The organism is Sphingobium yanoikuyae (assembly GCF_013001025.1).
In the GTDB taxonomy this organism is placed as follows: domain Bacteria; phylum Pseudomonadota; class Alphaproteobacteria; order Sphingomonadales; family Sphingomonadaceae; genus Sphingobium; species Sphingobium yanoikuyae_A.
Genome location: NZ_CP053021.1, coordinates 4,104,556 through 4,159,426, shown reverse-complemented (window position 1 = coordinate 4,159,426; position 54,871 = coordinate 4,104,556). Strand labels below are relative to the sequence as shown.

Here is a 54,871-nt window from a genome sequence, read left to right as displayed (position 1 = left end):
TCCCACAGCCGAGCGACACTGTCGACCAGCGCCGCGTTGCGCGTCGCCTGCGCGATCAGCATGTGGAATTGCTGGTCGACCGCATAGGCATCGCCATCGCGCAGATTCTCGCTGGCGATCTGCGCGACCAGCCGGTCCAGTTCGTCCAGTTCGTCCGGCCGGGCATGGAGCGCCGCCAGCGCTGCCGCCTCGCCCTCGATCGCCAGTCGCGCCTCCATCAGTTCGAAGGCGGTGATGCTGAACCGTGGCGTCTCGGTCGCCTGGCGATCGGCGCCGGGAATCCGCACCACATAGGCGCCCGATCCGACCCGCACCTCGACCAGTCCCTGCACCTCCAGCGCGATGATCGCCTCGCGCACGGTCGGGCGGCTGACATCATGCTCGATCGCCAGCTCGCGCTCGGGCGGCAGCCGGTCGCCCACGGCATAGCGGCCACCCGCCAGGTCCGCGAGCAACCGCCGGGCCAGTTGCTGATAAAGGCGGCTGCCATCGCCGACGTCCGGCAGGGTCTGGGAAGAACTGGTCATGTCAGCCCCTCTCATGCGCTACTCTGTCCGGCTTTTGAAGCCCCTCAGCCGGGTTCAGCTGGGTAAGGCGATCATCGATATCTGCCGGCCATAATCGCTTTCCTGCGCATGGCAGGACCGGCGATAGCTGAAGAAGCGATCGGCCTGGCTATAGGTGTCCTCGTCCAGCAGGCTGATCCGGCCGATCCCCGCCGCCTGCAGCCGCGACGCGACATAGGCGGCAATGTCAAACTGGCAGTGGCCGGCGCGCCCGGCGCTGAAGAATCGCGCATTGTCCGCGTCGTCCCGCTCGAACCGTTCGGCAAAGTCCAAAGTCACCTCATAGGAAGCACGCCCGATGCAGGGGCCGATGGCGCAGGCAATGCCCGCACGCGTCGCGCCCAGCATCTCCATCGCCGCGATCGTCCGGTCGGTGACGCCGCTGATCGCGCCCTTCCAGCCGGCATGGGCCGCGCCGATCACGCCGGCTTCCCGGTCGGCGAACAGCACCGGCACGCAGTCGGCGGTCAATATGCCCAGGATCAGCCCCGGCGTGCGCGTCACCATCGCATCCGCCTCGGGCCGTTCATCCTCGGCGATCGGCGCGGTCACGGTCACCACATCGGGCGAATGGACCTGCCGCACCGTCACCAGCGTCGCGCCGGGCAGCAGCGCGTCGCGCGCCAGATCGCGGTTGCGCAGGATCGCCAGCCGGTCGTCCTCAGATCCCAGCCCGACATTCAAACCGGCGCACACCCCGGTCGATACGCCCCCCTGTCGTCCGGCAAAGCCATGCGGGACATCGCCCAGCGCGGGCGCCCGCAGCAACTCGATCATAAAATTTCCTTCGCGCGTTCAGTGAAGAAGCATGTCTCAGAAGCGCAACATACTTGCGCATGGCGGATTAGGCGATAGTCTCCCGTCCCACAGAAAAGGGGGGGCGGCTTGCGCGTCGCCCGGGCAGAAGACTCCAATAAAGGGTTTCATTGATGATTTTCGGGCGCGTTAAGCCTCTCGACGCCATATTGGCGACGGCAGAGAAAAAATCACTGCATCGCTCACTGGGCGCATTCCAACTCACCATGCTGGGCATCGGCGCCGTCATCGGCACCGGCATTTTCGTGCTGACGGCCGAAGCCGCGCAAAAGGCGGGGCCGGGCATGATGCTCTCCTTCGTCATTGCCGGCTTCGTCTGCGCGGTCGCCGCGCTCTGCTATGCCGAAATGGCCGCCATGGTCCCGGTCTCGGGTTCGGCCTATACCTATAGCTACGCTGTGATGGGCGAACTCATCGCCTGGATGGTCGGCTGGGCGCTGATCCTCGAATATGCGGTCGCCGCCGGCGCCGTGTCGGTGGGCTGGTCCGGCTATGTGGTCGGCCTCATTGAACATACCTTCCATCTCGACATACCCGATCTGCTGACGCGCGGGCCGTTCGATGGCGGCATGGTCAATTTGCCGGCGATGCTGATCGCGTCGCTCGTCACCTGGCTGCTGGTCATCGGCACCAAGGAAAGCGCCACCGTCAACGCGGTGCTGGTCGCGATCAAGGTGTCGGCGCTGACCCTGTTCATCGTCCTGTCGGTGCCGGTCATGAACATGAAGGGCTTCACCCCGTTCATGCCGCTCGGCTTCTCGGGCGTGTCGGCCGCTGCCGCCTCGATCTTCTTCGCCTATGTCGGCTTCGACGCGGTTTCGACCGCAGCGGAGGAAACCAAGAATCCGCAGCGCAACATGCCGATCGGTCTGATTGGCTCGCTCGCCATCTGCACCATCTTCTACATGCTGGTGGCCGCCGGCGTGATCGGCACCGTCGGCGCACAGCCGGTCTATGGCCCGGCCGGCGAAGTCCTCGCCCCCGGTTCGACCGCCCTGTCGCAGCAGTGCGCCGCCCTGGCCGCTGCCGGCACCGAAGCCGTCACCTGCTCGAAGGAAGCGCTGGCCTGGACCCTGCGTGAAATCGGCTGGCCCCAGATCGGCAACCTGCTCGGCCTCGCCGCCGGCCTGGCCCTGCCTTCGGTCATCCTGATGATGATGTTCGGCCAGACCCGCATCTTCTTCGTCATGAGCCGCGACGGCCTGCTGCCGGAACTCTTCTCGAAGGTGCATCCGACCTACAAGACGCCGCACGTCATCACCATCCTGACCGGCATCTTCGTGGCGCTGTTCGCGGCCTTCTTCCCGGTCGGCATTCTGGCGGACATCTCCAACTCGGGCACGCTCTTCGCCTTCGCCGCCGTGTCGATCGCGGTGATGCGCCTGCGCAAGACCGATGCGGACCGCAAGCGTCCGTTCCGCACTCCGGCCATCTACATCACCGCGCCGATCGCCATCGCCGGCTGCGCCTATCTCTTCTGGAGCCTGGGCGTCGAAACCAAGCTGATGTTCGTCGGCTGGGCGACGCTCGGCCTGATCGTCTATTTCGCCTATAGCCGCAGCCGCAGCCATGTCGGCCGGGGCGTGGTCGATGTGGCGGAGGCTGGCGCGGGCATCCCGCCCCAGCCGGTGCCGCCGCTGCCGGGCGCGCACACGCCGGGCGGCCAGGACGCCTGATCGGCCTGACGATCGATGGAAGGAAGGGGCGGGAAACCGCCCCTTTTTTCTTGGGTGCCGCTGCCGGCCCGACCCCTGCGACCTTTTGTCTTGGTGACAGGCGGCGGGGGCCGGGCTAGGCCGTCCCCATGGGGAGCCTGCGCGTCTATCTTCAGCAGCATCGGGGGCAAGCGCTGGCGCTTGTCCTGCTGGCGCTGTGCATGAAGGCCTTGCTGCCCGGTGGCTTCATGCTGGCGCAGCAGCAGCGCACCCTGGTCATCCAGTTCTGCCATGACGCCGCGATCGGCAGTACTGCCTCGCAACTGATCGTCCCGTTGCAGGCCGATCCCGATCATCAGCCGGCCGACGCGGCCAAGCGCACATGTCCCTATGGCGCTCTCTCCATGGCCTCGCTCGGTGGCATTGATCCGCTGATCCTGGAGCTGGCGATCGCCTTCGCGCTGCTGCTCGGCTTCGCGCCGGTGCGGCCGCCGGCGCTCGTGCGCGCGGGTCATCTGCGCCCCCCTTTGCGCGGACCACCCGCCTGATCTGACCATCGCCGTGCAGCCGCGCGGCCTTTCTTTCAGATCAAGCGCCCCTGCCGCGAAGGCAAGCGCGCGCAAACAGGGTTTCCGATGAAGACATCTCTCGTCGCAATCGCCGCATCGCTGGCATTGCTCCCCACCCATGTCGCCGCGCAGGACAGCCTGCCGGCCGATACCCCCACCATCGATGACGCGGCCCCGCCGCTCCAGACCCGCTTCGACGGAGCGTCGCTCGATATCGGCAGCGCGCCGCTCAACGGCGCCCGGCTCGGTAGCGGCACATTGCGCCGCCGGGCCCTGTCGAGCAGCGACACCGCTGCCATCCTCGCCAGCCTGCCCGGCGTCGCGGCCAATGGCGGCGGCGGCTTTTCCTCCATGCCGGCGCTGCGTGGCCTGACCGAACAGCGGATTCGCATCACGCTTGACGGTATCCCGGTCGACATCGCCTGCCCCAACGACATGAACACGCCGCTTTCCTATACCGATCCGCAGACGGTCGGCAGCATCGCGGTGGTGCCGGGTGTCTCGCCGGTCAGCATGGGCGGCGACAATATCGCCGGCATCATCGCCGTCGAAAGCGCGATGCCGAGCTTCGCCGTCGATGGCGGCACCTTGGTCACGGGCGAGGCCTCCAGCTTCTATCGCCGCAATGGCGATGCTTTTGGCGGCGGCGTCACGCTGACGGTCGCGGGCAAGCGGATCAGCGCCACCTATAGCGGCTCCTACACCCAGTCCGACAATTATGACGGTGGCGGCAACCGGGGCGTGGTGCGTTCGACCGAATATGCCAAGACCGACCATCAACTGGCGCTCGCCGCTCAGAACCGTCTCGGCCTGTTTGAGCTGAAGGGCGGCTATCATTTCTCGCCCTATGAGGGCTTCCCAAACCAATATATGGACATGACCTCGAACAGGTCCTGGTTCCTCAACGGCCGCTATCGCGGCACCTTCGCCTGGGGCGATGTCGATGCCAGCGTCGGCTATCGCGACACCGCCCATCGGATGGACTTCCTCGCCGACAAGCAGCCCGGCGCCATGCCGATGAACACGCAAATTCACAGCTTCACCTCGGCGATGAAGCTGAGCCTGCCGGTCGGCCCGCACGATACGCTGCGCGTGGGCGGCGATTATCAGCATCAGGGCATGGACGACTGGTGGCCGCCGGTCGCCGGATCGATGATGATGGGCCCCAATCCCTATATCAACATCAACAATGGCCGGCGCGACCGGCTGGGCCTGTTCGGCGAATGGGAATCGCACTGGACCGATCGGCTCTCCACCTCGATCGGCGCGCGCTTCGATCGGGTGCGGATGAATACGGGCGACGTCCAGCCCTATGGCACCGGCATGATGAACATGGCGGACTCCATGGCGGCCGAAGCCTTCAATGCGCGCAGCCATCGCCGCACCGACAACAACTGGAGCGCGACCGCACTGGCGAGCTGGCAGGCGTCCGACCTGCTCGCCTTTGAACTGGGCTATGCCCACAAGAGCCGCGCGCCCAATCTCTACGAACGCTATGCCTGGGGCCGGGGTGCGATGGCCAGCCAGATGATCGGCTGGTATGGCGACGGCAATGGCTATGTCGGCAATCTCGACCTCAAGTCGGAACAGGCCGACACCGTCAGCGCCGCGCTGCGTCTGACCGCGAAGGGCGGGGCGACGCTGAAGATCTCGCCCTATTATACCCGCGTGAACGACTATATCGACGCGGTCCATCTTCAGGATCTGACCGACATGATGGGCATGCCCAGCGGCTTCGTGCAGCTGCAATTCGCCAATCAGGATGCTGAATTTTACGGCGTCGATGTCAGCGCCAGCGTGCCGCTCCAGCGCAGCGCCCATGCCGAAACCAGCTTCACCGCCAGCGCTGCTTATGTCCATGGCCGCAATCTGTCGGATGGCGGCCCGCTCTATCGCCAGATGCCGCTCGACCTGAAGATGGGCCTCGCCCATCGCATCGACGCGCTGGAACTGGGCGCGGATGTCGAATTTGTCGCCGACAAGAATCGCGTCGACGCCACCCGCAACGAACCGCGCACGCGCGGCTATGCACTGGTCGACTTGCGCGCCGGCTATACGTTGCCGCTTTGGGCCAAGGGGCTGAAGCTGACGGTCGAGGCGAAGAATCTCTTCGACGCCGGCTATGACCTGCCGCTCGGCGGCATGTCACTGGGCGATTATGGCGCGACCGGCACGCTGCGCCCGGTGCCGGGCATGGGCCGCTCGATCAATCTGGGCCTCAGCACGCGCTTCTGACGAACCGGCCGGGCGCATCGCATCGGTGCGCCCGGCCCCTTATCCATCTATCAGTGCATTGCCTCATAATCCTCGCGCAGCGCGTTGAGGTGCGGCCGGGTGAACAGCTTTCCGCGCTCCGCCCAGAAGACGATCAGCAATGATCCCGATCCGAACACCAGCAGCCCCAGCGTGAAGGGCAGGGTGGTCCCGTCGAAGGCGCGACCGACCAGGCTGCCCAGCGCGCTCGACACCGCGGTCGTCAGGAACGCCTGGAAGGAGGAGGCGACGCCCGCTCCCTTGGAGAAGGGCTCCATCGAGATCGCGCTGAAATTGGACGCGGTGAACGCCACCGTCATCATCGTCATCGCCTGCAGGACCATGAAGGTGACGATCGTTTCCTGTCCGGCCAGGATCACCGCCAGATGCACCGCCGCGATCAGGATGAAGGCGATCAGTGCGCTCTGGCTCAGCCGCCGCGCACCGAAGCGCGAGACAAGCCGGCTGTTGACTAGGCTGCCGATCCCCATGCTGCCGGCGATCGTCGCAAAGGCGAGGGGGAAGATCTTCTGCGCATGGAACACGTCGAAGAAGATCTGCTGCACCGACAGGATGAAGCCAATGAGGCCGCTCATCACCACGCCGCTCGCCAGCATGTAACCGATCGAGCTGCGCGTGCGGAAGATCGTGCCGACCGTCTGGAGGATGGTGCGCGGGTTGATGCGGATGCGATTGTCGGGATGCAGCGTCTCGGGCAGGCGGATCGCCATCCAGCCCAGGATCGCGGTCGCCAGGATCGCCAGCACCCAGAAGATCCAGCGCCACGGCGCGATCCACAATATCGCCTGGCCGAAACTGGGCGCCATCACCGGGATCAGCATGAACACCGCGAAGATCAGCGACATGACCCGCGCCATCGCGTCGCCCTTGAACCGGTCGCGGATGATGCCGACGGTGATGACGCGGCTCGCCCCGGCAAAGAAGCCGGCGCTGGTGCGCGCGATCAGCAACATGGTGAAGCTGTGCGCCCCGGCACAGGCGATCGAGGACAGGATGAACAATATCATCGCCCCGCCCAGCACCTTCTTGCGCCCGAACTGGTCGGACAGCACGCCGAACAGCAGCGATCCTACGCCCAGCCCCATGAAATAGAAGCTGATGATCAGCTGCCGGTCATTGGGGTTGGCGATATACAGGTCGCGGCCGATATCGGGCAGGGCCGGTAGCATCGGGTCGATTGACAGCGCGTTCATCGCCATCAGGCACGCACACAGCAGCACGAACTCGCGGAAATGAATATCCTTTGCGGCAGGCTGCGCGCCCATGGGGGAATTTTCGGCCATCACTGGCCTATGCGGACAATCGCCCGGCGGCGCCAGCCCCAACGCGCTTATTTCCGCCCCTCATCGCCCACCTGTCATCGCCCGCCGGGCATTAACCCTGCCGCATCCAGCAGCTTCGGGCAAACTGCGCAAATATGCCGATTTTGCCGTTAACCATTTTTTACGGCCTGCCGGGCATTCTGCCCCCACTCGCAAACCAAAGGTTGGAACATTGGGTTAGGGATACAGGGGAAGATCATGGCAAATAGTCTCAAAAGTGCGCAGTTTTTGATGGATAGTCGTCTGGCCGGTGCGGCCCACGGCTCGGCAGAGGCCTGTTTCGAACTGGGCGTCGCCTATAGCTGCGGCACCGGGGGCATGCCGATCGACCTGGTCGAGGCGCATAAATGGTTCAACCTTGCGGCCCGTGGCGGCAGCGAAGCCGGCCAGAGCATGCGCGCCGAGATCGCCGAGGAAATGACCGCGCGCGAGATTGCCGAGGCCCAGCGCCAGGCCCGCGCCTGGATCGTCGCGACCGAAGTCCGCGCCGCCTGATCAGCCTTCCTTGCGGAAGGGCGTTCTTTCATTGAGCCACAAACGGTCGCGCTGCACTTCCTCCCGCTCGGCGTCGAGGAAGCCCGCCACCGCCCGGCGAAAGCTCGCATTGGGAATATGATGCGCCGAATAGGTGGGCTGCGGCGCATAGCCGCGCGCCAGCTTGTGGCCGCCCTGCGCGCCCGCCTCGACCCGGTCGAGCCCGCGCGCGATCGCCGCATCGATCGCCTGATAATAGCATAGCTCGAAATGCAGGTTGGGCACGTCCTCGCGGCATCCCCAATAGCGGCCATAGAGCGTGTCTTCGCCGATCAGGTTCAGTGCGCCTGCAATCGCCTGGCCCTCGCGCAGCGCCAGCATCAGCAATATCCTGTCCGCCATCGTCTCGCCCAGGATCGAGAAGAAGGACCGGGTCAGATAGGGCCTGCCCCATTTGCGCGCGCCGGTATCCTGATAGAAATCCCAGAATATGTCCCAATGCGCCTCGGTCAGGTCGCGTCCGGAAAGGTGGACGATCTCCAGCCCCTCGACCGCGCGCCGCCTTTCCTTGCGGATATTCTTGCGCTTCTCGCTCGACAGCTCGGCCAGGAAATCCTCGAACCCGGCATAGCCCTTGTTATGCCAGTGGAACTGGCTGTCCTCGCGAATCAGCCAGCCGGCCGCCTCGAACAGGGCGATCTGGTCGGGATCGACGAAGGTCGCATGCGCCGATGACAGGTCGTTGCGCTCGACCAAAGTCTCGATTCCCGCGATCAGCGCCGGCCCCAGCGTCGAATCGCGCAGCAGCAATCGGGGGCCGGGCACGGGCGAGAAGGGCGCGGCGATCTGTATTTTCGGATAATATTGGCCGCCCGCCCGCTCCCAGGCATCGGCCCAGCCATGGTCGAACACATATTCGCCCTGGCTGTGGGTCTTGGCATAGAGCGGCGCAGCGGCCGCGATCGTTCCGTCCGGCCCGTCGATGACGATCGGCAAGGGTTGCCATCCGGTGCCCGGCCCGACGCTTCCGGACTGTTCCAGTGCGGTCAGGAAATCCCAGCTGACGAACGGATTGGCGCTGCCGGCACAGGCATCCCATTGCGCTTTGGGCAGGTCGGCGACGCCACCGGCGATGCGCGCGACAAATTCGCTCATGCCATATCCTCGAAGATGATCTGGTCGACATGAGCAGCGGCGATCGCCCGCTGCGCCGCGCTGCGCACCGTCCAGCTCAACACCGGCAGTCCCCGGCGACGGGCGGCAGCGGCGAAGCGGAAGGGCAAGTCACGGATATCACAGGCCAGAAAATCGGGATTGGCCAGCCAAAGTGCAAGGGTGCGGTCGAAAAGCGCGCGCAGCCGCCCCTTATTCTGGCTGCTGCTCACCAGTCCGCGCACCATGTCCGGCCGATGTCGCGCAAACCAGCGCATCGCCAGCGGGTTGAACGACATCACCGCCACCGGCTGGTCGCGGCCGTCGAGTGCCCTTGCCACCGCAGTGCAGATCGGCGCGACATCGCGCCCCTCGACCTTTATCTCGATCAGCAGCGGCGTCGTGATACAGGCATCCAGCAGTGCGGCGAGGCGCGGGATCGCGCCGCCATCGGGCAGGCGCAGCGCGTCCAGTTCTGTCGCATCGCGATCCGCCACGGCACCTGGCTGCCCGGTCATCCGCATCAGGCTGGCGTCATGAAAGACGAAGGGCAGGCCGTCGCGGCTCAGCCGGACATCGCATTCGATGCCCAGCCCCTTGGCGATGGCGGCATCGAACGCCGCCATGCCATTTTCGCTGATGCCCGCCCGATGCAGCCCGCGATGGGCGAAGGGGCGGGCGGTCAGCCAGTCGGGCCGCTTATGCAGCGGGGCGAACCTGCACGATCGCGTCGATCTCGACGGCCGCGCCCAGCGGCAGCACCGGCACGCCGACGGCGCTGCGGGCATGCTTGCCGGCTTCGCCGAACACCGCGACCATCAGTTCCGACGCGCCATTGGCGACCTTGGGCTGATCGGTGAAGCCCGATGCGCTGGCGATGAAGGCGCCCAGCTTGACGATCCGCTCGACCCGGTCGAGATCGCCGCCCAGCGCCGCCTTCATCTGGGCGATGAGGTTCAGGCCACAGGCGCGCGCCGCCTCGACGCCATAATCGAGGTCGCGGTCCTCGCCCAGGCGGCCGGTCATCAGCTGCCCGTCCTTCAGCGCGATCTGGCCGGAAATATGCAGCAGGCCATTGACCTCGACCGCCGGCACATAGGCGGCGACCGGCGCGGCGGCGGCGGGCAGGGTGATGCCGAGTTCGGCAAGGCGGGCGTCGATGCTCATGCAATGGCTCCATTCAGGGGCGTTGAAATAGCGGGTGCCGGCCCTTCGGCCAGGCGGGCGATGATCCATTTTTCGGCGCTGGCCCAATCGTCGATCCGGGCATGGGCCTTGTCCGCGACCGGGATGTCGCCGGCGATTTCGGGCTCACCGACCATGTGCAGTCGCCATACGCCGGGCGCATGACGCGCGACCGACGCATGATGCTCGCCCAGATCGTCGATGAACAGGGCGCAGCTCGGCTGGCGCTCGGCCAGGATATTGGCCAGCTTGCGCCCCTTGCCGCCATGGTTCCAATGGACCGGCAGGTGCAGGCCATGGCTTGCGAGCTGTTCGATGCGCAGCTGGTGGTGACGCTCGCCGATATTGGTCAGCACCTCGATGTCGGCAATCTGTGCCAGCCGGTGCAGCGCCTCGACCGCGCCGCTGATCGGGGTCTGGCGCGCCATTTCGGTATCGAAAAAGGCGATCAGCAATTCCCACACCAGTTCGCGTTCCAGCGGGATGCCGCTGTCCTTGTGGCGCAGTGCCTCGGCAAAACCCTGTTCGCGCATGTCGAAATGCACGTCATGCGTCTCGTCCAGCCAGTGGCGGAACGGCACGACCATGTGCAGCAATACCTCGTCGCAGTCGGTGATGATCAGCGGACGGCTCATCGGCTCAGATTCTCCTTCGCGGCGATCAGGGCCGCCGGGCTGCTGTCGATCGCCTCGGCACAGGCAACCAGATCGGGTTCATGGTCGGCCAGGAAGGCCAGCACCGCGCCCAAAATCGCGCGATTGCCGACCCCGGCGCGCAGTGCATCGGCATCCAGTCCGGTCAGCGCCAGCAACCGATCGGCCCTGCGACCATCGCTCAGCGTCCATCCCATTGCCATCAATGCCAAAATTTCGGCATCGGCGGCGCTATCCGGCTTGCCATTCTGGGTCTCGGGTCGCATGATTGGCTCTCGCGGAATGGGCGGCTATAGGCGCGCACCAAGGGGCTTCTCTGGAACGCGGGTGACTCGTGGCAAAGCGCGTGCTCGTTGTCGAGGACAACGAACTCAATCTGAAACTTTTTTGCGACCTGCTGCGCGCGCACGGGCATGACGTGCTGCCGCTGCGCGATGGCCGCGACGTGCTGGCGCAGGCGCGCGAATTCGCGCCGGACCTGGTCATTACCGACATCCATCTGCCCCATGTCAGCGGCTATGACCTGATCGTGTCGCTCAAGGGCGATGACAGCCTGTCGGCGGTGCCGATCATGGCAGTCACCGCCTATGCCGGGAAGGGCGATGAGGATCGTATTCGCGCGGCCGGCGCCGACGCCTATGTGTCCAAGCCGATTTCGGTGCTGCGGTTCGTCGAGCAGGTGAACGCACTGCTGTAACCGGCCGGCAACAGCGTCACTGATGCGTCATCATTCGGTCGCTGCTCTGACATCATAGCGCAGTTTGCGCGTCATCCTCCTCTGTCACGTCATGCGCGCCAAGGGCGCGGCGGTCATGCCGACGCTCGGATGCACAGGGGTATTTTATCATGTCTCATCTGACCGACGAGGCGCGCGCGGCCTTCCGCGATGCGCAGCCCAAGATTGTTTCGGGCGAAGATAGTCTGGAAGCCATCGTCGCGGCCAATCCGGGCCGCCGCTCCGTCCTGAAGAACGGCCTGCTGGGCCTGTCCGTGCTGCCGATGCTGGGCGCGCTCGCCGCCTGCGACGATGATGACGACGACAGCACGCCGGCCCCCACGCCGACGCCGACACCCACCCCCACGCCGACTCCGACGCCCAGCTATGGCATCAACTTCACCTCGGTCGCGATCAACACCAACGACACCGTGACCGTGCCGTCGGGCTATACCGTCGATGTGCTGCTCAAGGCCGGCGATCTGGTCGAAGCCGGCACCGCCTTTGCCAACGGCACCTTCCCGACCAGCGTCAGCCAGACCGCGGCCTGGGCTGGCGGCAATCATGACGGCATGGAATATTTCGAACTGACCGGCACCGACGCCAACAGCGGCGGCCTGCTCGCGATCAACTTCGAACTGCCCGACTATAATATCCTCTTCTCCAGCGGCAGCTATAACGCGTCGACCGCCACCGCTGATCAGAAGGCGATCGCGCTCTCGGCCGTCGGCATCGCCGTGGTCGAAGTGACCAAGGGCACGGACGGCAAGTTCGCGGTCAAGGCCGGCTCGAAATATAACAAGCGCTACAGCGGCAACACCGACTATCGCGTCGGTGGCCCTGCTGCGGGCGTCCTGCCCGGCACGATCCGTGGCATGCTCAACAACTGCTCGTCGGGCCGCACCCCCTGGGGCACCTACCTCACCTGCGAGGAAACGACGAACAACTATCTCGACCCGACCCAGCCCAACACCAGCTATGGCTGGGTGGTCGAGATCGATCCGTTCCAGGAACTGGCCCCCGCGACCAAGCGCACCGCGCTCGGCCGTTTCAGCCATGAAAATGTCGCCCACATGACCGACGCCAACAACCGCGTCGCCTTCTACATGGGTGACGATTCGACGCCGGGCTGCGTCTACAAGTTCGTGCCGGACCGTGCCTTCAGCAGCAGCAACCGTGCCGCCAACACCGACCTGCTCGATTATGGCACCCTCTATGTCGCGCGCTTCAATGCCGACGGCACGGGCGAATGGCGTCCGCTGGTCCAGGGCCAGAATGGTCTGGTCGCGGGTGCCCAGGATCCGGGCAATGTCAGCCAGTCGACCACGCCGCCGACCCCGACGACGGTCAATTTCACCAACCAGGCCGATGTGCTGGTCAACACCCAGTCGGCCGCCCGCGTCGCTGGCGGCACCATCATGGACCGTCCGGAATGGATCACGGTTGCGCCGAACAAGCAGGCGATCTTCGTCACGCTGACCAACAATAGCGGCCGCCGCGTCACCGACGCTGCCGATCCGCGCGTGACCAACCTGCATGGCCATATCCTCAAGTTCCGTGAAAATGGCGACTCGCCGCTGGCGACCGCCTTCACTTGGGAAATCTTCCTGCTGGCAGGCAACCCCGCGCTCGCGGAGGATAATCTCAAGGGCAATATCAGCGGCGACTATTTCTCCAGCCCCGATGGCATCCGCATCGATCCCCAGGGCCGCCTGTGGGTCCAGACCGACCATAATCTGACCGGCAATGCCGGCACGCTGAACGGCGCCGCCACCAACATGACTGGGGCGTTCGGCAATAATTCGATGTATTATATCGACCAGACCAGCAAGCAGTCGAAGCGCTTCCTGGTCGGCCCGGCGGGCTGTGAGATCACCGGCATCGCCTATACGCCGGACCTCAAGAACTTCTTCATCAACATCCAGCATCCGACCGGCAACTGGCCGGTGGCGGGGCAGCAGCCGCGCTCCTCGACCATCGTGGTGCGTCGCACCGACGGCCAGCCGGTCGGCAACTGACGACATCGGGCTCCCGATCTTCGGATCGGGGGCCTAGGGGCGATCGACATTCAGATGATGACGTGACGAAAATGGTGGTTTTTCGTGACCCGGAGCGCAGCGTACTTAAAGTACGTGAGCACCGGAAGCGCGGAGAACCGCCATTTGCAGGCCGTCAGGGCTGAATGTCGATTGGCCCTATCCGGCTCGAATGCCAACAGGAAAAGGCCCGCTCCCAACAGGGACGGGCCTTTTTCGGTGCCGAAAGATCAGGCGCGCGGGCGCGAAGCCCGCAGCGGCTTACTTGATCTTGGCTTCCTTGAACTCGACATGCTTGCGCACGACCGGGTCATACTTGCTGAAGCTCAGCTTTTCGGTCGTGGTGCGCGGGTTCTTCTTGGTGACGTAGAAGAAGCCAGTGTCAGCCGTGCTGACGAGGCGGATCTTGACAGTTGCCGGCTTGGCCATGGCTTGGTCCCTGGTCTTGAAATAGCGTAAAAAGAAAAGCGGCCCTGTCGGACCGCCCCGTTTCAGCGGTGCCCCTTGGGGCAGATTCGCCCCGATGTCAAGGCTCGCGCGCCCAATGGAGGCTGCGCAACAGGCTTTACGGCCCTTTAACCCTATGCGCGCATGCTGTCAGGCGGGGCACGGATGAAGGGAGATGGCTCCATGCGACATGATCCGAAACTGGCGATTCTGGCGGACCTGCTGCGGCGGGTCGATGGGCTCGCCGCCCAGCGCGGCCATGTGTCGGTGCCGCGCCTGCATGACGAGGTCGACCAGATCCGCCATATCGCGCGCGCCTTCCGCGTCGACAGCGTTGGCGACCTGGCCGCCACGCTCCAGTCGGTCCTCTCGCTCGACGGGCTCGATTCGGTCGTCCTCTCCTATCTCGACCGGATGCGGGACGCGATCGCCGACGAACTGCCGCCGCTCGACAATATTTTGCCGCCGGCCGCCGCGCCCGCTACGGTGCATCGCCTGCACGCCTGACGGGATTTGGAATGGACGCCTTGCTGATCGCCCTGCTGGGCTGCCTGTTCGGGGAAATTGGCGACAAGGGGCAGTTGCTTGTGCTCGCGCTCGCCCATCGCTATCAACGCGACGGGGCGATCATTGCCGGCGTCGCCGTTGCCGCCATCGCCAATGCCGCCCTGTCCGCGGCAGCGGGCGCCTGGATCGGGCCGATGCTCGGCCATGATGCACGGCTGTTGTTCATGGCGCTGTCGGTCCTGTTCCTGGGCGTCGGCCTGCTCTGGCCGGTGAAGATGCCCGACACGCTCGATGACTGGCGCATCGGGCCGTTTCTCACCACTGCGCTCGGCGTCTTCATCCTTGGCTTTGGCGACGGTCCGCAATTCCTGATCCTGGGCATCGCCACCCGCACGGCCGACCCGGCGCTGGCCGCGATCGGCGGCGCGATCGGCGTGATCGCCGCCAGCGTACCGGTGATCCTGATGCGCGACCGATTTCTCTCCGTGCTGCCGGTGCGCGCGATTCGCCTGGTCGGCGGCGGCATCGCCATATTGGCGGGCGCTGGCATGGCGATGAGCGCGATCGGCCGGCTCTGATCGATTCCCTTCATCAGCCTGACCGATAAATTGCCCAAAGATTTCCGACTTGCGGGGGCACCTTATTGACGGACAATCATTATATGTCCGAAATCAATTCCGCCCCAACAGGAGGACAATGCATGACCGCCCCCGATCTCAAGACGCCCACCGACCTCAAGAGCAACGCCACCAAGTCGGTCGCAGAGGCCCTGAACGGTGCCCTGGCCGACAGCTTTGCCCTCTATCTCAAGACCAAGAATTTCCACTGGCATGTCTCCGGCCCGCATTTCCGCGACTATCATCTGATGTTCGACGAGCAGGCGACCGAGATTCTGGGCGTGACCGACCTGATTGCCGAGCGCGTGCGCAAGACCGGCAACACCACGCTGCGCTCGATCGGCGACGTCGCCCGTCACCAGAGCGTGAAGGACAATGACGCCGATTTCGTCAGCCCGGCCGACATGCTCAAGGAACTGCGCGACGACAATCTGGCGCTGGTCGAAACCTTCCGCGCAGTGAAGGCCGCCGCCACCGAGGCAGGCGACAATGCGACCGAAGGCATTGTCGATGACTGGACCGACCAGGCCGAACAGCGCGCCTGGTTCCTGTTCGAAGCCGCGCGCGGCGCCTGAATCCGAAAAGGGCCCCCCGGCACGTCACCGGGAGGCCCTTTTCATGATCGCAATCGGTGAGGGGGGCTTACGCTTCGTTCACCACCCCGATCGCCACGATCTCGATCGCCCCGTCCTTGCCGGCAAAATCGACCGCCTCGCCCATCTCGGCATCCATCATCGCGCGGGCGAGCGGTGCGGAAAAGCTGATCCGCCCTTCATGCGGATCGGCCTCGTCATCGCCGACGATCGCCACGGTCTTTTCCTGGCGGTTCAACCGATAGGTCACCCGCGTCCCGAACGCGACCGCTTCGCCATCGGCCGCCGGGCGCAGTTCTGCCGTCGCCAGCCGCGTGCGCCAGTAGCGCAGCACCCGCTTGTGCTTCTTGGCGGTTTCCTCGTCCATCGCCGCGGTGTCGATCGCTTCCAGCGCTGCCACCTGTTCCTGCGTCAGCCGCAATCCGCGCGCCGTGACCCAATTGGGGCCGGGCGGGATCGGCAGCTCGAACTTGGGCTCCATATGCTCATCGTCGCTTTCGCGACGAAAGGCGACACTCATCTTGCCTCTCCAGAATTCCAATAATGCGGGACGACGGGACCGAACTGGCCGGTCAATCCTCGTCGAACAGCCCTGCAAGCTGTTCAACCATCGTGCCGCCCAATTGTTCGGCGTCCATGATGGTCACGGCGCGGCGATAATAGCGGGTGACATCATGGCCGATGCCGATCGCCACCAGTTGCACCGGCGACCGGTTCTCGATCCAGTCGATCACCTGGCGCAGATGCCGCTCCAGATAGGTGCCGCTATTGACCGACAGGGTGCTGTCGTCGACCGGCGCACCATCGGAAATCACCATCAGGATGCGCCGCTCCTCGGGTCGCGCGATCAGGCGCGCATGCGCCCAGAGCAGCGCCTCGCCGTCGATATTTTCCTTCAGCAGCCCTTCGCGCATCATCAGGCCCAGATTCCTGCGCGCCCGGCGCCAGGGTTCGTCGGCCTTCTTGTAGATGATGTGGCGCAGGTCGTTGAGCCGTCCCGGCATGGGCGGACGCCCCGCCGCCAGCCAGTCCTCGCGGCTCTGTCCGCCCTTCCAGGCGCGCGTGGTGAAGCCAAGGATTTCGGTCTTCACGCCGCAGCGTTCCAGCGTGCGGGCCATGATGTCGGCGCTGATCGCGGCGATGCTGATCGGCCGGCCGCGCATCGATCCTGAATTGTCGATCAACAGGGTGACGACGGTATCGCGGAACTCGGTGTCGCGCTCGATCTTGTAGGTCAGCGACCGGGTCGGGTCGATCACGATCCGCGCCAACCGCGCCGCGTCCAGAATCCCTTCCTCCTGGTCGAAATCCCACGAGCGAAGCTGCTGCGCCATCAACCGGCGCTGCAACCGGTTGGCAAGCTTGGTGACCGCGCCCTGCAAGGACACGAGTTGCTGGTCGAGGAAACCGCGCAGACGGTTCAGCTCATCCTCGTCGCACAGGTCGTCGGCGGTGACGACCTCGTCATGCTTCTGGGTATAGGATTTATAGTCGAAACCGGGGGGCAGGTCGGATGTCGGCCGATTGGGCCGCACCGGCATCATGCCTTCCTCGCCCATATCGTCGGCGCCGTCTTCCGCGTCGGCGTCGAACTCCTCGCTATAGTCGGTGTCGCCCTCTTCGGTCTCGCCGCCCTGATCCTCGGACCGGGCCTCGGCGTTCATGTCGCTGTCGCCCGATTCCTCCTGACCGGAATCGCCTTCTTCCTGCTCTTCCTCCTTGTCCTCGCCCTCATCCTCGGGCTCGGGGTCGTCGGTTTCGGGCGGCACGTCGGCATCGACCAGTTGCAGATGCTCCAGCATCGCCTGGGTCAGCTTCTGGAAGGCGCGCTGGTCGTCGATGGCGAGGCCCAGCGCGTCGAGATCGCTGCCGGCCTTGTCCTCGATCCACTGGTCGACCAGCTTCATCGCCGGCCGCAATTCCTCGGGCACCGCCTGGCCGGTCAGCCGCTCGCGCACCTTGAGCGCCAGCGCGGTCGACAGCGGCACCTCGTCCGCCGCCCGTGCCCGGCGGATCGGGTCGGACTTCAGGCGCATCGCCAGCGCCTCGTTCAGGTTCGCGCGCACGCCATCCAGCGCCCGCGAACCGATCGCCTCGACCCGCGCCTGCTCGACCGCGTCGAACACCGCGCGCGCCACCGCTTCGCCCGGCGCCATCGCATTGTGCAGCCTGGCATTATGGTGGCGCAGCTTCAGCGCATTGGCGTCGGCAAAGCCGCGCGCCAGCGCCACCTGATCGGCGGGCAACGCGCGACTGGGCGTCGGCACCTTGATCGCCTTGCCCACCATGTGTGGCGTGTCGGCGGTGAAGCTCACCTCCACCTCCATGTCGCGCGTCATCGCCCGCGCGGTTCCGGCCAGCACATCCTTGAAGGCGTCGAGGGGGGAACGTTCGCTCACCGGCCCTCCGGATCGTTCACGCGCGGCACGGCGATGGTTTCGATCTGCGTCTCGACCTCGCTCATCAGCTTGTGGACCGGGCATTTGGCCGCGACCGCGATCAGCTTGTCATGCTGCTCGTCGCTCATCGGGCCGGTCACGGCGATGCGGGTGGTCAGCTTGTAGACGCCGGCCCGTTCCTGGCTCGCATCGCGCACCACGCCAACATGGATATTCTCGACCGGAATGCCGTTGCGCTGGGCATACCACAGCATGGTCATCGCCTTGCAGGCACCCAGCGCCGAATCATACAGGTCATGCGGGTCCGGCCCGGCGTCATGGCCGTCCGGCGCCGACATGTCGGCGACGATCTCATGGCCCCGGATGCTGATCCGGTGCGCACTGCCGCCATTGGGGTCGATCCGTTCGACGACGATCATGGGTTCCGCCCTTTCGTTCAAGGGGCCGTGCGAAGGTTCAGTTCGCCCGGCTCGCCACGCTCTCGGGCAGATCCTTGCCAAAGACGCGCTGATAATATTCCGCCACCAGCGGCCGTTCCGCCTCATCGCACTTGTTGAGGAAGGAGAGGCGGAAAGCGAAGCCGACATCCTTGAAGATCAGCGCATTCTGCGCCCAGCTGATCACGGTGCGGGGCGACATCACGGTCGAGATATCGCCGTTGATGAAGCCCTGGCGGGTCAGTTCCGCCACCTTGATCATACTCTCGACTTCCTTGCGGCCGCCCTCATGGTCATATTCGCCCGACTTCGCCAGCACCACCTGCGCCTCGGTCGCGGCGGGCAGGTAATTGAGCGCCACCACCAGGTTCCAGCGGTCCATCTGGCCCTGGTTGATCTGCTGCGTGCCATGATAGAGGCCGGTCGTGTCGCCCAGGCCCACCGTGTTGGCGGTCGCGAACAGGCGGAAATGCGGGTTCGGTCGGATCACGCGATTCTGGTCGAGCAAGGTCATCTTGCCGTCGGTTTCCAGCACGCGCTGGATCACGAACATCACGTCCGGGCGGCCAGCATCATATTCGTCGAACACCAGGGCGACCGGGCGCTGCAGCGACCACGGCAGCAGGCCTTCCTTGAACTCGGTGACCTGCTGGCCGCCCTTCAGCACGATCGCGTCGCGCCCGACCAGGTCGATGCGGCTGATATGCGCGTCCAGGTTGATGCGGATGCACGGCCATTTCAGGCGCGCGGCGATCTGTTCGATATGGCTCGACTTGCCGGTGCCATGATAGCCCTGCACCATGACGCGGCGATTGAAGGCGAAACCGGCCAGGATCGCCAGCGTGGTGTCCGGATCGAACACATAGGCGGGGTCGAGGTCGGGCACGCGCTCGTCGGCCTGGGAAAAGGCCGGAACCTTCATGTCGATGTCGATGCCGAACATCTCGCGCACATCGACTTCGCGGTCGGGCGCCTCCATCAGCGTCTCGGAACGGGCATCGGGCTGGATGTTGGAAATGTCGGTCATGTCGTCATCATCTTCCTGCGAGTCACTCTCGCCCTAAACGATCGGGCAAGGGTGTGTCGAGACAGTGGGGGCTCGGCGGCCGGGGATCAAGCGGCCCATTCGGTCAGATTGGCCTCCTGTCCGACCAATGCCAGCCCATGGGCGATCGATGTCAGCTCGCCGCCGGTGGCGATCCGGTCATGGCCGAAACGGCGGAAGAAGATGTCGCGGATCGCCGGGATCAGCGACGATCCGCCGGTCAGGAACACCCGGTCGATGCTTTCCGGGGCGACATTGGCCTTGGCCAGCGCCTTGTCGACGGTCGCCTCGATCGCGGCGATGTCGGCCGCGATCCAGCGCTCGAAATCGGCGCGCGCGACCTCGGTCTCGATTCTGATGCCGCCGCCCTCGAAGCGGAAGGTGACGCTGTCCGCGTCCGACAGGGCCCGCTTCAGCGCGCCGACCGCGTCATAGAGCGGATAGCCCAGTTCCTTTTCGATCACGGTGATCATCCGGCCGATCGCGGCGGGATCGCGCGCGGCCTTCTGCAATTTGGCCAGCTCGTCCATCGTCCGCCGGTTGCGCATCAGCGCCAGGCGCGACCAGTCGGCGAAATCGGCGAAATAGCTGCGCGGTATCTCCAGTTCCTTGCCGAAGGAGGTGTAGGCGCCGCCCTTGCCCAGCATCGGCAGCACCAGCTGGTCCATGATGCGATAGTCGAACCGGTCGCCGGCCAGGCCAATGCCCGCCGATCCCAGCGGCACGCAGCGGCGCGCCGCGCCCGGCGCCTCGACCCGTACCAGCGAAAAGTCGCTGGTGCCGCCGCCGAAATCCGCGACCAGGATGGTCGCCGCGCTGTCGAGCCGGCTGGCATAGCTGAACGCGGCGCCCAGCGGCTCATAGACATAATGGATCTCGCTGCCGAAGCCGGCGAACATCGCGTCATAGCGCTGCCGCGCCAGCGCCTCGTCGGGCCGGGCGCCGGCATATTCGACCGGCCGACCGACAACGATCCGCTCGGGGCGCTTGTCCAGCGTGCCGCCAGCATGGCCGATCATCTTCCCTAGGAACATCTGCCCCAGTTCCTCGAAGCGATAGCGTTTCTCGAAGATGCTGGCGCTCTCGAAAATCGGGCTGGCCGCCACCGACTTGAAGGATTGCAGGAACCGGCTGTCCTCGGGAAATTCCAGATATTCACTGATCGCCCAGGGGCCGGCCTCATGCGCCATGCCGCCCTTCACATGGCTGTCATGCCAGAAGCACAGGGCAGACCGGAACACCGCGCCGGTCGCCTGCGCGCCGGCAAATTCGACCAGCTCCGACTGGCCGGCATCGGCGATGGCGGCGACGCTGTTGGTCGTGCCGAAATCAAGGCCCAGCGCGCGGGGCTGATCCTGCATGGGGTCTCTCCGGGAAAATCGAGGGCCGGGCGCTATGGCAGCGTCATTCCGGCGCGGCAAGGCCATCCTGTCCTACATCTGGGCGGGATGCCAGACCGGAATGGTGTGCAAATATGCGAAGTCAGGCGAACACCGGTGCCTTGCGCAGATGGCCATAGGCTTCGATCACATTTTGCAGCTGCCCCTCCTTGGTGCGGTCGCCGCCATTATGGTCGGGATGATAGCGGCGCAGCAATTCGGTATAGCGGGTGCGCAGCGCCTTGCGGTCGGCGTCGATCGGCAGGCCCATCACCGACAGCGCCTTGCGATCCTCGGATGACAGGAACTGGCCATCCTGCCGCACCTGCGCATCGGCCCGAGCCTTGGCCACCCGTTCCTTGAACTTGGCGCCGATCGCGTCGAGCGGGTCCTGGAAGTCCGACCATTTGGGCGGCGGGCTGGCGGCATTGCTGGAAAAGGCACGGGTCTCCCGCTCCCAGCCGGCATAGGGGCGCTGGGCCGCGGCAATCTCCTCCGGGCTCATGCCGGTGAAGAAATTATAGCCCTGGTTGAAGGCGCGTACATGGTCCAGGCACAGCCAGCGCCATTGCGGCCCCTCGTGATGCGACCGGTGGCCTTCCTGCAATGGCGCGCGAAATTCGCCCGGTTCCGGGCAACCGGGCGCGGCGCAGGGGCGGTCGCTTTCCACGCGGCCATGGAAACGGTTGAAACGACGGGTCGAGAAGGGATCGCTGCTCAAGATTGTCCTGATGGAATGGCTGGCAAAGCAGCCTATATAGGGCGCATGACCACCGACCTCAAAGGCCCTGTCGCCACCGAAATCGAGGCGCGGCTGCGCGCCGCCCTGACTCCTGCCCATCTCGCCGTCATCGACGATAGCGAAAAGCATCGCGGCCATGCCGGCCATGACGGCTCGGGCGAAAGCCATTTCACCGTGGAGATCGTCGCCGAACGGTTTGTCGGCCAGAGCCGCGTCGCCCGCCAGCGCCTGGTCAATGCCGCGCTTGCCGACCTGCTGCGCGACAAGGTCCATGCCCTCGCGATCAAGGCCCGCGCACCCGGAGAAGCCTGACCCCAACGACAGGAGCCGTCCCATGTCGAGCGACAATGTGCTGCTGCAGACGATCACGCCAACGACCCATGATCTGGGCGATTTCAAGGTGCATCGCGCGCTCCCGGCGAAGGAGCGGACCATGGTCGGTCCCTTCATCTTCTTCGACCAGGCAGGGCCGGCGCTGTTGCCGACGGGGCAGGGGGTGGACGTCCGCCCCCATCCGCACATCAACCTGGCCACCGTCACCTATATGCTGGAGGGGACGTTCCTCCACCGCGACTCGCTCGGCACGCAGCAGTTGATCGGCCCCGGCGCGGTCAATCTGATGACCGCGGGCAAGGGCATCGTCCATTCGGAACGCACCCCGCACGCCGATCGCGGCCATGACAAGACATTGCTGGCGATCCAGACCTGGCTCGCCTTGCCGGAGCGCGACGAGGAATGCGACCCGGCCTTCGAGCATGTCGAGGGTGGTGGTCTGCCGGTGCTGGAGGATCATGCCTCCTGGGCGCGGGTCATCATGGGCACGCTCTGGGGCGAGACGGCGCAGGTCTCGACCTATGCCGACACCATCTATGCCGATATCCAGCTGCGTCCCGGCGGCTCGATCCCGGTCGATGCCATTGCCGAGGAACGGGCGCTCTATCTCTGGCAGGGATCGGCCACGCTCGACGGCATCGAACTGGCGCCCCAGACCCTCTATGTGCTGCGTCCCGGCGTGCCGGCTACGCTGCACAGCGGTCATGGTGCCAATCTGGTCCTGTGCGGTGGCGAGGCATTCGCGACCCCGCGCCATGTCTGGTGGAATTTCGTGTCCTCTCGCCCGGACCGGCTGATGCAGGCGCGCGAGGATTGGGAAGCGATGCGCTTCCCGCTGATTCCCGGCGACGATCAGGAATTTATCCCGATCCCGCAGGGCCGGCCCAAGACCGTCAGCTACCCCTGACGATCAGGCTTATTCGACGAAGGTCAGCGAGAGATTCTCGGCATTCTTGGGAATGTCGATCCGGCTTTCGTTGATCGACGCTTCCTCGCCGGGCTTCAGCCGGGCTTTGTCCGCCTTGGTGGTCCAGCTGAACACCAGTCGGTTCTGCCGGTCGCGCAACTGCACCAGCACCGGCGGCACCGGCAGCGCCTGCTTGCCGCTGTTCACGATCCGCGCGCCAAAGGCGAAATATTCCTCGCCGGTGGGCAGCTTGCGCCGCTCGGCAGGCTTGGAAAGATAGAAGAGCAGGTCCGGATCGCCCTCTTCGGCGACCAGCCCCATATTCACCGCCCAGGCCGGCGGCCCGAAATAATGGAGGGCAGCGCCGGCGGCCGCGACCAGCAGGAAGAAGAGGACGGCAGCCCAGGTCAGCAGCTTGGCGCCATTGCGCCGACGCTTGGCCGGCAGCGACGGCGGCGGTGGCACCTCTTCGGCCGGCTGCGATACGCCGGCATAAATGTCGTCGAACCGGTAATCGGGGGCGATTGCGGGTGTCGGCTCGGCCGCAGGTTCGACCGGCGGCGGAGCAGCGGCCTCCGGCTGCGCGGGTGCGACCGGTTCCGGCTCGGGCGCCGGCGTGAATCGCATCGGCGCTTCGGCAGGCGCCGCTTCCACGGGGGGAGGCGGCGGTGGTGGCGGAGGAGCGGGTGGCGGCGCAACCGGCGCGGGAGCGACCGGTTCGGGCGCCTCTTCACGCGGCGCGGGGGCGGGGCCTTCCTGGAACCAGCTATGCTTGCAGGCGGCGCACCGCACCTGGCGTCCGTCCGGGCCGACGGCGGTGTCGGGCACGATGTAGCGCGTCGCGCAATTGGGGCACACCAGGATCATTCTGCTTCATAGGCATGGCAGGGACTCTAGGGCAAGAGTCTGAAACACAGACCAGCTCATGGGCGCGACTCGCGGCATTGCGCGGGATAGTTTGTCGGCCTGCCCTTTACGCGTCCCCGCCGCCTGTGCCATGGCAGGGCTTCGGGGAAGCAGGGAGCGCATCGGCGCCACACGTCACTTATGTCGGCCATTGTCCAGTTCGAAAATGTCGGCCTGCGCTATGGTCTGGACAGCGAGACCCTGTCCGACGTCAGCTTCTCGCTCAACAGCGGCGATTTTTATTTCCTCACCGGCAGCTCGGGCGCGGGCAAGACATCCCTGCTCAAGCTCCTTTATCTCGCCCAGCGGCCCAGTCGCGGCGTGATCCGCCTGTTCGGCGAGGATGTGGTGACGCTCCCCCGCAAGCGCCTGCCCGGCTTTCGCCGCCGCATCGGCGTCGTGTTCCAGGATTTCCGGCTGGTCCCGCATCTGTCCGCCTATGACAATATCGCCCTGCCGCTGCGGGTCGCGGGCATGGAGGAAAGCGAGATCGACGCGCCGGTCAGCGAAATGCTGAACTGGGTCGGGCTGGGCGATCGCGGTCAGGCGCGGCCCGCCACCCTGTCGGGCGGGGAGCAGCAGCGCGTCGCCATCGCCCGCGCGGTGATCGGCCGGCCGGAGATTCTGGTCGCCGACGAACCGACCGGTAACGTCGACGCGGACATGGCCCGCCGCCTGATGACCCTGTTCGAGGCGCTCAATCGCCTCGGCACCACGATTGTCGTCGCCACCCATGACCTGCCGCTGATGGCGCAGGTGGCGAGTGCGCAGATGATGCGGCTGGACAAGGGCCGGCTGGCCGATCCCACCGGTGCGCTGCGCTATCCGCCCCGTCCGCAGGGTGGCGCCTGATGGCCGGGGGCAATCGTCGCAGCGCGGCCGCCGCGCGCCATCGCCTGCTGCCCGCCGGCCGCGTGGCAGGGCCGATGCCCTGGATCATCGCGATCATGATGTTCCTGACCGTGCTGGCCGCCGCGGCTGGCCTGGGCCTTGGCACTGCCGTCCGCGCGATGAGCGCCGATCTTGCCGGCCGCGCCACGGTTCAGGTGGTGGAGGCCGATGCGCAGCAGCGCGACCGTCTCTCCGCCCGCGTGCAACAGGCGCTGCGCGGCAATCGCGATGTGCGTCACGTCGCACCGGTCCCGGCCGCGACGCTGGCGCAGCAACTGCGTCCCTGGCTCGGCGCCGATGTGACCAGCGGCGACCTGCCGATCCCGGCGCTGATCGACGTCAGCCTGACGCCGGGCGATGCGACGGCCAAGGTCGACCGGTTGCGCCGGTCGCTCGCTACCCTGTCGCCCAGCCTGCGGGTCGAACCCCATGCCGCCTTCCTTGCGCCGCTCGCCGGCCTGCTCACCGCGCTGGGCTGGCTGTCGGGCGGGCTGGTGCTGCTGATGGGGCTGGCCACCGGCGCCGTCGTCGTGCTGGCGGCGCGCGGCGCGCATGACAGCCATCGCACCACGATCGAGGTGCTGCACCTGATGGGCGCGACCGATGTGCAGATCGCCCGCCTGTTCCAGCGCCGGATCGCGCTCGACGCGACCATGGGCGGCGCATTGGGCTTTTCCTTCGCCGTGCTGGTGATCCTGCTGATCGGCGCACGCCTGTCAGCCACCGGATCGCAGCTGATGGGCGCCGTCGCCTTGCCCTGGACCAGCTGGGCGCTGCTCGCGGCGCTGCCGATCGCCGGCATTCTCCTGTCGACGCTTACCGGCCGCTGGACCGTGCTGCGCGCGCTCGGGCGCTCGCTATGATCGTCCGCCTGATCGCCGTTACACTGCTCGGCTGGATGCTGGGCTTTGCCTGGTTCGCGATGTTCCTGCCCCAGCCGCTCGACGGGCGACAGACCGATGCTATCGTCGTGCTGACCGGCGGCGCCGGCCGGATCGACCGCGGGCTGGCCCTGCTGGAGGAAGGCGCGGCCAAGCGCATGCTGATTTCGGGCGTCGACCGCTCGGTCCGTCCGGTCGAACTGGCGGCCGAATATAAGACCCGGCTGTCGCTCTTCACCTGCTGCATCACCCTGGGGCGCGAGGCGATCGACACCCGCTCCAACGCGATCGAGACGGCCCGCTGGCTGGAACGGCGCGATTATAAAAGCGTCCGCCTCATCACCACCGACTGGCATATGCGTCGTTCCGCGCTCGAACTGCGTCAGGCGCTTCCGGGCCGCATCAACCTTGTCTATGACGCGGTGCCCAGCCGCCCCAGCCTCACCATATTGGTGCGGGAATATAATAAATATCTCGCGCGCCGCGTGGCCGCGCTCTTTGGTATCTGATCTATGACCCTGTTCACTGCCCTTCGCTCGCTCGTCTTCATGCTGGCTTTCTATGTCGGCACCGCCTTCTTCGTGCTGGCGGCCGTCATCGGCGGGATGTTCAAGCCCGCGCATGTCCAGTCGGCTGCGACCGGCTGGAGCCGCTTTCATCGCCTCTGCGTGCGCTGGATATTGGGGCAGCGGATCGTGGTCGATGGCGACCTGCCGATCGGTCCCTATCTCTACATCATCAAGCATGAATCGATGTTCGAGACGATCGACCTGCTCTGCCTGTTCGACCGGCCGGTGATCGGGGCGAAGCGCGAACTACTCGATATTCCCTTCTGGGGCGGCATCGCCCGGCGCTACGGCCTGATTCCGATCGAGCGGACCGCCGGCGCCAGTGCGCTGCGCAGTCTGCGCGCTTCCGCCAAGGACGCCGTGGCGCAGGGGCGGGCGGTCTGCCTGTTCCCGGAAGGGACGCGCGTGCCCCATGGCGAAGCGCCGCCGCTGAAGTCCGGCTTTGCCGGTCTCTACAGCCTGCTCGGCCTGCCGGTGGTGCCGATCGCGATCGACAGCGGCGTCGTCTCACCGCGCGGCAAGTTCCTCAAGCGCCCCGGCACCATCACCTACAAGGTGGGTGAGATCGTCCCCACCGGCCTCGACCGCAAGGAGGCCGAGATCCGCGTCCACGCCGCGATCAACGCGCTCAATTGAACAGGTTCGCAAAGCGCCCTTGGCGCTTTGCTAAGCCCGCGCGGCGCCTGAGCGTTTCAAGCTGCTGATGCGTAAGCATCATGGCAGCTTGCTATCAATGCGAGCGGCCGAAGTCGGGCTTGGCGTCGTCCTGACCCTGTTCGATGATCGACCGGCGGATGGCGCGGGTGCGGGTGAACAGGTTGAACAGCGTGTCGCCGTCATTCCAGCGGATCGCCCGCTGCAGGGTCGACAGATCCTCCGAGAAACGCTGCAGCATTTCCAGCACCGCTTCCTTGTTCGCCAGGAACACGTCGCGCCACATGGTCGGGTCCGACGCGGCGATGCGGGTGAAGTCGCGGAAGCCACCGGCCGAATATTTGATCACCTCGCTCTGGGTGACATTCTCCAGGTCGCTGGCGGTGCCGACGATCGTATAGGCGATCAGGTGCGGCAAATGGCTGGTCACCGCCAGCACCAGGTCATGATGCGCCGGGTCCATCGTCTCGACATCGGCGCCGACCCGGCGCCACAGTTCCGACACCCGCTCGACGGCGGCGGGATCGGCATCGGCGGGCGGGGTGACGATGGACCAGCGTCCCTTGAACAGGGTGGCAAAGCCCGCTTCCGGCCCACTATTTTCGGTGCCGGCCACTGGGTGCGCCGGGATGATGATGCGGCCGGGCAGGGCGGCGTTGAGCTGCGCCAGCACGTCCGCCTTGCACGAACCCACGTCGCTGATGATCGCGTCGGCCGGCAGTTCATCGGCAATCTCCGCCGCCGCTGCACCCATGGCGCGGACCGGCACGCACAATATCACCAGCTCGGCGTCGGTGACGGATGCGCCGGCCGTATCGGTGATGTCGTCGCACAGGTCGATGCGCCGCGCGGTTTCGCGCACGGCGGGGTCGGCATCATGGCCGGTGACGCGGACGGTGGGCATATATTCGCGGATCGCCCGCGCCAGCGAGGAGCCGATCAGGCCAAGGCCGATGATGGTGACACGGGAAAAGGGCAGCATCGCGTCAGGCCGCCTCCGCCATGGCGCGCAGCTTGGCGGCGACGGCGCGGGTCTGTTCCTCGGTGCCGATGGTGATGCGCAGGCCGTTGGGCAGGCCCTGGCCGGGCAGCCAGCGTGTGGCATAGCCCTCGTCCCACAGCCCCTTCATCGCTGCCTCGGCGGTCAGCTTGCCATCGAACAGGATCAGCAGGAAATTGGTGCGGCTGGGCACCGCGCGCAGGCCATGGTTGGCGAGGGACGCGATCTCGCCCGCCAGCCATTCGCGCCATTGCGCATTATGGGCGCGGCTCGCCTCGACCCATTCATTATCCTGGATCGCGGCGACCGCGGCGGCCTGGCCGGCGGTGGTCACGTTGAACGGCGCGCGGATGCGGTGGAGGATGTCGATGACGTCCTGGCTGGCATAGCCCCAGCCGATCCGCTCGGCCGCCAGGCCATAGATTTTCGAGAAGGTGCGGGTGACAAGCACGTTGCTGGCGGTCTTCGCCAGTTCCAGCCCCGCATCATCCTCGTCCGCGTCCAGATATTCGGCATAGGCCTGGTCCAGCACGAACAGGATATCGGGGCGCAGCCCGGCGTGCAGCCGCGCAATCTCTTCCCGGCTGGTCATGGTGCCGGTGGGATTGTTGGGGTTGGCGAGGAAGACGACCTTGGTCTTCTCCGTCACGCAGGCCAGCAGCGCATCGACATCGGTCGCATAATCGGCGTCGGGCGCCTCGATCGGCGTCGCGCCGACGCGGCGGGCGGCGATGTCATAGACCGAAAAGCCGTAGCGGACATACAGCACCTCGTCGCCCGGCCCGGCATAGGCGCTGGCGGCGATATGCAGCAGTTCGTCCGACCCGGTGCCATAAATGATGCGCGCGGGGTCAAGGCCGTGGACCGCGCCGATCGCCTCGCGCAGCTTGGCCGCGCCGGGATCGGGATAGGTGGCCAGGTCCGCCGTCGCCGCCACCAGCGCCGCGCGGGCAGCCGCGCCGGTGCCGAGCGGGTTCTCGTTGGCGGACAGCTTGATCAGCGGCCGGCCGTCATCGGCGGCGGACTTGCCCGGCACATAGGCATGAATGCCGAGAATCCAGTCCTTGGGGGCGGGTTTTGCTGCAGCGTCGCTCATGGAGCGCGGCTTTAGCGGCTTCCGCGCCAAAGGCAAAGCGGCTGGATCAGTGCGGCGCAGCCAATTCCTGCCGCGCCAGTTCGCGCTGGGCACGGAACACCGGATCGGACTGCAACCGCGCATAGGTGGCCGATGCCACGACCCGGCCGGCCAGCGTATCGCTCAACCAATGGGCGCGACAGATGACCCGGCTCTCGCCAAATTCATAACCGCGCTTGAGCAGGGCATCCTGCTTGTCGGGCATGACATCGGTCAGGACGAGCGCCAGCATCCAGCCGATCGCGGTATGGCCCGATGGATAGGAGCCGTCCTTGCGCAGCATCGGCTCGTCCTGCGGGCGGCAGGTATTGCCGTCATGCTCCACGAACGGGCGCACCCGCTGATAATGACCCTTGGCGCGCGAGGTGGAGAAAGCGGCATCCGCAGCAGCGCGGCGCAGCAGCATGGTGAGGTGCGGGTGGGTGCCGTCCGACAGCGACAGGCCGGCGATCGGCTCGAACGACTGGACCATGTGCGGCCAGCCCAGGTCCGCGTCCGACGCGGCCAGCGCCTGGCGATCGGCCGGCGCGGCGAGCGCGGCGCGATAGGCTTCCTCATCGGCGGCCTTGGCGGCGGTGCCGGGGGCGGGCGGGGGCGGCAGCAGGGTCAGGCTGTTGGGCAGGGCGGCGGGGTCGAGATAGCCGCGCGGGAAGGGGATGGCCTTGGTCAGTTGCCCGACCGCCTCGATCGTGGTCGGCGGCACCGGGGCGCTGGCCGACGGCGGCGTGGCGGTGGTCGCACAGCCGCTGACCAGCAGGATCGATGCCAGAAGGAATGTCTGTTTTTGGAGTGTGCGCATCGCCTGTCCGCCTTTTGCTTTGGGGCCTGACGCCCGGCCCTATCAGCAGGGGCAGGGCGCGACCATCGGTGCTTGTCCCGATAGGCGGCAGCGGTGCAACCCTCAAGCGCGCTTGCCGATCCCCTTCTCGATCAACGCGTTGGCGATGTCGGCAATCTCCTGCGCGGGGCGGCTGTCGTCCCACACGCCATAGCGCAACCCCAGGAAAACATTCATCCCCATGATCGCCCAGGCATGGACCTCTTCCACGTCCGCGCGCACGTCGCCCTGCTGCGCGGCCTTCTTCAGGCGCGCGGCCATGCGGCTGGCGGTATTCTCATAATGGGCGCGATAGGCGGCCTGGTCGACGAACTCGGCCTCGTCGATGATGCGGTAGATTTCCTTGTGGGCGCGCGCGAACTCCAGGAAGCTCAGCAGGCCGATCCGCTCCGCCTCGATCCCGTTGCGTGCGTCGGCGATGCGCGGCGAGACATAGTCGCGCACCTGGCCCGACATGTCGTTGACCAGCGCGCGGAAGATATCGTCCTTGCTGTCGAAATAGGTGTAGAAGCTGCCCAAGGCGCAGCCCGCCCGGCGGGTGATGCCGCTCACCGACCCGTCGTGAAATCCCTTTTCGCCAAACTCCTCGGCCGCCGCCGACAGCAGCGCGCGAAGCGTGCGTTCGCCCCGCGCGGTGCGCGGCGCCTTGTCATCGCGTCTCTCATCCCGTGGGGAAGCCGGATCGGTCATGCTCTCTCCCTCTGCCTGCCAATACGTGCCTTTTCAATCATTTGAGGACGTCTGGTGGCCTTGTTCACCGTCCCTCATATTTGAAGTTGAAAGCTGGTTCAACTTTCATTATTCAAAGGGCAAGCAGATTGGCTACCCGGATGACCGGGGGCCGCTTCAGGAGAGGAAACGCCGATGAAGGCCCATCACAGCATTCGTGCCCTTGCCCTCGCATCCGCCGCCTGGACCGGCGCGATGGCATATCCCGCCTTCGCGCAGGACGCGTCGGCGCCCGCCGCCGACACCGAAGAGGCCGGCATCATCGTCACTGCCCGCCGGCGTGAGGAAACGCTGGTGTCGGTGCCGATCGCGGTCAGCGCCTTCTCTGGCGCCGATCTGGAACGGGGCGGGGCGATCGACATCAGCGACCTCGCGAACGTCACCCCCAACACCACGCTGGAGGCGTCGCGCGGCACCAATTCGACGCTGACCGCCTTCATCCGCGGTGTCGGCCAGCAGGATCCGGTTTCCGGCTTCGAACAGGGCGTCGGCATCTATCTCGACGATGTCTATCTCAACCGGCCGCAGGGTGCGCTGCTCGACATCTATGATGTCGAACGGATCGAGGTGCTGCGCGGGCCGCAGGGCACGCTCTATGGCCGCAATACGATCGGCGGCGCGGTCAAATATGTCACGAAGATGCTGCCGCAGGACTTCTCGCTCAAGCTCAAGGGCAGCTATGGCAGCTATGATCAGGCCGATGGCATCATCAGCGTGTCGGCGCCGATCGGCGACCTGATGCGCGTGGGTGGTGCCTTTGCCCGCCTGTCGCGCGGCGGCTTCGGCAAGAATCTCACCACCGGGCAGGATAATTATAACAAGGATATCTGGGCCGGCCGCGCCACCTTCGAAATGGGCGGCTATGGCGCGCCGGTGCTGATGCGCATCACCGGCGACTATACCAAGGATAACAGCAACCCGCGTGGCGGCCACCGCCTGATTCCGGGCCAGGCATCGGGCGCGCCGGTGCTGGACGATGTGTTCGACACCCGTGGCGGCCTGGTCGATCCCAAGCAATATGTGAAGTCCTACGGCCTGTCGATGAACCTGACGGCGGAGCTGAGCGACGCGGTGACGCTGCGCTCGATCAGCGCCTGGCGCAAGGATGACAGCGCCTCGCCGATCGACTTCGACGCGCTCCCCGCCGTCGATGTCGATGTGCCGGCCTATTACAAGAACGAACAGCTCAGCCAGGAATTCCAGCTTCTCTATGACAAGGGCCGGCTGCACGGCATGGTCGGCTTCTATTATCTTGATGCCAGCGCCGACACCCAGTTCGATACCCGTATCTTCACCACCGTGGCCGGGCTGACCGCCTTCACCCAGGCCAATGTCGATACCGAAACCTATGCCGTGTTCGGCGACATGAGCTTCGACCTGACCGATCAGCTCAGCCTGTCGGCTGGTGGCCGCTATACCTGGGATACGCGCCGCGCCAATATCCTGCGGCAAAGCTATCTGGGTGGCGGCTCGCCGGTGTTCGACGGCGCCGGTATCCCCTTCGGCGCGCCCAGCACCAATTTCCGGGGCGAGCGCGAGTTCAAGAAATTCACGCCGCGCTTCTCGGTCAGCTACCAGCCGACCGCTGATCACAATATTTATGCCAGCTATTCCAAGGGCTTCAAGGGCGGCGGCTTCGACCCGCGCGGGGTCGGCACCAACGCGCCCGACCTCAATGGCGACGGCATCCGCCAGGACAGCGAAATTGCCTCCTTCCTCAGCTTCGCGCCCGAACAGGTCGACAGCTATGAAGTCGGCTACAAGGGCAATCTGATGGACGGCGCCCTCTATGTCGCGGTCGCCGGCTTCTATGCCGACTACAAGGATGTGCAGATCCCCGGTTCGGTCGCCTGCACCGTCAATGTCGGCGGCGTGCCCACGCCCTCCTTCTGCGGTGTCGTGTCGAATGCCGGCAAGGCGCGCTTCAAGGGGCTGGAGTTCGAAAGCAATGCGCGCCTTGGTCGCGACATCTTCAGTGGCGGCGACCGTCTGAACCTGCAGACCGCGGTTGGTTTCATCGATGCCGATTATCGCGAATATATCGCCAATATCGCCAGCGTGCCGACCGATGTCGCCGACTATCGCCGGGTCCAGAACACGCCGAAATGGACCGCCAGCGGCACGCTCAGCTACAATGTCCCGGTGGGCGATGGCAGCCTCTATTTCGGCAGCACCGTCTCCTGGCGCTCCAAGACCTATCAGTTCGAAATCCCCAACCCCTATATCGATCAGAAGGGCTATGCGCTGTGGGATGCGAGCCTGGTCTATACCGCGCCCAGCGATCGCTGGAGCATCGGCGTCCATGGCAAGAACCTGCTCGACAAGGAATATAAGACCTCGGGCTATACCTTCGTCGCGGCCAATCCGGTGACCGGCGCGATCATCAACAATGCGGCCGGCTATCCCACCCCCTCGCTGGGCAAGGAAGGCACGCTCACCGCCTTCTACGGCAACCCGCGCCAGGTGTTCGTGACCGGGTCTGTCAAGTTCTAAGCTGCGTTTCCCATCCGTTCGGTTCGAGCCTGTCGAGAACCATTGCATAACCGGCTTCTCGGCTAGGCTCGAAGCGAACGGAAAATTTGGTATCAGGCCCGCATGACCGACCGAACCTCTTCCCCCGCCTATCGTGGCGTCGTGCTGGCGATGCTGCTGCTGGTCTATACCTTCAACTTTCTCGACCGGCAGATCCTGGGCATCCTCGCCGGGCCGATCAAGGCGGAGCTGGGGCTGACCGATACCCAGCTCGGCGCGCTGGGCGGCATCGCCTTCGCGCTCCTCTATTCGACGCTGGCGATCCCGCTGGCGCTGCTCGCCGACCGGACCAGCCGCACCTGGGTCATCACCGTCAGCCTTGCCATCTGGAGCGGCTTCACCGCGCTCTGCGGCATGGCCGGCAATTTCATGCAGATGTTCCTGTTCCGCATCGGCGTCGGCGTGGGGGAGGCGGGCGGCGTCGCCCCCTCCTATGCCGTCATCTCCGACTATTTCCCGCAGCATCAGCGGGCCCGTGCCCTCTCCATTTATTCGCTCGGCATCCCGCTCGGCTCGGCCGGCGGCGTGCTGCTGGGTGGCTATATCGCCCAGACCGTCGAATGGCGCACCGCCTTCATCGCGGTCGGCATCATGGGCATCCTCATCGCGCCGCTCTTCCGCCTGGTGGTGCGCGAACCCGCCCGGCCCGTGCAGTCGGGTACGCCCGTCCCGGTCAGCGCGGTGTTCGGCATTCTCGCGGCCAAACGCAGCTTTTGGTTCCTGGCATTGGGCGCCGCGTGCAGCTCGATGTGCGGCTATGGCGTCGCCTTCTGGCTGCCCAGCCTGTTGATGCGCAGCTTCGGCCTCGACCTGCTGGGCGCGGGCCAGTTTCTGGGCGGGCTGCTGCTGCTGGGCGGGGTCGCGGACGTGCTGCTCGGCGGCTTCCTGGGCGACGCCATGGGCAATCGCGACAAGGCCTGGTTCGCCTGGGTGCCCGCGATCAGCTATGTGATCGGCATGCCCTTGTTCGTGGTCGGGGTGCTCTCGTCCAGCGTCGGCTTCGCCTTCGCTTTGTTCCTGATTCCGCAGGCCTTGGTCTATGTCTGGCTCGGCCCGGTGCTGACCGCCGTGCAGCATCTGGTGCCCCCGCATATGCGCGCCAGCGCCTCGGCGACCTTCCTGCTGATCAACAATCTCGTCGGCCTTGGCCTTGGCAGCTGGAGCGTCGGCGCCCTGTCCGATGCGCTGACCCCGACTTATGGCCAGGAAGCGCTGCGCTACGCCATCGTCGCGGCGCTTGGCTTCTACCTGCTCGCCGGCCTGTTCATGGCGCTCGCTGGCAAGGCGCTGCGCAAGGATTGGGTGACGGCCTGACGCTTGAAGTGACAGGGCGTTGCCCTGTCACTTTCGCTGTCCGCTTAGCGCTCCTTGGTGGCGCTGAACTTCACTTTGGGATGGCGCTCCTGCTGATAGCCGATGTCCCAGGCACTGCGCGCCATGAACACCAGATTGCCGTCGCGATCTTTGGCCATGTTGGCGCCATTATAGGCAACCAGATCCTTGATCGCCTGATCGTCGCCGCTGATCCAACGAGCGGTGTCGAAGGGTGAAGGTTCCAGCACCGCCGCGACCTTATACTCGGCCTCCAGCCGGCTGATCAGCACTTCCAGCTGCAGCTGGCCGACGACGCCGACGATCCAGTTGCTGCCGATCTCGGGATAGAAGACCTGGATCACGCCCTCTTCGGACAGGTCATCCAGCGCCTTGCGCAGCTGCTTGGTCTTGGTCGGGTCTTTGAGCTGGACGCGGCGCAGGATTTCCGGGGCGAAATTAGGCAGGCCGGTGAAGCGCAGGCCGGGCTTCTCGCTCAGCGTGTCGCCCACGCGCAGCGCGCCATGATTGGGGATGCCGATGATGTCGCCGGGGAAGGCCTCGTCCGCCAGCTCGCGGTCCTGCGCGAAGAACAGGATCGGCGAATGGACGGCCAGCGCCTTGCCGCTGCCCGACGGGGTCAGCTTCATGCCGCGGCGGAACTTGCCCGATACCAGCCGCATGAAGGCGATGCGGTCGCGGTGCATCGGGTCCATGTTCGCCTGCACCTTGAAGATGAAGCCGGTGACTTCGCTGCCCTCGGGCTCGACCGGGGCCGGCTCGGCCGGCTGGGCGCGAGGCGGCGGCGCATGGGCCGACAGCGCGTCGATCAGCTCGGTGACGCCGAACAGCTTGAGCGCCGACCCGAAATAGACCGGGGTCAGGTCGCCATGGCGATAGCGTTCCAGGTCGAACTCGGCATAGCCGCCCTGGGCCAGCTCGGCTTCCTCGCGCAGCTTTTCCAGGCCCCGCTCGGACAGGTAATCGGCCAGCTTCGGGTCATCCAGGCCGCTGAACTGGTGGCGGGTGCCGTCAAATTCCTTGGACGGGCCAGTGGGCTGCATCAGCCGGTTGGTGGCGAAATCGTAAATACCCTCGAACTCGCCGCCCATGCCGACCGGCCAGCTCATCGGGCAGACGTCGAGCTGCAACTGGTCCGCCACCTCGTCGAGCAGGCCGAACAGTTCGCGGCCCTCGCGATCGACCTTGTTGACGAAGGTGATGATCGGCACGTTGCGCAGGCGGCAGACCTCGAACAGCTTGCGTGTCTGCGGCTCGATGCCCTTGGCCGCGTCGATCACCATCACCGCCGAGTCCACCGCGGTCAGGGTGCGATAGGTATCCTCGCTGAAATCCTCGTGGCCCGGCGTGTCGAGCAGGTTGAAGGTAATGGTCTCGCCATCGCGCGTCCGTTCGAACGTCATGACCGAGGATGTGACGGAGATGCCGCGCTGCTGCTCGATCTTCATCCAGTCCGACCGGGCGCGCCGGTTCGCGCCGCGCGCCTTGACCTCGCCGGCCAGATGAATCGCGCCGCCTTCCAGCAGCAGCTTTTCGGTCAGCGTGGTCTTACCGGCGTCCGGGTGGGAAATGATCGCGAAGGTGCGGCGGGATGGGATGCTCATGGGGCTGTTTTCTGGGGTCCGAGTAAAATAACCCGTTCGCCCTGAGCGAAGTCGAAGGGCCTTGCCGAGCGGAGGCGAGGCACTTCGCTGCGCTCAGTGGAGGGCTTCGACTTCGCTCAGCCTGAACGGAACTTGGGAAAGCCCGTTACACGTCGACCAGCGTCACGTCCATGCGGAAGGATCGGCTGTCGCCCGGCAGCAGGGGCATGATGCCCTGCTTGTCCCAGACATCGCCGGTGAAGCCGACCGGGTCGGCCATACCGGCCCAGGGTTCGACGCACAGATAATGAGCGCCCGGCTTCTGCCACAGGCCAAGCCATGGCGTATCGGGGAAATCGATCTTCAGGTGCGGCTTGCCGGGCACGCCCCAGCTCAGCGACCGGCTGTTGAGATCGTCCCAGATCAGCGCGTCACCGGCGAACATATCATGGGTCGGCGCCAGTTCCATCCCCTCGACCGGGGAGGGCACGCTCTCCAGCGCGATCAGCCCCGGTTCGCTGCCGACCTTGCGGATCGGCGCGGGTTCGGCCTGCTCGAAGCGGATGCGATGGTCCTCGACGCTGCCGCCATAGGGCAGCGGCCAGGCGAAGGCGGGGTGATAGCCAAAGCAGAAGGGCATTGCCGTCTCGCCCCGGTTCATGACGGTCGCGGTCATGCGCAGGCTCGGCCCCTCCAGCACGAACCCCATGTCGAGCCGGAAGTCGAACGGATAGACGGCGCGCGTCTCCCGGTCCGCCTCCAGCCGGAACAGGGCGGCTTCCTCATTGCGATGGACCAGGGTGAAGGGGCTGGTCCGGGCAAAGCCATGCTGGCCGATCGGATAGTCGACATCGTTCAGTCGATAGACGTCGCCGCGCGACCGGCCGACGAACGGGAAGAGCAGGGGGGCATGGCCGGTCCACCATTGCGGGTCGGCATCGGTCATCAGCTCGCGGCCCTGCGGATCGGTCAGCGACCAGAGTTCGGCGCCCAGCGGCGATATGCTGGCGGACAGATTGTCGGAGGCGATGGCGATGCGGTCGTTCATGGCGAAACACTCCAGTTTGGCGAGCGACATAGCGCGGCAAATCTCCCCTGTCTCGCCTGCTTCGCAATCGTTACGTTGAGGAACCGACACGGGGTCTGGCGGGTTCAGCCAGCGGGAGGACCATCGATGAAGATTGCCATATCGACCGCCACGATTTTGCTGCTGCTGGGCACGTCCGCGCTGGCGCAGGAGCAGACCAAGAAGAAGGACGACACGCTCGACAAGGCGGGCAACATCGCGACTCAGCCGGCGCGTGACGTCGGCATCGACAAGACCGAAACGCCGCCGCTGCTGCAGAAGGCGGTGGAAAATCCCTATGCGCCGCCGCCGTCGAAGAGCTGCAAGGGCCTCAACGCATCGATGGGTGAACTCAATGCCGTGCTCGGCCCCGACTTCACCGTTGGCCAGGCAGCGAACGAGGATCGCACCGGCAAGATTGCCGAAGGCGTCGGCAAGTCAATCGTCAATTCGCTGATCCCCTTCCGCGGTGTCGTGCGTGAGATCAGCGGGGCCGCTCCGGCCGAACGTCGCCTGCGCGCGGCCGTAGCCGCTGGCATCGCCCGACGCGGTTATCTGCGGGGTATGGCGGCAGAAAAGGGCTGCAAGATCACGGGCTGATCTCCGGCGCCGCCGGGCGCGGCGCCCCGAACAGCAGCAGCCAGATGGCGAAGGCGCCTTCGCCCAGCAACGGCACGAAATCGAGCTGGCCGGGGATCGCCTCGCCGATCGCCGGCGACAGCAGCGCCAGGCTGCGCGCGATCAGATGGACCGCGCCGCCCGCCATCAGCAGCGCACCGACCACCACCGGCAATCGTCGCGATCGGATCGCCAGCCAGCCTATCAACAGGCAATAGATGCCGAAGAAGATCAGGCTGATGCCGTAGAGGTCGTTGTGGAGGCTGAGGCTGATCCGCACCAGCGACTGCACCTCCGCCATCGGAATGCCGGGATGCGGCGCACCATCGATCAGCGCAAGCGGCAGCAGATGCAGCAGACTGTTGCCCGCCAGCACGGCAATGCCGGTCAGGCTGAACAGCGCGGCGGTGCGCGCCAGCACCCGCCCGGTCGGCGCGAACAGGCCATAGAGCAGGGCGGTCACCGCCAGATAGCAGCAGAGCATAGCGACATCGCTCGCCCCGCCGGCGCGATAGAGCCAGGGATAGTCGGCGATGTTGCGCATCGTCTCGCGCCCGTTGCCCGGCACGATCAGGGCCGCGCGCACCACCGCCTCGGCGAACATGCCGCAGCCAATGGTGCCGATGTAGAAAAGGCCGGCGAGGCGGGCCTGAAGTCGTTCAGCCTTCCCGTCCATCGCCAGCCTTTCTTGCTTTAGCCGCGCAGGCTCGCGCCCAGCTTCTGGGCGGCCTTGACCACCGCCGCGCTGATCGCGTCCAGCTCTTCCTGGGCGAAGCTCTTCTCGCCCGACTGCAGCGTGATCTCCACCGCCAGCGACTTGTGGCCTTCATCCACGCCGGGGCCGGTGAAGACGTCGAACAGGCGCGCGTCGACGATTGCCTTCTTGTCCGCGCCCTTGACCGCGCGCACCAGCGCATCGGCCTCGACGGCTTCGGGCACCAGGAAAGCGAAGTCGCGCTTCACCGCCTGCAGGGCCGGCGGGGCGTAAGGCGCGCGCATGAAGCCGCTCTTGCGCTTGGCCGGAATCGCGTCGAGGAAGATCTCGCCTGCGACCACCGTGCCCGACAGGCCGAACTGCTTGGCCAGGCTGGGATGCAGCACGCCATATTCGGCCAGCACCACCTTGGGGCCAAGGCGCAGCGTGCCCGACTGGCCCGGATGATAGGCCGCCGATGCCTCGCCCATGCTCTGCAGATTGCCGACCGGCGCGCCGGCCGCCGCCAGCAGCGCAATCACTTCGCCCTTGGCATCGAACGCGTCGAAGGGCTGGGCCTTGCCGCCCTGCCAGCCACGCGGGCTCTTCTCGCCAGCCAGCACGAAGCCGACGGTGGCGCGCTCGCCCTGCTTGAAATAGCGCCGGCCGAGTTCAAACAGCCGGATCGACGTGGCGCTGCGATCGACATTGCGCTTGGTCGCCGACAGCAGGCCGGGCAGCAGCGAGGGCCGCATGACCTTGAGGTCTTCGGAGATCGGATTGGCCAGCGTCCAGTCGCCACCGCCAACGCTTGCGGCTTCCTTCTCGGAAATGAAGGACCAGTTGATCGCTTCAGCGAGGCCTCGGGCGGCGGCGGTGCGGCGCACGCGGCGCTCGACCAGCTGCTCGGCCGTGGCGGTCGGGCGGGCGACGCCCGGCACACGCGGCAACGGGGTGGACGGCACATGGTCCAGACCGACGATGCGCACCACTTCCTCGACAATGTCGGGCCAGCCATCGACATCGCGGCGCCAGGTCGGCACGCTGATGGTCCAGTGGCCCGGCACGCTCACCGGCACGCCATCCTGATATTCGATGCCGCCGGCGTCGCCGCTGACGCCGAAGCCCAGGCTTTCCAGAATGCGCTTCTGCACGTCATGCGGCACGTCGACGCCGGCCAGCGCCAGGCACTGGTCGGGCGCATAGGCGACCGTCTTGGGCGTGGCGGGCGGGGTGCCGGCGCGAGTCGCTTCCGACGCGGTGCCGCCGCACAGGGTCATGACCAGGCTGGTGGCGATCGACAGGCCGTCGTCCAGGAAGGCGGGGTCGACGCCGCGCTCGAACCGGCCGCGCGCATCAGAGGTCAGCGCCAGCTTCTGGCCGGTCACCGCGATCCGCTCGGGCGTGAAATAGGCGCATTCGATCAGCACGTCGGTGGTGCCGTCCTGCGCGCCCGAATGTTCGCCGCCCATGATGCCGCCAATGTCATGCACGGCTTCGTCGTCGGCGATGACGGTCATCGTCTCGTCAATGGCATAGGTCTTGCCATTGAGTGCCAGCACTTCCTCGCCGGCCTTGCCCAGCCTCGCGACCAGTCCGCCCTTGAGCGTCGCCATGTCATAGACATGGAGCGGCCGGCCGAGGTCGATCATGATGTAGTTGGTGATGTCCACCAGCGCGCTGATCGGCTTCTGACCGATCGCCTTCAGCCGGCGCGCCATCCATTCGGGCGAGGCGCCGTTGGTCACGCCCTTGACCGAGCGGGCGAAGAAGGCGGGGCAGCCCTCGACATCGTGGGTGCGCACGTCGGGGCCGGGGCCGACGCCGGCAATCTCCGGCACGATGATGGCGTTGAGCGTACCCAGGCCCGCCGCCGCCAGATCGCGCGCGATGCCGCGCACGCCCATGCAGTCCTGACGGTTCGGCGTGATCGACACGTCGATGACCGGATCGTTGAGGCCGGCCCAGTTCGCATAGACCTCACCCACCGGCGCGTCGCCGGCCAGTTCGATGATGCCGTCATGATCGTCGCCGAGCTCCAGTTCGCGGGTGGAGCACATCATGCCGTTGGATTCGACGCCGCGAATGGCGGTCTTCTTGAGCACCATGCCGTTGACCGGCACCACCGCGCCCTCGACCCCGAACACGCCGATCAGGCCGGCGCGGGCATTGGGCGCGCCGCACACGACCTGCAGCGGGTTGCCGTCGCCATGGTCGACGCTCAGCACCTGCAGCTTGTCGGCCTGCGGGTGACGCTCGGCGGTCAGGATCTTGGCGATCTTGAACGCGCCCAGCTTCTCCGCCGGGTTCTCCACATCCTCGACTTCCAGCCCGATGGCATTCAGGGTCTTGAGGATGGTGGCCAGATCGGCATCGGTCTTGAGGTGCGTCTTGAGCCAGCTCAGGGTGAACTTCATGCGCCGACTCCTCCCGACAGCGTGGGCACGTCGAGTGCCGAAAATCCATAATGTTTCAGCCAGCGCAGATCGCCGTCGAAGAAGGCGCGCAGGTCGTTCATGCCATATTTCAGCATGGCGAGGCGATCGACGCCGGTGCCGAAGGCGAAGCCCTGCCATTCGTCGGGATCAAGACCGCAGGCCTCGATCACGCGGCGGTTGACCATGCCGCTGCCCAGCACTTCCAGCCAGCCGCCACCGGGTGCATCGCCGTCGCCGCCGATGACGCGCTGGCCATTGGTCAGCGTGTAGCCGACATCGACTTCCACCGAGGGTTCGGTGAAGGGGAAATAGCTCGGGCGCAGGCGCAGGACGATATCTTCGCGCTCGAAAAAGGCCTTGAGGAAGGTCTCCAGCGTCCACTTCAGATGACCAAGCGTGATGCCCTTGTCGATCACCAGACCTTCGATCTGGTGGAACATCGGCGTGTGGGTCGCGTCGGAGTCGCTGCGATAGACGCGGCCGGGCGCGATGATGCGGATCGGCGGCTCCTGCGTCATCATGGTGCGGATCTGCACCGGCGAGGTGTGGGTGCGCAGCAGCATCTTCTTCTGCCCTTCCTCGTCGGGGAAGTAGAAGGTGTCGTGCATCGCGCGCGCCGGGTGCGTCTCCGGGATATTGAGCGCGGTGAAATTATGCCAGTCGTCCTCGATCTCCGGACCGGTCGCGACCGAGAAGCCGAGGTCGGCGAAGATTTCCGCCAGCTCGTCCATCACCTGGCTGACGGCGTGGACGCTGCCCTGCGGCCCCAGATCGGCGGGCAGGGTCATGTCGACCTTTTCCGAAGCGAGGCGGGCGTCGAGCGCGGCCTGCTCCAGCGCGGCCTTTCGGTCGGCGATGGCGGCGGTCACGCTTTCGCGCAGATCCTGGATCGGCGGGCCTTTCTCCAGACGCTCCTCGGGCGACATGCCGCCCAGCGTCTTCAACAGGCCGGTGACGACCCCATTCTTGCCCAGCGCGCCCACGCGCAGCCCTTCCAGCGCGTCCAGCGTGTCGGCAGCCTCGATGTCGGCGATCAGGCCGGCTTTCAGTGCGCTAATTTCGGTCATATCATTCGTCATTCCCGCGAAGGCGGGAATCCATCTCCCGCGCTAACCAATCATCCTGACGCTCAATCGATGCGCCGACTGTCCAATGGCTCAAAGCCCAAATCGATAGCCAGATCGCGCCAATCGGGATTGCTCCGTTCGATCAGGTCGATCTTCCATTGCCTGTTCCACTTCTTGATCTGCTTCTCGCGCCGGATTGCTTCCTCCATGGATGCGCCGCATTCGAACCAGACCAGTCGCTTGACCCCGTAGTCGCTGGTGAAGCCTTCGATCAAGCCAGAACGGTGCTGATACAGGCGTTGCACGAGGTTTGATGTGACACCGACGTAGAGTGTGCCATTTTTATGGCTGGCCAATATGTAGACTGTCGGATCGAAGTCTCGCTGCATTGGCCTTGTCCGGAAATGGATTCCCGCTTTCGCGGGAATGACGGAGTTGGGGGTTAAGCCCTTGCCCCCAGCAGTGCGCCGCCAAAGCCGATGAACATCAGGCCGGTGCCGCGGTTGAACAGCTTCTGCCGGTTGGCGGGCGCCAGCCAGCGGGCGAGGCGCAGGCCGCCCAGCGCATAGACCGAGTACCAGAAGCTTTCGATCACCACGAAGCTGACGATCAGGATTGCCAGCTGCAGCCAGAAGGGGCGGGCCAGGTCGATGAACTGGGGGAAGAGCGCGGCGGCGAAGATGATGAGCTTGGGGTTGGACAGGCCGGTCAGCAGGCCGGTCGCATACAGCGCACGGGCGGAGCGGACCGGGCCGGCATCGCCGCCGTCGGCAGTGCCGACCGGCGCGCGCCAGGCCTTGATCCCCAGCCAGATGAGATAGGCGACGCCGGCATAGCGCAATATGTCGAACAGGCGCGGCGACGCCTTGAGCAGCGCGCCAAGGCCCAGCGCCGACGCGATCAGGCACAGCAGCACGGCGCTCATCAGCCCCGCCATCGTCACCAGCGCCTTGCGCGGACCATGGGCGATGCTCTGCGTCATCACATGCAGCATGTTGGGGCCGGGCGTGGCCGAGATCAGGAAGACCGCCGTGACATATAACCACCAGAGATGCAGCGACATGGGATCACTTCTCCAAGGCGCTCCCTTCACCGTTCGCTTCGAGCGAAGTCGAGAAGCGGCACGCGCAGTGCGGGCATTTCTCGACACGCTCGAAACGAACGGAGGTCGAGGAAAAACAAAAAGGGCGCCGAAGGCTTCTGCCCCGGCGCCCCTTTGACGATCTCTACGATCGATCAGCTTCAGGCTGCGGGCAGCGCAGCCTTGGCCTGGGCGATGATGGCGCTGAACGCCTCGCCTTCGTGCATCGCGATGTCGGCCAGGACCTTGCGGTCCAGCTCGACGCCGGCCAGCTTCAGGCCGTGCATGAACTGCGAATAGGTCAGGCCTTCAGCGCGGACACCCGCGTTGATGCGCTGGATCCACAGGCCACGGAAAGTGCGCTTCTTGACCTTGCGGTCGCGATAAGCGTACTGGCCGGCCTTTTCGACGGCCTGGCGAGCGACGCGGATCGTGTTCTTGCGACGGCCATAATAGCCCTTCGCCTGAACCAAAATCCTCTTATGCTTCGCCTTGGTGGTTACACCACGTTTTACGCGTGCCATTGTCCTCTACTCCTTACTTCAGGCCGTAGGGTGCCCAGAGGCGGACGTGAGCCACGTCGGCATCGGACAGCACGGAAGTGCCACGGTTCTGGCGAATATACTTGGCGTTGTGCGAGATCAGGCGGTGACGCTTGCCAGCGACGCCGTGCTTGACCTTGCCGGAAGCGGTGAACTTGAAGCGCTTCTTCACACCGCTCTTGGTCTTGAGCTTGGGCATTTTCGTCTCCTTGTTTGGCGCGACGATTACAGACAGCCACGGCAGCCCTAGTTAGCCGGGCGGTCTCACTGAATATCGCGAAGGGCGGCCCATAGTCGGCCGCGCCCGCAAAAGCAAGCGATTCGGACCCAAAGGCGGCATGCCCGCGTTGACCCCGCCATGGCCGATGTCGAACCTGTGCCGCCCAGCGCGTCCAAGCCCGCCCAGCCCGGTGGCGCGAGTGCGCATCTTCGCCGCGCGCGCGACCGCTGGCGGCGCCTGCCGCTGCCGGCGCGCATCCTATTGTGGATCATCGGCATAATCTTCGCCCTGTGGCTGATCCTGTTCATCACCAAGGGGCGGTTCCTCAAGGGACCGTTCGAGCGCATCCTGTCCGCCCGGCTGGAGCGGCAGGTGCAGGTCGGCGGCGACTTTCAGCTCTATTTCGCGCCGATCGCGATCAAGTTCCGGGCCGAAGACATGCGCATCGCCAATTTGCCCTGGGCCAGCCGGCCCGACCTGCTGCGCGCCGACCTGATCGATGCACGGATCGCGCCCTTGAGCCTGATCTTCGGCAGCAGATATCGCGTCCCATGGCTCGAACTGCGGGGTGCCGCCGCCGACCTGGAATGGTCGCGCGACCGGCAGCATAATACATGGACGCTGGGCGACCCCGACCGCAAGGGCGAGCCGATGACCCTGCCGCTCGTCCGCCGTGCGCTGCTCGCCGGCACGACGATGCGCTATCGCGATCCGGTGCTGATGCTCTCGACCGATATCGGCTTCGAGACGGTGAAGGCGCAGGACACCCGCTTCGCCAGCGATGTCCGCCTGTCCGGCACCGGCACGATGCGCGGCAAGCCCTTCACCCTGAAGGGCGGTCTGCTGTCGCCCAACGCCACCGTCACCGGCGGCAAGAACAGCCTGGCGTTGCGGGCACAGGCGGGCGCGACCGTGCTGGAGGTTACCGGCACGCTGCCCGGCGCGACCGAGTTGGAGGGCAGCGACCTGCGCGTCGTGGCGCAGGGGCCCAATCTCAGCCATTTGTTCGATTTCCTGGGCGTGGCCATCCCCGGCACCCGCCATTATCGCTTCACCTCGGCCCTGACCAAGGCGGGCGAGGAGTGGCGCTTCACCCATTTGCAGGGCCGGTTCGGCGCGTCCGACCTTGCCGGCCGCTTCACCGTGTCGCTGCCCAATAATCGCCTGCTGCTCGACGCCGATCTGGCGACCCAGCGGCTCGACATCATCGATGTCGGCCCCTTCATCGGCTATGATCCGCAGAGGCTGGATGCACAGGGCGGGGCGGGCGCGATCACGACCGTGCAGGGCACGCCGCGCCTGCTGCCCGACGCGCCGCTGCGGATCGAGGCGATCCGCAATTTCGATGCCAATGTCCGCTACAGCGTGAAGACGATCCGCGCGCCCAACGTGCCGATCGCCAACGCCGCTATGACGGTGAAGCTCGACCATAGCCTGCTCACCCTGTCGCCTTTGAGCTTCGACATGGCGGGCGGCCATGTCGCGTCGGACATAGAGATCAACGCCCGCAACCAGCCGGTGCGCACGAGCTATGACGTCCGCCTGGCACCCACGCCGATGGGCACGCTGCTTGCCCGCTGGGGCGTCGAGCAATCGGGTACGACCGGCATGGTCAAGGCGCGGATGCAGATGACGGGCCTGGGCGATACCGTCCATGACTCGCTTGCCACCGCCAATGGCCGCATCGCCGTCATCCTGCCGGCGGGCAGCATGTGGGCGCGCAATGTCCAGCTGTCGGAAATCGATGTCGGCACCTTCATCACCAAGATGTTCGAGAAGAAGCTGAAGGATCCGGTGCAGATCAATTGCGGCCTGATCGCCTTCACCGTGCGCAACGGCGTGGCGGCGGCCGACCCGATCCTGATCGACACGCGCAAGAATGTGATGGTCGGCCGGGGCGGCTTCTCGTTCAGGAATGAAAGCCTCGATCTCGCCTTCCGCGCTGACGGTAAGAAGATCAGCCTCTTCTCCGGCCAGTCGCCGGTCGGCATTGGCGGCTATTTCGCCCGGCCGTCGATCAACGTCATCAGCCCGGACCTGATCGCGCGCGGCGGCGCAGCGGCGGCGCTGGGCATCGTTGCCACGCCGATCGCCGCGACGCTCGCCTTCGTCGATATCGGCGATGCCAAGGCAGCGGCCTGCGGCCCGGTGCTGGCCGGCGCCGATGCTGCCGCCCAGCGCACCCGTGGCGGCAAGCCACGCGACGATGTCGGCCGCGGCACCACCGCAAAGGATGAAGCGGGCAAGGGCAGCAAGGCCGAGAAGAAGACGCAGGACAAGAAGTTTCTCGGCATCTTCTGAACGTCATGCGTCGGGCCTATCCTGCGGCCCTGCCGACTCGATCAGGGGTCGACGCGAGGAGAGGATCATGAGCGACACGTCGTTCGTCCTGCCAGGGGTCACGCCCCATCTGACCATCGCCGACGGCAAGGCCGCCGACGCCATCGCCTTCTACACCGCTGCCTTCGGCGCCACCGAACAGAGCCGCCATCTGGAAGAGGATAGCACGCGGATCATGCACGCCCATCTGACGGTCAATGATGGCGGGCTGATGCTGAACGATCATTTTCCCGAAATGTGCGGCGGTGCCACGGCGGAAAAGCCGGCGGCGGTCACGCTGCATCTGGAAGTGGACGATGCCGATCGCTGGTGGAATCGCACGGTGGCCGCCGGCGGGGCGATCCGCTTCCCGATCGACAATCAGTTTTGGGGCGCCCGCTATGGCCAGCTCACCGATCCCTTCGGCCATGTCTGGTCGATCGGCGGGCCGATCAGGGACTGACGCGATGATGGTCGGGACGACGCGCTGGGAGGTAGTGACGGGCGACATCACCCGTTGCGCGGTCGACGCGATCGTCAACGCTGCCAATAACAGCCTGCTCGGCGGCGGCGGCGTGGATGGCGCGATCCACCGCGCCGCCGGGCCGGACCTGCTGGAGGAATGTCGGGGCATCGGCTGCTGCCCGACCGGCGAGGCGCGGATCACGCGCGGCTATCGGCTGCCGGCCCGCTACGTCATCCACAGCGTCGGCCCGCTTTGGCAGGGCGGCAATCAAAGCGAGCGCGACCTGCTCGCCAGCTGCTACAGCCACAGCCTCTCGCTCGCCCGCCATCATGGCCTGCGCAGGGTCGCCTTCCCGGCAATCTCGACCGGCGTCTATGGCTACCCCAAGGCGCAAGCAGCCAAGGTCGCCGCCCGCGCCGTGGTCGAGGTGCTGCACCGCGATCCCGACGCCTTCGACCAAATCCTCTTCGTCTGCTTCGACGAAGACAATCGCGCCCTCTACGATGCTGCCGTCAGGGATGCGTTGGCGGGGGATTAAGGAGTGACGTACATTTGCGAGCTGATCAGGATGATTTGCTCCATATCCGTCTCTCGCAATTTGTCCTTCAGGCACTTGGCCTGCTTTTCATGATCGACCGAAGCGCCGTGAAAGGCGATGGCTTTCGGATAATCCGGCAAAATATAGGCATCCCGCGCACCACACTGCTTCTTCGCCTTTTCGAAGAGCTCAGGCGAAAACGGCAGCCGGTGATCACATCCTCCGATTGCCAAGGCAAATGGAAGCGCCAATCCCAAAGCTCGGATCACTGACCTGCGCTTCATAACTCACACTCAATGATCGTGATGATGCTCATGGTCATGCGCGTCACCCGCGCCGTGGATCGCCTCCAGCACATCCTCCAGCCGTGCCGGATCGCCCAGCGCCAGCACATGGCCTTCGCTGTCGGCGGTCAGTGGCTCGCCATTCCAGTCGCACATCAGGCCGCCCGCGCCCTCGACCACCGGCACCAGAGCGGCGAAGTCATAGCTTTGCAGCCCGGATTCGATGACGATGTCGAGGAAGCCCGAGGCCAGCAGGCCATAATTATAGCAGTCGCCGCCATAGACCGGCCCCTGCCGCGGCGATCCGCCCGACACGGCGCCGACCAGCGCCATATAATGGGGCACGTCACCTTGCGCGAACAGATGCGGGCTGGTGGTGGCGATGCCGGCGCCTTCCAGCGCCTTGCAGGCGCGGGTGCGCACCGGCTTGCCGTTGAAGGTGGTGGGCTGGCCGCTCATCCCGGCCCAGCGTTCCTGCGCGATCGGCTGGTCGATGATGCCGATCGTCGGCCAGCTGCCTTGCGTCAGCGCGATCAGCGTGCCGAAGATCGGCCGCCCGGCGATGAAGCTGCGCGTGCCGTCGATCGGATCCAATATCCACACCCGCTCGGCATCGGTGCGGACCGATCCATATTCCTCGCCGATGATGCCGTCGTTCGGCCGTTCCTTTTCCAGGATCGCGCGGATCGCGGCTTCGGCGGCGCGGTCGGCCTCCGTCACCGGCGACTTGTCGGCCTTGATCTCCAGATCGTAGCGCGCGCGGAAAAAGGGGCGGATGGCGGCGCCGGCGGCGTCGGCAAGGCGGTTGGCAAGGGCCAGGTCATCGCGGGTCGTCATGCCCCTTCGCCTAGCCGGTCGGCGCGCGCTAGGCTAGAGCCCGATCATCTGAGGGGGGAGCGCTTGCCGCCTTCATCGATGGCGGGGATCGGGCGCTATTCTGTGATTCTGGGCCTTGATTCACACGTCGGGCCGGTTCAGCCTGAAGCGATCAAGGTCCAGACTTCGCCATCCTGATTCACCGAAGGCCCGATTCACCGAAAGGAGAGAGGAAAGATGCCCGGTTCACCCGTCATCCCGTGCCTGCGCTATGCCGATGCGCCCGCCGCCATCGATTTCCTGTGCGCCGCCTTCGGCTTCGAGCGGCATGCCGTCTATCCCGACGATCTCGACAACAGCATCATCCATCATGCCCAGCTGGTGCTGGGCGAGGGCATGGTGATGCTGGGCAGCGTCAAGGATATGGAGGGCGAGTCGCTCTACACCTGGTCGACGGTCCGCGACCTCGGCGGCATCACCGCCTGCGTCTACATGGTCGTGCCCGATGTCGACGCCCATTGCCTCCATGCCCGCAACGAAGGCGCGGTGGTGGTCGACGAACCGCATGACAATCCGGGCTATCCGGGGCGCGGCTATACCGCGCTCGATCCCGAGGGGAATGTGTGGAGCTTCGGCAGCTATGATCCCTGGGAGCCTATCCCCGAAGACGGTGATTAAGCTTTTGGAAACCGTGCCGTTCTAGCCTCCCAAGGGAAAGGGGGCCGTCATGGCGCTGGTTGGCTGGATCTTGAGCTTCATCTGCCTGTTCGCGGGCCTCGCGCTGCGGCAGGACATGCCGATCGGCGGATCGGTGGCGATCTCCAACATCCTCGTCGTCTTCGCCCTGCTCGCCTGCCCGATGGTCTGGCGCGACCTGCCCTTGGGCATCTCGCGCGGCCAGCGCATCGTCTCCGGCCTGGCCCTCGTCTTCGCCCTGCCGATCATCCTGTTCCCGACGCACTGACGTCAAATACGACAACGCCGGCCGAGCGAGGCTCGACCGGCGTGGGTCTGTGACCGCCAAAGGACAGGCAACCGACCGGCTGCCTCCCCCCATTGTCGCGATCAGTCGAACAGGCTCGACACCGAGCTTTCGTCGGCGATGCGCTTGATCGCTTCGCCCAGCAGCGGGGCGATCGGCAGGTGGCGGATGCGCTTGGCATCGTTCACCGCATCGGTGCCCTGGATCGAGTCGGTGATGACCAGTTCCAGCAGTTCCGACGCCTCGACACGGGCGACCGCACCGCCCGACAGCACGCCATGGCTGACATAGGCGACGACTTCCTCGGCGCCCTGTGCCTTCAGCGCGGCGGCGGCGTTGCACAGCGTGCCGGCCGAATCGACGATATCGTCGATCAGGATGCAGAAACGGCCCTTCACGTCGCCGATGATGTTCATCACTTCCGACTCGCCGGCGCGCTCGCGGCGCTTGTCGACGATCGCGAGCGGGGCGTTGTCGAGCCGCTTGGCGAGCGCACGGGCGCGCACCACGCCGCCGACGTCGGGCGACACGACCATGATATTCTTGTCGCCGAAACGGGCCTGGATATCGGCCGACATCACCGGGGCGCCGAACAGATTGTCGGTCGGGATATCGAAGAAGCCCTGGATCTGGCCGGCATGGAGATCGACCGAGAGGACGCGGTCGGCGCCGGCGGTGGTGATCAGGTTGGCGACCAGCTTGGCGCTGATCGGCGTGCGCGGGCCGGGCTTACGGTCCTGGCGGGCATAGCCGAAATAGGGGACGACGGCGGTGATTCGCTTGGCCGACGCGCGCTTGAGCGCATCGATCATGATCAGCAATTCCATCAGATTGTCGTTGGTCGGATAGGCCGTCGACTGGATCACGAACACGTCTTCGCCGCGGACATTCTCATGAATTTCCACGAAAACTTCTTCGTCGGCAAAGCGGCGGACGCTGGCCTCGGTCAGGGGGATTTCGATATAGTCGGCGATGGCGGCCGCGAGCGGCTTGTTCGAATTGCCGGTCATGAGTTTCATGGCGAAAATCCCCAGGCTAATTGGCGTGACGAATTGATGACGATGCGCGAAACGCGGCCCCTTTAGCGGCGCATGTCCCATGTGGAAAGGCGCTTTTGCGCCCTGCGACAAAATGGCCCCCGCATTTTCAGAACACGCGCGAAGCGGGTGTTCGGTTCGAAAATGCGGCATCGGAAAACAGAGCATTTTCGCAAATAGGCAAAATGCTCTAGGGCGCGGTGCATGACCGACAAACTCGTGATCGCGCTCGCCCAGATGACCCAGACGATGGGCGACCCCAGGGCCAATGCCGACGCCATGCTGGAATGGCGCGCCCGCGCCAAGGGCGCGGACCTGATCGTCTATCCCGAACTGCAACTGATCGGCTATCCGCCCGAGGATCTGGTGCTCAAGCCTGCCCTGCTCGACCAGGCCAATTATCATCTCGACCGGCTGGCGCAGGAAAGCGCCGATGGCGGCCCGGCGATGCTGGTCGGCACCGTTGTCGCCTCACAGGGCGTGCTGTTCAACGTCGTCGCCCTGATCGAAAATGGCGCCGTCACCGCGATCCGCCAGAAGCGCGAACTGCCCAATTACGGCACGTTCGACGAAAAGCGCCTGTTCGCGCCCGGCCCGCTGCCCGCGCCGATCGAGTTTCGCGGCGTGAAGATCGGCGTGCCGATCTGCGAGGATATCTGGTTCCCCTTCGTCACCGCCCATCTGCGAGCCGAGGGCGCGGAAATATTGATCAGCCCCAATGGCAGCCCGTTCGAGGTCGACAAGGATGATCGCCGCCTGAACGTCGTCGCCGGCACCCGCGTGCGCGAAACCGGCCTGCCGCTCGTCTATCTCAACCGCGTCGGCGGCCAGGACGAACTGGTGTTCGACGGCGCCTCCTTCGTCATGAACGGCGACCTCTCCATCGCCCAGCAACTGCCCGACTGGGAAGAAAAGCTGGTGCTGACCCAGTGGGAGAAATGGGACGGCCAGTGGGTCTGCCTGCCCGGCGAGCGTCATGCACTCGATCCGCGCCCGGCCGACATCTATAATGCGATGGTGTTGGGCCTGCGCGACTATGTGAACCGCAACCGCTTCCCCGGCGTCGTCCTGGGCCTGTCGGGAGGCATCGATTCCGCCTTGTCCGCCGCCGTTGCGGTCGATGCGCTGGGCGCCGACCGGGTGTGGTGCGTGATGATGCCCTCGCGCTTCACCAGCCAGGAAAGCCTGGATGACGCGGTTGAATGCGCCCGCCTGCTCGGCGTCCGCTATGACACCATCCCGATCGAACCGGCGGTTTCCGCCTTCGACACGATGCTGGCCCCGGTGTTCGAGGGCAAGGCGCGCGACCTCACCGAAGAGAATATCCAGTCGCGCATTCGCGGCCTCACCCTGATGGCCCTCTCCAACAAGTTCGGCCATATGCTGCTGACCACCGGCAACAAGAGCGAGATGTCGGTCGGCTATGCCACCATCTATGGCGACATGGCGGGCGGCTATTCGGTGTTGAAGGACGCGTACAAGACGACGGTGTTCGACCTCTGCCGCTGGCGCAACGACAATATGCCCTCGCTCGGCGAAGGCTTCGGCCCGGCCGGCCCGGTGATGCCCGAACGCGTCATCAGCAAGCCGCCCAGCGCCGAACTGCGCGACAATCAGAAGGATGAGGACAGCCTGCCGCCCTATGAGGTGCTGGATCCGATCCTCTATGGCCTGGTCGAGGAGGAATTGTCGGTGGCCCAGCTGGTCGAGCGCGGCTTCGACAAGGCGGTCGTCACCCGGATCGAGCATCTGCTCTACATCGCCGAATATAAGCGTCGCCAGTCGCCGCCCGGCGTGAAGCTGGGTATCCGCAATTTCGGCCGCGACCGCCGCTACCCGATCACCAACGCCTTCCGCAGCGTATAAGTAATTCAGGCCGTTCGGTTCGAGCCGCTTCAAGCGTGTCGAGAAGCGTCGTCGAGAACTGTTCTCGACAAGCTCGAACCGAACGGGTTCAGGACCGGATTTATGACCGTCATCACCCGCTTCGCCCCGTCGCCGACCGGCCATCTCCATGTCGGCAATATCCGCGCCGCGCTCCATAACTGGCTGTGGGCGCGCAAATCCGGTGGCCGTTTCCTGCTGCGCCTCGACGACACCGATCTGGAGCGCTCGCGCCCCGAATATGCGGACTCGATCAAGGCTGATCTGCGTTGGCTCGGCCTCGACTGGGACGGCGAGGAAAAACAGTCCGAACGCTTCGCTCTCTATGAAGCGCGGTTCGCGGCGCTCAAGGCCTCGGGCCATGTCTACCCCGCCTATGAAACCCAGCAGGAACTGGAACTGCGCCGCAAGGTGCTGCTGGGCCGCGGCCTGCCGCCGGTCTATGATCGCGCCGCCCTGGCGCTGACCCCGGATCAGATCGCCGCTTATGAAGCCGAAGGGCGCACGCCGCACTGGCGCTTCAAGCTCGATCATGAGCAGCCGATCGTCTGGACCGACCTGATCCGTGGCGAGCAGCGCTTCGACCCCAAATTGCTGTCCGACCCGGTGATCCGCCGCGCCGATGGCTCATGGCTCTACATGCTCCCCTCGGTGATCGACGATGTCGACATGGGCGTCACCCATGTGCTGCGCGGCGAGGATCATGTCTCCAACACCGCGACCCAGATCCAGATGTTCAGCGCGCTCGGCGCGTCGCTCCCTGCCTTCGCGCACGAAGCGCTACTGACCGGCAGCGAGGGCAAGCTGTCCAAGCGGCTCGGCTCGCTCGGCGTCGCCCATTTCCGCGAGATCGGTCTGGAGCCGGCCGCGATCGCGTCGCTGCTCGCCCGTCTCGGCAGCTCGCAGCCGATCGAGCCCTTCGCCGACCGTGCGCCGCTGATCGAGACGTTCGACTTCGCCCATTTCGGCCGCGCCCCCGCGCGCTTCGACGAAGCCGAACTGGCGAGCCTCAACCAGAAGATCGTTCACGCGCTTCCTTATGAAGCGGTTGCCGACCGCCTGCCCGCGGGCATGGACGCCGCCGCCTGGGCCGCGATCCGCCCCAATCTGGAGACGGTCGCGGGCGCCGCCGACTGGTGGCAGATCGTCACCGGCCCGATCGACGGGCCGGAGGTAGCCGATGAAGACCGCGATTTCCTCGCCGCCGCCCATCGCATCCTGTCCGCCGTCCCCTTCGACGCCGACATCTGGCGCACGCTGACCGGCGCACTCAAGGAAGAAACCGGCCGCAAGGGCAAGACCCTGTTCCAACCCCTGCGCCGCGCCCTCACCGGCCTGGACCACGGCCCCGACATGGGCCAACTCCTGCCCCTGATCGGCCGGGACGAGGCGTTGAAGAGGCTGGCGGTGGCCGGTTGATCGGGTTAGGCTGGCCGGACCGGACCATTCTGGAGGCCAGCCTGATGCGTTATGCTCTCATCCTGTCGTCCGGCCTGCTGCTCATGGGAGCCGCAGCGCCGTCTGCTTCCTATAATATCTTTCCCGAACAGGCGGTGATGAATGCCGCGGCTGTCGCCCCCGATGGGGTGAAGGGGGTGTTCGAGCTGCCCGTCCGCGCCGCTGGGCGCCAGGGCGGCTGGTTCTATCTTAATTCTCAGCAGGATTATCGCGATCCCCGCAACCTGACGATCGCCATTCCCGGCGCCATGGCCGATGCACTGGCACAGCGTTTCGGTGCGGAACTCGATCAATATCTGACGGGCAAGACCATCGCGGTCCGCGGCGAAGCGAAGCGGGTGAAAATTCATTTTCTGGCGGATGGCCGGCCGACCGAAAAATATTATTATCAAACCCATGTGCGGCTGACCGATCCCAGCCTGCTGACGGTGGAGGGCGAACCAGTCCGTTACTGACCGTTCAGGCGGCCATCATCTCCAGCGCCTTGCCGACGGCCAAGATCCCCTCCGGCGCTGCGGCGAAGCCCATATGGGTGCAATCGACCTCGATTGCGCGGTCGCGCTCGCCGGCGCGGCCTCTTGCGCATTCGGGCAGGATCACGCCGTCGCGCTGCGACCAGAGTGCCACGGTCGGCACCGGCGGCTTCTCCTCGCGGGTGCAGGGGAAGGGGGGCGTGTCGACCGGGAAGCCCGACACGAGCTGATAGAGGCGCCAGGCATGGTTGGCGCGCGGATCGCCGGAAAAGGGCGTACCCATCGTTACCACGCCGCCAACCTTGGATCGCGCGAACTTGGCATATTCGCGCGCATAAAGGCCGCCCAGGCTCCAGCCGACCAAAGTCACCGGCTTGCCACTTGTCCGGCGGATCGCATCGACGCGGGCGTCGATCTTCTCCAGCGTGTCGGCGCGCGGTCCGAAATTGCGGCCCATGTCCCAGCCATGCGCCTGATAGCCCGCCGCGTTGAGGATCGCGCGCAGCGGCTCCATGCGATGTTCCGACGCCATCAGGCCGGGCACCAGCAGGACGTGTCGCCCGTCGCCGCGAATCGCGCGGCTCAGTTGTTCGGCCTGGGCCTTGGTCCGGTTGATGTCGAACGGCACCGAGGCATTGCCCAGCAGATGCGACAGCGACGGGCGCGCGGACGCGCGCGGACCGCTGGCAAGGCGGCCCTTCCAGAAGCTGGCAATGGCATCGGCATAGGGTGGCACGAGAGACTCTGTCCTGAACCGGGCGGAAAAGGTGACATTCTCGTGACAAACGCAGGGTGCGTCCATGGGTTTCATCGCAAGCGATGAACGGTATGTCTCAGGAAATGAAGCTCAGGGGGCGAGGGGCGATGTCTGGGCGACGCTGGCGCCCTCGGTCGTGCGTAGCTGGCGCGGCTCCAATATCGCCGCCGTCTCAATCAGGTCGAGTGCCCGGCGCGCCTCCAGATAGCGGCGGGCGTATTGCATCCAGCGATCGGCCGCCGCGCGATCGGGCATGCG

At 65.6% G+C, this 54,871-nt stretch carries 60 protein-coding genes (2 of these 60 running past the window's edge); 26 read left to right on the top strand and 34 right to left on the bottom strand.

Annotated features, from left to right (window positions below):
- Together HH800_RS20105 and pgeF are read right to left on the bottom strand one after the other, a co-directional pair.
- On the bottom strand, nt 1-527 hold the 5' portion of the coding sequence (locus tag HH800_RS20105; RefSeq protein WP_169862094.1) for a FadR/GntR family transcriptional regulator. It extends 259 nt beyond the left edge of the window; only the first 527 of its 786 coding nucleotides appear in the window; its start codon is at nt 525-527; its stop codon lies beyond the left edge, outside the window.
- 54 nt (nt 528-581) lie between these two features.
- On the bottom strand, nt 582-1,343 hold the full coding sequence (gene pgeF / locus HH800_RS20100) for a peptidoglycan editing factor PgeF (RefSeq protein WP_122928398.1): 762 nt from the start codon (nt 1,341-1,343) through the stop codon (nt 582-584).
- A gap of 152 nt (nt 1,344-1,495) precedes the next feature.
- Between pgeF and HH800_RS20095 the strand changes: the two genes are divergently transcribed.
- The 3 genes from HH800_RS20095 (at nt 1,496) to HH800_RS20085 (ending at nt 5,841) form a co-directional block, all read left to right on the top strand.
- Nucleotides 1,496-3,058 carry an amino acid permease gene (locus tag HH800_RS20095; protein WP_010338621.1) on the top strand — a complete coding sequence of 521 codons (1,563 nt, stop codon included), beginning with the start codon at nt 1,496-1,498 and terminating at the stop codon, nt 3,056-3,058.
- Between the two features lie 128 nt (nt 3,059-3,186).
- A complete protein-coding gene (locus HH800_RS20090; RefSeq protein WP_169862093.1) occupies nt 3,187-3,585 on the top strand; it encodes a DUF2946 family protein in 399 nt (132 codons plus the stop codon).
- An 87-nt stretch (nt 3,586-3,672) separates the two neighbouring features.
- Nucleotides 3,673-5,841, top strand: coding sequence for a TonB-dependent receptor (locus HH800_RS20085; protein ID WP_169862092.1), 2,169 nt, complete (start codon nt 3,673-3,675; stop codon nt 5,839-5,841).
- Nucleotides 5,842-5,891: 50 nt separating this feature from the next.
- Here HH800_RS20085 and HH800_RS20080 read toward each other — a convergent pair whose 3' ends face one another.
- Entirely contained in the window at nt 5,892-7,163 is a 1,272-nt protein-coding gene (locus tag HH800_RS20080; RefSeq protein WP_169862091.1) for a multidrug effflux MFS transporter, read from the bottom strand.
- A 237-nt stretch (nt 7,164-7,400) separates the two neighbouring features.
- On the opposite strand from HH800_RS20080, the gene HH800_RS20075 reads away from it, so the two are divergent.
- Nucleotides 7,401-7,697, top strand: coding sequence for an SEL1-like repeat protein (locus tag HH800_RS20075; protein ID WP_004208961.1), 297 nt, complete (start codon nt 7,401-7,403; stop codon nt 7,695-7,697).
- On the opposite strand, the gene HH800_RS20070 is transcribed toward HH800_RS20075, so the two are convergent.
- The 5 genes from HH800_RS20070 to HH800_RS20050 all read right to left on the bottom strand — a co-directional run bounded on the left by HH800_RS20070 (nt 7,698) and on the right by HH800_RS20050 (nt 10,932).
- Nucleotides 7,698-8,831: a GNAT family N-acetyltransferase gene (locus HH800_RS20070; protein ID WP_169862090.1), complete on the bottom strand. Its 1,134-nt coding sequence runs from the start codon at nt 8,829-8,831 to the stop codon at nt 7,698-7,700. It abuts the gene before it with no gap.
- Complete coding sequence (locus tag HH800_RS20065) at nt 8,828-9,454, bottom strand: glycerophosphodiester phosphodiesterase family protein (protein WP_235681925.1); 627 nt, start codon at nt 9,452-9,454, stop codon at nt 8,828-8,830. The genes HH800_RS20070 and HH800_RS20065 overlap by 4 nt, the downstream gene beginning before the upstream one ends.
- A gap of 73 nt (nt 9,455-9,527) precedes the next feature.
- Nucleotides 9,528-9,995, bottom strand: coding sequence for a RidA family protein (locus tag HH800_RS20060; RefSeq protein WP_169862089.1), 468 nt, complete (start codon nt 9,993-9,995; stop codon nt 9,528-9,530).
- Entirely contained in the window at nt 9,992-10,648 is a 657-nt protein-coding gene (locus HH800_RS20055; protein ID WP_048938545.1) for a hypothetical protein, read from the bottom strand. The genes HH800_RS20060 and HH800_RS20055 overlap by 4 nt, the downstream gene beginning before the upstream one ends.
- Entirely contained in the window at nt 10,645-10,932 is a 288-nt protein-coding gene (locus tag HH800_RS20050) for a DUF3572 domain-containing protein (RefSeq protein ID WP_037509952.1), read from the bottom strand. The genes HH800_RS20055 and HH800_RS20050 overlap by 4 nt, the downstream gene beginning before the upstream one ends.
- Nucleotides 10,933-11,000: 68 nt before the next feature.
- Here HH800_RS20050 and HH800_RS20045 point away from each other — a divergent pair, with 68 nt between their 5' ends.
- Nucleotides 11,001-11,363: a response regulator gene (locus HH800_RS20045; protein WP_004208955.1), complete on the top strand. Its 363-nt coding sequence runs from the start codon at nt 11,001-11,003 to the stop codon at nt 11,361-11,363.
- A 149-nt stretch (nt 11,364-11,512) separates the two neighbouring features.
- Nucleotides 11,513-13,399: a PhoX family protein gene (locus HH800_RS20040; protein ID WP_010338632.1), complete on the top strand. Its 1,887-nt coding sequence runs from the start codon at nt 11,513-11,515 to the stop codon at nt 13,397-13,399.
- A 279-nt stretch (nt 13,400-13,678) separates the two neighbouring features.
- Here HH800_RS20040 and rpmG read toward each other — a convergent pair whose 3' ends face one another.
- Nucleotides 13,679-13,846: a 50S ribosomal protein L33 gene (gene rpmG / locus HH800_RS20035; protein ID WP_004208953.1), complete on the bottom strand. Its 168-nt coding sequence runs from the start codon at nt 13,844-13,846 to the stop codon at nt 13,679-13,681.
- Nucleotides 13,847-14,047: 201 nt separating this feature from the next.
- Between rpmG and HH800_RS20030 the strand changes: the two genes are divergently transcribed.
- The 3 genes from HH800_RS20030 (at nt 14,048) to HH800_RS20020 (ending at nt 15,563) form a co-directional block, all read left to right on the top strand.
- Nucleotides 14,048-14,371, top strand: coding sequence for a hypothetical protein (locus HH800_RS20030; protein ID WP_004208952.1), 324 nt, complete (start codon nt 14,048-14,050; stop codon nt 14,369-14,371).
- 11 nt (nt 14,372-14,382) lie between these two features.
- Nucleotides 14,383-14,949, top strand: a complete 567-nt coding sequence (locus HH800_RS20025) for a TMEM165/GDT1 family protein (protein WP_037522168.1) — start codon at nt 14,383-14,385, stop codon at nt 14,947-14,949.
- 122 nt (nt 14,950-15,071) lie between these two features.
- On the top strand, nt 15,072-15,563 hold the full coding sequence (locus HH800_RS20020; RefSeq protein WP_004208950.1) for a Dps family protein: 492 nt from the start codon (nt 15,072-15,074) through the stop codon (nt 15,561-15,563).
- A 67-nt stretch (nt 15,564-15,630) separates the two neighbouring features.
- Here HH800_RS20020 and HH800_RS20015 read toward each other — a convergent pair whose 3' ends face one another.
- The 6 genes from HH800_RS20015 to HH800_RS19990 form a co-directional block, all read right to left on the bottom strand.
- A complete protein-coding gene (locus HH800_RS20015; RefSeq protein WP_169862088.1) occupies nt 15,631-16,101 on the bottom strand; it encodes a GreA/GreB family elongation factor in 471 nt (156 codons plus the stop codon).
- A 52-nt stretch (nt 16,102-16,153) separates the two neighbouring features.
- A complete protein-coding gene (gene cobT / locus HH800_RS20010) occupies nt 16,154-17,980 on the bottom strand; it encodes a cobaltochelatase subunit CobT (protein ID WP_169862087.1) in 1,827 nt (608 codons plus the stop codon).
- Nucleotides 17,977-18,399: an OsmC family protein gene (locus HH800_RS20005; RefSeq protein WP_169862086.1), complete on the bottom strand. Its 423-nt coding sequence runs from the start codon at nt 18,397-18,399 to the stop codon at nt 17,977-17,979. Before HH800_RS20005 ends, cobT begins: the two co-directional genes overlap by 4 nt.
- A 37-nt stretch (nt 18,400-18,436) precedes the next feature.
- The gene (cobS, locus tag HH800_RS20000; RefSeq protein WP_169862085.1) at nt 18,437-19,444 is read right to left on the bottom strand and encodes a cobaltochelatase subunit CobS; all 1,008 of its coding nucleotides are present in this window, start codon (nt 19,442-19,444) and stop codon (nt 18,437-18,439) included.
- 86 nt (nt 19,445-19,530) lie between these two features.
- Entirely contained in the window at nt 19,531-20,823 is a 1,293-nt protein-coding gene (locus tag HH800_RS19995) for an Hsp70 family protein (RefSeq protein ID WP_169862084.1), read from the bottom strand.
- A gap of 121 nt (nt 20,824-20,944) precedes the next feature.
- The gene (locus HH800_RS19990) at nt 20,945-21,562 is read right to left on the bottom strand and encodes a J domain-containing protein (protein WP_169862083.1); all 618 of its coding nucleotides are present in this window, start codon (nt 21,560-21,562) and stop codon (nt 20,945-20,947) included.
- Nucleotides 21,563-21,607: 45 nt separating this feature from the next.
- On the opposite strand from HH800_RS19990, the gene HH800_RS19985 reads away from it, so the two are divergent.
- Nucleotides 21,608-21,895, top strand: coding sequence for a BolA family protein (locus HH800_RS19985; protein ID WP_004208941.1), 288 nt, complete (start codon nt 21,608-21,610; stop codon nt 21,893-21,895).
- 22 nt (nt 21,896-21,917) lie between these two features.
- Nucleotides 21,918-22,823: a pirin family protein gene (locus HH800_RS19980; RefSeq protein WP_169862082.1), complete on the top strand. Its 906-nt coding sequence runs from the start codon at nt 21,918-21,920 to the stop codon at nt 22,821-22,823.
- A 9-nt stretch (nt 22,824-22,832) separates the two neighbouring features.
- Here HH800_RS19980 and HH800_RS19975 read toward each other — a convergent pair whose 3' ends face one another.
- Entirely contained in the window at nt 22,833-23,690 is an 858-nt protein-coding gene (locus tag HH800_RS19975) for an MJ0042-type zinc finger domain-containing protein (RefSeq protein WP_169862081.1), read from the bottom strand.
- A 180-nt stretch (nt 23,691-23,870) separates the two neighbouring features.
- Here HH800_RS19975 and ftsE point away from each other — a divergent pair, with 180 nt between their 5' ends.
- Genes ftsE through HH800_RS19955 form a run of 4 tightly spaced genes read left to right on the top strand, consistent with a single transcriptional unit; the run spans nt 23,871 to nt 26,706 of the window.
- Nucleotides 23,871-24,581 (top strand): cell division ATP-binding protein FtsE, encoded by a 711-nt coding sequence (gene ftsE / locus HH800_RS19970; protein WP_004208937.1) that lies wholly within the window; start codon nt 23,871-23,873, stop codon nt 24,579-24,581.
- Entirely contained in the window at nt 24,581-25,483 is a 903-nt protein-coding gene (locus HH800_RS19965; RefSeq protein WP_169862080.1) for a cell division protein FtsX, read from the top strand. Before ftsE ends, HH800_RS19965 begins: the two co-directional genes overlap by 1 nt.
- Entirely contained in the window at nt 25,480-26,010 is a 531-nt protein-coding gene (locus HH800_RS19960; protein WP_010338644.1) for a YdcF family protein, read from the top strand. Before HH800_RS19965 ends, HH800_RS19960 begins: the two co-directional genes overlap by 4 nt.
- Nucleotides 26,011-26,013: 3 nt before the next feature.
- Entirely contained in the window at nt 26,014-26,706 is a 693-nt protein-coding gene (locus HH800_RS19955) for a lysophospholipid acyltransferase family protein (protein WP_169862079.1), read from the top strand.
- Nucleotides 26,707-26,800: 94 nt separating this feature from the next.
- Here HH800_RS19955 and HH800_RS19950 read toward each other — a convergent pair whose 3' ends face one another.
- The 4 genes from HH800_RS19950 to HH800_RS19935 form a co-directional block, all read right to left on the bottom strand.
- Nucleotides 26,801-27,706, bottom strand: coding sequence for a prephenate/arogenate dehydrogenase family protein (locus tag HH800_RS19950; RefSeq protein ID WP_161733942.1), 906 nt, complete (start codon nt 27,704-27,706; stop codon nt 26,801-26,803).
- 4 nt (nt 27,707-27,710) lie between these two features.
- Complete coding sequence (gene hisC / locus HH800_RS19945) at nt 27,711-28,820, bottom strand: histidinol-phosphate transaminase (protein WP_169862078.1); 1,110 nt, start codon at nt 28,818-28,820, stop codon at nt 27,711-27,713.
- Between the two features lie 46 nt (nt 28,821-28,866).
- Nucleotides 28,867-29,658, bottom strand: a complete 792-nt coding sequence (locus HH800_RS19940) for an acid phosphatase (RefSeq protein ID WP_169862077.1) — start codon at nt 29,656-29,658, stop codon at nt 28,867-28,869.
- A 102-nt stretch (nt 29,659-29,760) separates the two neighbouring features.
- On the bottom strand, nt 29,761-30,387 hold the full coding sequence (locus tag HH800_RS19935; RefSeq protein WP_169862076.1) for a TetR/AcrR family transcriptional regulator: 627 nt from the start codon (nt 30,385-30,387) through the stop codon (nt 29,761-29,763).
- A 174-nt stretch (nt 30,388-30,561) separates the two neighbouring features.
- Between HH800_RS19935 and HH800_RS19930 the strand changes: the two genes are divergently transcribed.
- Both HH800_RS19930 and HH800_RS19925 read left to right on the top strand, forming a co-directional pair.
- The gene (locus tag HH800_RS19930) at nt 30,562-32,919 is read left to right on the top strand and encodes a TonB-dependent receptor (protein WP_169862075.1); all 2,358 of its coding nucleotides are present in this window, start codon (nt 30,562-30,564) and stop codon (nt 32,917-32,919) included.
- A 102-nt stretch (nt 32,920-33,021) separates the two neighbouring features.
- Entirely contained in the window at nt 33,022-34,272 is a 1,251-nt protein-coding gene (locus tag HH800_RS19925) for a spinster family MFS transporter (RefSeq protein WP_169862074.1), read from the top strand.
- Nucleotides 34,273-34,316: 44 nt separating this feature from the next.
- Here the strand turns inward: HH800_RS19925 and HH800_RS19920 are convergent, their stop codons facing one another.
- Nucleotides 34,317-35,894 carry a peptide chain release factor 3 gene (locus tag HH800_RS19920; protein ID WP_017502740.1) on the bottom strand — a complete coding sequence of 526 codons (1,578 nt, stop codon included), beginning with the start codon at nt 35,892-35,894 and terminating at the stop codon, nt 34,317-34,319.
- A 145-nt stretch (nt 35,895-36,039) separates the two neighbouring features.
- A complete protein-coding gene (locus HH800_RS19915; RefSeq protein WP_169862073.1) occupies nt 36,040-36,921 on the bottom strand; it encodes an aldose 1-epimerase family protein in 882 nt (293 codons plus the stop codon).
- Between the two features lie 126 nt (nt 36,922-37,047).
- Here HH800_RS19915 and HH800_RS19910 point away from each other — a divergent pair, with 126 nt between their 5' ends.
- Nucleotides 37,048-37,539, top strand: a complete 492-nt coding sequence (locus tag HH800_RS19910) for a hypothetical protein (RefSeq protein WP_169862072.1) — start codon at nt 37,048-37,050, stop codon at nt 37,537-37,539.
- Here the strand turns inward: HH800_RS19910 and HH800_RS19905 are convergent.
- The 7 genes from HH800_RS19905 to rpmI all read right to left on the bottom strand — a co-directional run bounded on the left by HH800_RS19905 (nt 37,529) and on the right by rpmI (nt 43,578).
- Complete coding sequence (locus HH800_RS19905) at nt 37,529-38,233, bottom strand: DUF4386 domain-containing protein (RefSeq protein WP_169862071.1); 705 nt, start codon at nt 38,231-38,233, stop codon at nt 37,529-37,531. The two genes, HH800_RS19910 and HH800_RS19905, sit on opposite strands and share 11 nt — an antisense overlap.
- Before the next feature lie 17 nt (nt 38,234-38,250).
- A complete protein-coding gene (pheT, locus tag HH800_RS19900; protein ID WP_169862070.1) occupies nt 38,251-40,668 on the bottom strand; it encodes a phenylalanine--tRNA ligase subunit beta in 2,418 nt (805 codons plus the stop codon).
- A complete protein-coding gene (pheS, locus tag HH800_RS19895) occupies nt 40,665-41,756 on the bottom strand; it encodes a phenylalanine--tRNA ligase subunit alpha (protein WP_004208920.1) in 1,092 nt (363 codons plus the stop codon). The genes pheT and pheS overlap by 4 nt, the downstream gene beginning before the upstream one ends.
- 62 nt (nt 41,757-41,818) lie before the next feature.
- Entirely contained in the window at nt 41,819-42,145 is a 327-nt protein-coding gene (locus tag HH800_RS19890; protein WP_169862069.1) for a GIY-YIG nuclease family protein, read from the bottom strand.
- Between the two features lie 53 nt (nt 42,146-42,198).
- Complete coding sequence (locus HH800_RS19885; RefSeq protein WP_010338655.1) at nt 42,199-42,819, bottom strand: LysE family translocator; 621 nt, start codon at nt 42,817-42,819, stop codon at nt 42,199-42,201.
- A 179-nt stretch (nt 42,820-42,998) separates the two neighbouring features.
- A complete protein-coding gene (gene rplT, locus HH800_RS19880; RefSeq protein WP_004208917.1) occupies nt 42,999-43,361 on the bottom strand; it encodes a 50S ribosomal protein L20 in 363 nt (120 codons plus the stop codon).
- Between the two features lie 13 nt (nt 43,362-43,374).
- Nucleotides 43,375-43,578, bottom strand: coding sequence for a 50S ribosomal protein L35 (rpmI, locus tag HH800_RS19875; RefSeq protein ID WP_004208916.1), 204 nt, complete (start codon nt 43,576-43,578; stop codon nt 43,375-43,377).
- Nucleotides 43,579-43,737: 159 nt separating this feature from the next.
- On the opposite strand from rpmI, the gene HH800_RS19870 reads away from it, so the two are divergent.
- The 3 genes from HH800_RS19870 to HH800_RS19860 all read left to right on the top strand — a co-directional run bounded on the left by HH800_RS19870 (nt 43,738) and on the right by HH800_RS19860 (nt 46,922).
- The gene (locus HH800_RS19870) at nt 43,738-45,900 is read left to right on the top strand and encodes an AsmA family protein (RefSeq protein ID WP_169862068.1); all 2,163 of its coding nucleotides are present in this window, start codon (nt 43,738-43,740) and stop codon (nt 45,898-45,900) included.
- 67 nt (nt 45,901-45,967) lie between these two features.
- Nucleotides 45,968-46,381, top strand: a complete 414-nt coding sequence (locus HH800_RS19865; protein ID WP_169862067.1) for a VOC family protein — start codon at nt 45,968-45,970, stop codon at nt 46,379-46,381.
- Nucleotides 46,382-46,385: 4 nt separating this feature from the next.
- Complete coding sequence (locus HH800_RS19860) at nt 46,386-46,922, top strand: O-acetyl-ADP-ribose deacetylase (protein ID WP_169862066.1); 537 nt, start codon at nt 46,386-46,388, stop codon at nt 46,920-46,922.
- On the opposite strand, the gene HH800_RS19855 is transcribed toward HH800_RS19860, so the two are convergent.
- Nucleotides 46,919-47,206 carry a hypothetical protein gene (locus tag HH800_RS19855; RefSeq protein WP_169862065.1) on the bottom strand — a complete coding sequence of 96 codons (288 nt, stop codon included), beginning with the start codon at nt 47,204-47,206 and terminating at the stop codon, nt 46,919-46,921. The two genes, HH800_RS19860 and HH800_RS19855, sit on opposite strands and share 4 nt — an antisense overlap.
- A gap of 9 nt (nt 47,207-47,215) precedes the next feature.
- On the bottom strand, nt 47,216-48,043 hold the full coding sequence (locus HH800_RS19850) for an inositol monophosphatase family protein (protein ID WP_169862064.1): 828 nt from the start codon (nt 48,041-48,043) through the stop codon (nt 47,216-47,218).
- Between the two features lie 216 nt (nt 48,044-48,259).
- Here HH800_RS19850 and HH800_RS19845 point away from each other — a divergent pair, with 216 nt between their 5' ends.
- Entirely contained in the window at nt 48,260-48,700 is a 441-nt protein-coding gene (locus tag HH800_RS19845; protein ID WP_004208902.1) for a VOC family protein, read from the top strand.
- Between the two features lie 49 nt (nt 48,701-48,749).
- Entirely contained in the window at nt 48,750-48,986 is a 237-nt protein-coding gene (locus HH800_RS19840) for a hypothetical protein (RefSeq protein ID WP_169862063.1), read from the top strand.
- Nucleotides 48,987-49,087: 101 nt separating this feature from the next.
- Here the strand turns inward: HH800_RS19840 and HH800_RS19835 are convergent, their stop codons facing one another.
- A complete protein-coding gene (locus HH800_RS19835; protein WP_010338670.1) occupies nt 49,088-50,023 on the bottom strand; it encodes a ribose-phosphate pyrophosphokinase in 936 nt (311 codons plus the stop codon).
- Between the two features lie 222 nt (nt 50,024-50,245).
- Between HH800_RS19835 and HH800_RS19830 the strand changes: the two genes are divergently transcribed.
- The 3 genes from HH800_RS19830 (at nt 50,246) to HH800_RS19820 (ending at nt 53,838) form a co-directional block, all read left to right on the top strand.
- Complete coding sequence (locus tag HH800_RS19830) at nt 50,246-51,907, top strand: NAD+ synthase (RefSeq protein ID WP_169862062.1); 1,662 nt, start codon at nt 50,246-50,248, stop codon at nt 51,905-51,907.
- A gap of 102 nt (nt 51,908-52,009) precedes the next feature.
- A complete protein-coding gene (gene gltX, locus HH800_RS19825; protein ID WP_169862061.1) occupies nt 52,010-53,344 on the top strand; it encodes a glutamate--tRNA ligase in 1,335 nt (444 codons plus the stop codon).
- A gap of 44 nt (nt 53,345-53,388) precedes the next feature.
- On the top strand, nt 53,389-53,838 hold the full coding sequence (locus HH800_RS19820; RefSeq protein ID WP_169862060.1) for a hypothetical protein: 450 nt from the start codon (nt 53,389-53,391) through the stop codon (nt 53,836-53,838).
- Nucleotides 53,839-53,842: 4 nt separating this feature from the next.
- Here the strand turns inward: HH800_RS19820 and HH800_RS19815 are convergent, their stop codons facing one another.
- Together HH800_RS19815 and HH800_RS19810 are read right to left on the bottom strand one after the other, a co-directional pair.
- A complete protein-coding gene (locus HH800_RS19815) occupies nt 53,843-54,592 on the bottom strand; it encodes an esterase/lipase family protein (RefSeq protein WP_169862059.1) in 750 nt (249 codons plus the stop codon).
- A 111-nt stretch (nt 54,593-54,703) separates the two neighbouring features.
- On the bottom strand, nt 54,704-54,871 hold the 3' portion of the coding sequence (locus HH800_RS19810; protein ID WP_037522086.1) for a hypothetical protein. The gene runs 705 nt beyond the window's last position; 168 of the gene's 873 nt are visible here — the last part of the coding sequence; its start codon lies off the right edge, out of view; its stop codon occupies nt 54,704-54,706.

Bases quoted from the DNA above. Each gene is read 5' to 3' on its own strand.
- pgeF (WP_122928398.1), bottom strand. From the start codon at position 1,343: ATGATCGAGTTGCTGCGGGCGCCCGCGCTGGGCGATGTCCCGCATGGC.
- HH800_RS20095 (WP_010338621.1), top strand. From the start codon at position 1,496: ATGATTTTCGGGCGCGTTAAGCCTCTCGACGCCATATTGGCGACGGCA.
- HH800_RS20090 (WP_169862093.1), top strand. From the start codon at position 3,187: ATGGGGAGCCTGCGCGTCTATCTTCAGCAGCATCGGGGGCAAGCGCTG.
- HH800_RS20085 (WP_169862092.1), top strand. From the start codon at position 3,673: ATGAAGACATCTCTCGTCGCAATCGCCGCATCGCTGGCATTGCTCCCC.
- HH800_RS20080 (WP_169862091.1), bottom strand. From the start codon at position 7,163: ATGGCCGAAAATTCCCCCATGGGCGCGCAGCCTGCCGCAAAGGATATT.
- HH800_RS20075 (WP_004208961.1), top strand. From the start codon at position 7,401: ATGGCAAATAGTCTCAAAAGTGCGCAGTTTTTGATGGATAGTCGTCTG.
- HH800_RS20070 (WP_169862090.1), bottom strand. From the start codon at position 8,831: ATGAGCGAATTTGTCGCGCGCATCGCCGGTGGCGTCGCCGACCTGCCC.
- HH800_RS20065 (WP_235681925.1), bottom strand. From the start codon at position 9,454: ATGGCGGCGTTCGATGCCGCCATCGCCAAGGGGCTGGGCATCGAATGC.
- HH800_RS20060 (WP_169862089.1), bottom strand. From the start codon at position 9,995: ATGAGCATCGACGCCCGCCTTGCCGAACTCGGCATCACCCTGCCCGCC.
- HH800_RS20055 (WP_048938545.1), bottom strand. From the start codon at position 10,648: ATGAGCCGTCCGCTGATCATCACCGACTGCGACGAGGTATTGCTGCAC.
- HH800_RS20050 (WP_037509952.1), bottom strand. From the start codon at position 10,932: ATGCGACCCGAGACCCAGAATGGCAAGCCGGATAGCGCCGCCGATGCC.
- HH800_RS20040 (WP_010338632.1), top strand. From the start codon at position 11,513: ATGTCTCATCTGACCGACGAGGCGCGCGCGGCCTTCCGCGATGCGCAG.
- rpmG (WP_004208953.1), bottom strand. From the start codon at position 13,846: ATGGCCAAGCCGGCAACTGTCAAGATCCGCCTCGTCAGCACGGCTGAC.
- HH800_RS20030 (WP_004208952.1), top strand. From the start codon at position 14,048: ATGCGACATGATCCGAAACTGGCGATTCTGGCGGACCTGCTGCGGCGG.
- HH800_RS20025 (WP_037522168.1), top strand. From the start codon at position 14,383: ATGGACGCCTTGCTGATCGCCCTGCTGGGCTGCCTGTTCGGGGAAATT.
- HH800_RS20020 (WP_004208950.1), top strand. From the start codon at position 15,072: ATGACCGCCCCCGATCTCAAGACGCCCACCGACCTCAAGAGCAACGCC.
- HH800_RS20015 (WP_169862088.1), bottom strand. From the start codon at position 16,101: ATGAGTGTCGCCTTTCGTCGCGAAAGCGACGATGAGCATATGGAGCCC.
- HH800_RS20005 (WP_169862086.1), bottom strand. From the start codon at position 18,399: ATGATCGTCGTCGAACGGATCGACCCCAATGGCGGCAGTGCGCACCGG.
- cobS (WP_169862085.1), bottom strand. From the start codon at position 19,444: ATGACCGACATTTCCAACATCCAGCCCGATGCCCGTTCCGAGACGCTG.
- HH800_RS19995 (WP_169862084.1), bottom strand. From the start codon at position 20,823: ATGCAGGATCAGCCCCGCGCGCTGGGCCTTGATTTCGGCACGACCAAC.
- HH800_RS19985 (WP_004208941.1), top strand. From the start codon at position 21,608: ATGACCACCGACCTCAAAGGCCCTGTCGCCACCGAAATCGAGGCGCGG.
- HH800_RS19980 (WP_169862082.1), top strand. From the start codon at position 21,918: ATGTCGAGCGACAATGTGCTGCTGCAGACGATCACGCCAACGACCCAT.
- HH800_RS19975 (WP_169862081.1), bottom strand. From the start codon at position 23,690: ATGATCCTGGTGTGCCCCAATTGCGCGACGCGCTACATCGTGCCCGAC.
- ftsE (WP_004208937.1), top strand. From the start codon at position 23,871: ATGTCGGCCATTGTCCAGTTCGAAAATGTCGGCCTGCGCTATGGTCTG.
- HH800_RS19965 (WP_169862080.1), top strand. From the start codon at position 24,581: ATGGCCGGGGGCAATCGTCGCAGCGCGGCCGCCGCGCGCCATCGCCTG.
- HH800_RS19960 (WP_010338644.1), top strand. From the start codon at position 25,480: ATGATCGTCCGCCTGATCGCCGTTACACTGCTCGGCTGGATGCTGGGC.
- HH800_RS19955 (WP_169862079.1), top strand. From the start codon at position 26,014: ATGACCCTGTTCACTGCCCTTCGCTCGCTCGTCTTCATGCTGGCTTTC.
- HH800_RS19950 (WP_161733942.1), bottom strand. From the start codon at position 27,706: ATGCTGCCCTTTTCCCGTGTCACCATCATCGGCCTTGGCCTGATCGGC.
- hisC (WP_169862078.1), bottom strand. From the start codon at position 28,820: ATGAGCGACGCTGCAGCAAAACCCGCCCCCAAGGACTGGATTCTCGGC.
- HH800_RS19940 (WP_169862077.1), bottom strand. From the start codon at position 29,658: ATGCGCACACTCCAAAAACAGACATTCCTTCTGGCATCGATCCTGCTG.
- HH800_RS19935 (WP_169862076.1), bottom strand. From the start codon at position 30,387: ATGACCGATCCGGCTTCCCCACGGGATGAGAGACGCGATGACAAGGCG.
- HH800_RS19930 (WP_169862075.1), top strand. From the start codon at position 30,562: ATGAAGGCCCATCACAGCATTCGTGCCCTTGCCCTCGCATCCGCCGCC.
- HH800_RS19925 (WP_169862074.1), top strand. From the start codon at position 33,022: ATGACCGACCGAACCTCTTCCCCCGCCTATCGTGGCGTCGTGCTGGCG.
- HH800_RS19920 (WP_017502740.1), bottom strand. From the start codon at position 35,894: ATGAGCATCCCATCCCGCCGCACCTTCGCGATCATTTCCCACCCGGAC.
- HH800_RS19915 (WP_169862073.1), bottom strand. From the start codon at position 36,921: ATGAACGACCGCATCGCCATCGCCTCCGACAATCTGTCCGCCAGCATA.
- HH800_RS19910 (WP_169862072.1), top strand. From the start codon at position 37,048: ATGAAGATTGCCATATCGACCGCCACGATTTTGCTGCTGCTGGGCACG.
- HH800_RS19905 (WP_169862071.1), bottom strand. From the start codon at position 38,233: ATGGACGGGAAGGCTGAACGACTTCAGGCCCGCCTCGCCGGCCTTTTC.
- pheT (WP_169862070.1), bottom strand. From the start codon at position 40,668: ATGAAGTTCACCCTGAGCTGGCTCAAGACGCACCTCAAGACCGATGCC.
- pheS (WP_004208920.1), bottom strand. From the start codon at position 41,756: ATGACCGAAATTAGCGCACTGAAAGCCGGCCTGATCGCCGACATCGAG.
- HH800_RS19890 (WP_169862069.1), bottom strand. From the start codon at position 42,145: ATGCAGCGAGACTTCGATCCGACAGTCTACATATTGGCCAGCCATAAA.
- HH800_RS19885 (WP_010338655.1), bottom strand. From the start codon at position 42,819: ATGTCGCTGCATCTCTGGTGGTTATATGTCACGGCGGTCTTCCTGATC.
- rplT (WP_004208917.1), bottom strand. From the start codon at position 43,361: ATGGCACGCGTAAAACGTGGTGTAACCACCAAGGCGAAGCATAAGAGG.
- rpmI (WP_004208916.1), bottom strand. From the start codon at position 43,578: ATGCCCAAGCTCAAGACCAAGAGCGGTGTGAAGAAGCGCTTCAAGTTC.
- HH800_RS19870 (WP_169862068.1), top strand. From the start codon at position 43,738: ATGGCCGATGTCGAACCTGTGCCGCCCAGCGCGTCCAAGCCCGCCCAG.
- HH800_RS19865 (WP_169862067.1), top strand. From the start codon at position 45,968: ATGAGCGACACGTCGTTCGTCCTGCCAGGGGTCACGCCCCATCTGACC.
- HH800_RS19860 (WP_169862066.1), top strand. From the start codon at position 46,386: ATGATGGTCGGGACGACGCGCTGGGAGGTAGTGACGGGCGACATCACC.
- HH800_RS19855 (WP_169862065.1), bottom strand. From the start codon at position 47,206: ATGAAGCGCAGGTCAGTGATCCGAGCTTTGGGATTGGCGCTTCCATTT.
- HH800_RS19850 (WP_169862064.1), bottom strand. From the start codon at position 48,043: ATGACGACCCGCGATGACCTGGCCCTTGCCAACCGCCTTGCCGACGCC.
- HH800_RS19845 (WP_004208902.1), top strand. From the start codon at position 48,260: ATGCCCGGTTCACCCGTCATCCCGTGCCTGCGCTATGCCGATGCGCCC.
- HH800_RS19840 (WP_169862063.1), top strand. From the start codon at position 48,750: ATGGCGCTGGTTGGCTGGATCTTGAGCTTCATCTGCCTGTTCGCGGGC.
- HH800_RS19835 (WP_010338670.1), bottom strand. From the start codon at position 50,023: ATGAAACTCATGACCGGCAATTCGAACAAGCCGCTCGCGGCCGCCATC.
- HH800_RS19830 (WP_169862062.1), top strand. From the start codon at position 50,246: ATGACCGACAAACTCGTGATCGCGCTCGCCCAGATGACCCAGACGATG.
- gltX (WP_169862061.1), top strand. From the start codon at position 52,010: ATGACCGTCATCACCCGCTTCGCCCCGTCGCCGACCGGCCATCTCCAT.
- HH800_RS19820 (WP_169862060.1), top strand. From the start codon at position 53,389: ATGCGTTATGCTCTCATCCTGTCGTCCGGCCTGCTGCTCATGGGAGCC.